This is a genomic window from Vibrio sp. 10N.239.312.C11, from assembly GCF_041466065.1.
Lineage (GTDB): Bacteria > Pseudomonadota > Gammaproteobacteria > Enterobacterales > Vibrionaceae > Vibrio > Vibrio tasmaniensis_A.
This window is the reverse complement of record NZ_JBFSRZ010000016.1, coordinates 1-56,673: the sequence shown is the minus strand read 5'-3', so window position 1 is coordinate 56,673 and position 56,673 is coordinate 1. Positions and strand designations below refer to the sequence as shown.

Annotated in this window: 60 protein-coding genes and 1 pseudogene (1 of these 61 only partly in view); 49 read left to right on the top strand and 12 right to left on the bottom strand. The window is 43.1% G+C overall.

Annotation, left to right across the window (positions count from 1 at the left end; genetic code table 11):
- From AB6D07_RS09490 to AB6D07_RS09450, 9 genes are all read left to right on the top strand, one after another.
- Positions 1-348, top strand: partial view of a PepSY-associated TM helix domain-containing protein gene (locus tag AB6D07_RS09490; RefSeq protein ID WP_017102107.1) — the 3' portion only. 282 nt of this gene lie to the left of the window's left edge; the window shows 348 of its 630 coding nt (coding positions 283-630); its start codon lies off the left edge, out of view; it ends in the stop codon at positions 346-348.
- Between the two features lie 71 nt (positions 349-419).
- Positions 420-938, top strand: coding sequence for a DUF2271 domain-containing protein (locus AB6D07_RS09485; protein WP_017097634.1), 519 nt, complete (start codon positions 420-422; stop codon positions 936-938).
- 85 nt (positions 939-1,023) lie between these two features.
- Positions 1,024-1,860, top strand: a complete 837-nt coding sequence (locus tag AB6D07_RS09480; RefSeq protein ID WP_017102108.1) for a DUF4198 domain-containing protein — start codon at positions 1,024-1,026, stop codon at positions 1,858-1,860.
- A 115-nt stretch (positions 1,861-1,975) separates the two neighbouring features.
- Entirely contained in the window at positions 1,976-2,311 is a 336-nt protein-coding gene (locus AB6D07_RS09475) for a hypothetical protein (protein ID WP_017102109.1), read from the top strand.
- Positions 2,308-2,904 carry a DUF6162 family protein gene (locus AB6D07_RS09470; RefSeq protein ID WP_017102110.1) on the top strand — a complete coding sequence of 199 codons (597 nt, stop codon included), beginning with the start codon at positions 2,308-2,310 and terminating at the stop codon, positions 2,902-2,904. Before AB6D07_RS09475 ends, AB6D07_RS09470 begins: the two co-directional genes overlap by 4 nt.
- Before the next feature lie 124 nt (positions 2,905-3,028).
- The gene (locus AB6D07_RS09465) at positions 3,029-3,964 is read left to right on the top strand and encodes a metal ABC transporter solute-binding protein, Zn/Mn family (RefSeq protein ID WP_029222760.1); all 936 of its coding nucleotides are present in this window, start codon (positions 3,029-3,031) and stop codon (positions 3,962-3,964) included.
- A complete protein-coding gene (locus tag AB6D07_RS09460) occupies positions 3,964-4,698 on the top strand; it encodes a metal ABC transporter ATP-binding protein (RefSeq protein ID WP_017097630.1) in 735 nt (244 codons plus the stop codon). The genes AB6D07_RS09465 and AB6D07_RS09460 overlap by 1 nt, the downstream gene beginning before the upstream one ends.
- Positions 4,698-5,573, top strand: coding sequence for a metal ABC transporter permease (locus tag AB6D07_RS09455; RefSeq protein WP_012600593.1), 876 nt, complete (start codon positions 4,698-4,700; stop codon positions 5,571-5,573). The genes AB6D07_RS09460 and AB6D07_RS09455 overlap by 1 nt, the downstream gene beginning before the upstream one ends.
- A 2-nt stretch (positions 5,574-5,575) precedes the next feature.
- Positions 5,576-6,499 carry an ABC transporter substrate-binding protein gene (locus tag AB6D07_RS09450; protein WP_009845394.1) on the top strand — a complete coding sequence of 308 codons (924 nt, stop codon included), beginning with the start codon at positions 5,576-5,578 and terminating at the stop codon, positions 6,497-6,499.
- Between the two features lie 126 nt (positions 6,500-6,625).
- On the opposite strand, the gene AB6D07_RS09445 is transcribed toward AB6D07_RS09450, so the two are convergent.
- Complete coding sequence (locus tag AB6D07_RS09445) at positions 6,626-6,835, bottom strand: DUF2986 domain-containing protein (RefSeq protein WP_017102111.1); 210 nt, start codon at positions 6,833-6,835, stop codon at positions 6,626-6,628.
- Between the two features lie 93 nt (positions 6,836-6,928).
- Here AB6D07_RS09445 and AB6D07_RS09440 point away from each other — a divergent pair, with 93 nt between their 5' ends.
- Positions 6,929-7,324, top strand: a complete 396-nt coding sequence (locus AB6D07_RS09440) for a nitrous oxide-stimulated promoter family protein (RefSeq protein ID WP_017101885.1) — start codon at positions 6,929-6,931, stop codon at positions 7,322-7,324.
- A gap of 120 nt (positions 7,325-7,444) precedes the next feature.
- On the opposite strand, the gene AB6D07_RS09435 is transcribed toward AB6D07_RS09440, so the two are convergent.
- Entirely contained in the window at positions 7,445-8,842 is a 1,398-nt protein-coding gene (locus tag AB6D07_RS09435; protein ID WP_017102112.1) for an MATE family efflux transporter, read from the bottom strand.
- 50 nt (positions 8,843-8,892) lie between these two features.
- Here AB6D07_RS09435 and AB6D07_RS09430 point away from each other — a divergent pair, with 50 nt between their 5' ends.
- From AB6D07_RS09430 to AB6D07_RS09420, 3 genes are all read left to right on the top strand, one after another.
- A complete protein-coding gene (locus AB6D07_RS09430; protein WP_017102113.1) occupies positions 8,893-9,786 on the top strand; it encodes a helix-turn-helix domain-containing protein in 894 nt (297 codons plus the stop codon).
- A 321-nt stretch (positions 9,787-10,107) separates the two neighbouring features.
- Positions 10,108-10,281 (top strand): winged helix-turn-helix domain-containing protein, encoded by a 174-nt coding sequence (locus tag AB6D07_RS09425; protein WP_240798054.1) that lies wholly within the window; start codon positions 10,108-10,110, stop codon positions 10,279-10,281.
- A 171-nt stretch (positions 10,282-10,452) separates the two neighbouring features.
- On the top strand, positions 10,453-10,788 hold the full coding sequence (locus AB6D07_RS09420; protein ID WP_012600601.1) for a winged helix-turn-helix domain-containing protein: 336 nt from the start codon (positions 10,453-10,455) through the stop codon (positions 10,786-10,788).
- A 153-nt stretch (positions 10,789-10,941) separates the two neighbouring features.
- Here the strand turns inward: AB6D07_RS09420 and AB6D07_RS09415 are convergent, their stop codons facing one another.
- The gene (locus tag AB6D07_RS09415) at positions 10,942-12,093 is read right to left on the bottom strand and encodes an MFS transporter (RefSeq protein ID WP_017102114.1); all 1,152 of its coding nucleotides are present in this window, start codon (positions 12,091-12,093) and stop codon (positions 10,942-10,944) included.
- On the opposite strand from AB6D07_RS09415, the gene AB6D07_RS09410 reads away from it, so the two are divergent.
- The 3 genes from AB6D07_RS09410 to AB6D07_RS09400 all read left to right on the top strand — a co-directional run bounded on the left by AB6D07_RS09410 (position 12,093) and on the right by AB6D07_RS09400 (position 14,192).
- Positions 12,093-12,287, top strand: a complete 195-nt coding sequence (locus tag AB6D07_RS09410; protein ID WP_017102115.1) for a hypothetical protein — start codon at positions 12,093-12,095, stop codon at positions 12,285-12,287. The two genes, AB6D07_RS09415 and AB6D07_RS09410, sit on opposite strands and share 1 nt — an antisense overlap.
- Positions 12,288-12,389: 102 nt before the next feature.
- Positions 12,390-12,512, top strand: a complete 123-nt coding sequence (locus AB6D07_RS09405; protein WP_261879051.1) for a hypothetical protein — start codon at positions 12,390-12,392, stop codon at positions 12,510-12,512.
- Positions 12,513-12,542: 30 nt separating this feature from the next.
- Positions 12,543-14,192, top strand: coding sequence for a GMC family oxidoreductase (locus AB6D07_RS09400; protein ID WP_372091810.1), 1,650 nt, complete (start codon positions 12,543-12,545; stop codon positions 14,190-14,192).
- Between the two features lie 145 nt (positions 14,193-14,337).
- Here the strand turns inward: AB6D07_RS09400 and trxC are convergent, their stop codons facing one another.
- Positions 14,338-14,772, bottom strand: coding sequence for a thioredoxin TrxC (trxC, locus tag AB6D07_RS09395; protein WP_017097619.1), 435 nt, complete (start codon positions 14,770-14,772; stop codon positions 14,338-14,340).
- Positions 14,773-14,894: 122 nt separating this feature from the next.
- Between trxC and AB6D07_RS09390 the strand changes: the two genes are divergently transcribed.
- The 5 genes from AB6D07_RS09390 to AB6D07_RS09370 all read left to right on the top strand — a co-directional run bounded on the left by AB6D07_RS09390 (position 14,895) and on the right by AB6D07_RS09370 (position 18,919).
- Entirely contained in the window at positions 14,895-15,992 is a 1,098-nt protein-coding gene (locus tag AB6D07_RS09390; RefSeq protein WP_017097618.1) for a ketoacyl-ACP synthase III, read from the top strand.
- Between the two features lie 22 nt (positions 15,993-16,014).
- On the top strand, positions 16,015-16,479 hold the full coding sequence (locus AB6D07_RS09385) for a GNAT family N-acetyltransferase (protein WP_029222761.1): 465 nt from the start codon (positions 16,015-16,017) through the stop codon (positions 16,477-16,479).
- Positions 16,480-16,578: 99 nt separating this feature from the next.
- On the top strand, positions 16,579-17,811 hold the full coding sequence (locus AB6D07_RS09380) for a glycosyltransferase (protein ID WP_372091811.1): 1,233 nt from the start codon (positions 16,579-16,581) through the stop codon (positions 17,809-17,811).
- A 200-nt stretch (positions 17,812-18,011) separates the two neighbouring features.
- Complete coding sequence (locus AB6D07_RS09375) at positions 18,012-18,488, top strand: YeeE/YedE family protein (protein WP_017101877.1); 477 nt, start codon at positions 18,012-18,014, stop codon at positions 18,486-18,488.
- Positions 18,488-18,919: a YeeE/YedE family protein gene (locus AB6D07_RS09370; RefSeq protein ID WP_017102118.1), complete on the top strand. Its 432-nt coding sequence runs from the start codon at positions 18,488-18,490 to the stop codon at positions 18,917-18,919. Before AB6D07_RS09375 ends, AB6D07_RS09370 begins: the two co-directional genes overlap by 1 nt.
- Before the next feature lie 157 nt (positions 18,920-19,076).
- On the opposite strand, the gene AB6D07_RS09365 is transcribed toward AB6D07_RS09370, so the two are convergent.
- Positions 19,077-19,955: an endonuclease/exonuclease/phosphatase family protein gene (locus tag AB6D07_RS09365; RefSeq protein ID WP_017102119.1), complete on the bottom strand. Its 879-nt coding sequence runs from the start codon at positions 19,953-19,955 to the stop codon at positions 19,077-19,079.
- A gap of 301 nt (positions 19,956-20,256) precedes the next feature.
- Between AB6D07_RS09365 and nrdD the strand changes: the two genes are divergently transcribed.
- Both nrdD and nrdG read left to right on the top strand, forming a co-directional pair.
- Positions 20,257-22,377 (top strand): anaerobic ribonucleoside-triphosphate reductase, encoded by a 2,121-nt coding sequence (nrdD, locus tag AB6D07_RS09360; protein ID WP_009845338.1) that lies wholly within the window; start codon positions 20,257-20,259, stop codon positions 22,375-22,377.
- A gap of 155 nt (positions 22,378-22,532) precedes the next feature.
- A complete protein-coding gene (nrdG, locus tag AB6D07_RS09355) occupies positions 22,533-23,003 on the top strand; it encodes an anaerobic ribonucleoside-triphosphate reductase-activating protein (protein ID WP_017102120.1) in 471 nt (156 codons plus the stop codon).
- A gap of 114 nt (positions 23,004-23,117) precedes the next feature.
- Here nrdG and AB6D07_RS09350 read toward each other — a convergent pair whose 3' ends face one another.
- Positions 23,118-24,545 carry an MATE family efflux transporter gene (locus AB6D07_RS09350; RefSeq protein ID WP_017102121.1) on the bottom strand — a complete coding sequence of 476 codons (1,428 nt, stop codon included), beginning with the start codon at positions 24,543-24,545 and terminating at the stop codon, positions 23,118-23,120.
- A gap of 90 nt (positions 24,546-24,635) precedes the next feature.
- Here AB6D07_RS09350 and AB6D07_RS09345 point away from each other — a divergent pair, with 90 nt between their 5' ends.
- The 4 genes from AB6D07_RS09345 (at position 24,636) to AB6D07_RS09330 (ending at position 29,508) form a co-directional block, all read left to right on the top strand.
- On the top strand, positions 24,636-25,475 hold the full coding sequence (locus AB6D07_RS09345; protein WP_017102122.1) for an AraC family transcriptional regulator: 840 nt from the start codon (positions 24,636-24,638) through the stop codon (positions 25,473-25,475).
- Between the two features lie 250 nt (positions 25,476-25,725).
- Entirely contained in the window at positions 25,726-26,910 is a 1,185-nt protein-coding gene (locus AB6D07_RS09340) for an amino acid aminotransferase (protein ID WP_029222762.1), read from the top strand.
- 11 nt (positions 26,911-26,921) lie between these two features.
- Complete coding sequence (locus tag AB6D07_RS09335; RefSeq protein ID WP_012600617.1) at positions 26,922-27,608, top strand: RimK/LysX family protein; 687 nt, start codon at positions 26,922-26,924, stop codon at positions 27,606-27,608.
- 292 nt (positions 27,609-27,900) lie between these two features.
- Entirely contained in the window at positions 27,901-29,508 is a 1,608-nt protein-coding gene (locus AB6D07_RS09330) for an ABC-F family ATPase (RefSeq protein ID WP_080518033.1), read from the top strand.
- Positions 29,509-29,748: 240 nt separating this feature from the next.
- Here AB6D07_RS09330 and AB6D07_RS09325 read toward each other — a convergent pair whose 3' ends face one another.
- The 3 genes from AB6D07_RS09325 to AB6D07_RS09315 all read right to left on the bottom strand — a co-directional run bounded on the left by AB6D07_RS09325 (position 29,749) and on the right by AB6D07_RS09315 (position 32,976).
- On the bottom strand, positions 29,749-31,635 hold the full coding sequence (locus AB6D07_RS09325) for a methyl-accepting chemotaxis protein (protein ID WP_017101870.1): 1,887 nt from the start codon (positions 31,633-31,635) through the stop codon (positions 29,749-29,751).
- Positions 31,636-31,925: 290 nt separating this feature from the next.
- Positions 31,926-32,450, bottom strand: coding sequence for a hypothetical protein (locus AB6D07_RS09320; RefSeq protein WP_009845348.1), 525 nt, complete (start codon positions 32,448-32,450; stop codon positions 31,926-31,928).
- A 112-nt stretch (positions 32,451-32,562) separates the two neighbouring features.
- Positions 32,563-32,976, bottom strand: coding sequence for a YgiW/YdeI family stress tolerance OB fold protein (locus AB6D07_RS09315; protein ID WP_012600619.1), 414 nt, complete (start codon positions 32,974-32,976; stop codon positions 32,563-32,565).
- Between the two features lie 262 nt (positions 32,977-33,238).
- Between AB6D07_RS09315 and AB6D07_RS09310 the strand changes: the two genes are divergently transcribed.
- From AB6D07_RS09310 to modC, 4 genes are read left to right on the top strand one after another with little or no spacing between them, the layout of a single operon-like run.
- Complete coding sequence (locus tag AB6D07_RS09310; protein WP_017102124.1) at positions 33,239-34,705, top strand: cobyric acid synthase; 1,467 nt, start codon at positions 33,239-33,241, stop codon at positions 34,703-34,705.
- A gap of 57 nt (positions 34,706-34,762) precedes the next feature.
- Positions 34,763-35,521: a molybdate ABC transporter substrate-binding protein gene (gene modA, locus AB6D07_RS09305; protein WP_017102125.1), complete on the top strand. Its 759-nt coding sequence runs from the start codon at positions 34,763-34,765 to the stop codon at positions 35,519-35,521.
- Positions 35,522-36,220, top strand: coding sequence for a molybdate ABC transporter permease subunit (modB, locus tag AB6D07_RS09300; RefSeq protein ID WP_017102126.1), 699 nt, complete (start codon positions 35,522-35,524; stop codon positions 36,218-36,220).
- A 5-nt stretch (positions 36,221-36,225) separates the two neighbouring features.
- The gene (modC, locus tag AB6D07_RS09295) at positions 36,226-37,332 is read left to right on the top strand and encodes a molybdenum ABC transporter ATP-binding protein ModC (protein WP_029222763.1); all 1,107 of its coding nucleotides are present in this window, start codon (positions 36,226-36,228) and stop codon (positions 37,330-37,332) included.
- Between the two features lie 447 nt (positions 37,333-37,779).
- Here modC and AB6D07_RS09290 read toward each other — a convergent pair whose 3' ends face one another.
- On the bottom strand, positions 37,780-38,217 hold the full coding sequence (locus AB6D07_RS09290) for a DUF3069 domain-containing protein (RefSeq protein WP_017098271.1): 438 nt from the start codon (positions 38,215-38,217) through the stop codon (positions 37,780-37,782).
- A gap of 152 nt (positions 38,218-38,369) precedes the next feature.
- Here AB6D07_RS09290 and AB6D07_RS09285 point away from each other — a divergent pair, with 152 nt between their 5' ends.
- Positions 38,370-39,320, top strand: coding sequence for a diguanylate cyclase (locus AB6D07_RS09285; protein ID WP_032499905.1), 951 nt, complete (start codon positions 38,370-38,372; stop codon positions 39,318-39,320).
- Between the two features lie 101 nt (positions 39,321-39,421).
- A complete protein-coding gene (locus AB6D07_RS09280; protein ID WP_372091819.1) occupies positions 39,422-40,408 on the top strand; it encodes a Solitary outer membrane autotransporter beta-barrel domain in 987 nt (328 codons plus the stop codon).
- Between the two features lie 79 nt (positions 40,409-40,487).
- Here the strand turns inward: AB6D07_RS09280 and AB6D07_RS09275 are convergent, their stop codons facing one another.
- Positions 40,488-41,729, bottom strand: coding sequence for a GGDEF domain-containing protein (locus AB6D07_RS09275; RefSeq protein WP_017101863.1), 1,242 nt, complete (start codon positions 41,727-41,729; stop codon positions 40,488-40,490).
- 392 nt (positions 41,730-42,121) lie between these two features.
- On the opposite strand from AB6D07_RS09275, the gene AB6D07_RS09270 reads away from it, so the two are divergent.
- The 9 genes from AB6D07_RS09270 to AB6D07_RS09230 all read left to right on the top strand — a co-directional run bounded on the left by AB6D07_RS09270 (position 42,122) and on the right by AB6D07_RS09230 (position 50,807).
- Positions 42,122-42,490 (top strand): late competence development ComFB family protein, encoded by a 369-nt coding sequence (locus tag AB6D07_RS09270; protein WP_009845358.1) that lies wholly within the window; start codon positions 42,122-42,124, stop codon positions 42,488-42,490.
- A gap of 38 nt (positions 42,491-42,528) precedes the next feature.
- Complete coding sequence (locus AB6D07_RS09265; RefSeq protein ID WP_012600627.1) at positions 42,529-42,810, top strand: HlyU family transcriptional regulator; 282 nt, start codon at positions 42,529-42,531, stop codon at positions 42,808-42,810.
- Between the two features lie 299 nt (positions 42,811-43,109).
- Positions 43,110-44,657: a Re/Si-specific NAD(P)(+) transhydrogenase subunit alpha gene (gene pntA, locus AB6D07_RS09260; RefSeq protein WP_017098274.1), complete on the top strand. Its 1,548-nt coding sequence runs from the start codon at positions 43,110-43,112 to the stop codon at positions 44,655-44,657.
- A gap of 10 nt (positions 44,658-44,667) precedes the next feature.
- Positions 44,668-46,065, top strand: coding sequence for a Re/Si-specific NAD(P)(+) transhydrogenase subunit beta (gene pntB, locus AB6D07_RS09255; RefSeq protein ID WP_009845361.1), 1,398 nt, complete (start codon positions 44,668-44,670; stop codon positions 46,063-46,065).
- 346 nt (positions 46,066-46,411) lie between these two features.
- The gene (gene vxrA / locus AB6D07_RS09250) at positions 46,412-47,884 is read left to right on the top strand and encodes a sensor histidine kinase VxrA (RefSeq protein ID WP_372091822.1); all 1,473 of its coding nucleotides are present in this window, start codon (positions 46,412-46,414) and stop codon (positions 47,882-47,884) included.
- Entirely contained in the window at positions 47,859-48,518 is a 660-nt protein-coding gene (gene vxrB / locus AB6D07_RS09245) for a response regulator transcription factor VxrB (protein WP_009845363.1), read from the top strand. Before vxrA ends, vxrB begins: the two co-directional genes overlap by 26 nt.
- Complete coding sequence (locus AB6D07_RS09240) at positions 48,518-49,396, top strand: DUF2861 family protein (protein ID WP_017098137.1); 879 nt, start codon at positions 48,518-48,520, stop codon at positions 49,394-49,396. Before vxrB ends, AB6D07_RS09240 begins: the two co-directional genes overlap by 1 nt.
- Positions 49,397-49,455: 59 nt before the next feature.
- On the top strand, positions 49,456-50,613 hold the full coding sequence (locus AB6D07_RS09235) for a conjugal transfer protein TraF (protein WP_017102128.1): 1,158 nt from the start codon (positions 49,456-49,458) through the stop codon (positions 50,611-50,613).
- A 41-nt stretch (positions 50,614-50,654) separates the two neighbouring features.
- Positions 50,655-50,807 carry a YoaH family protein gene (locus AB6D07_RS09230; RefSeq protein ID WP_004731009.1) on the top strand — a complete coding sequence of 51 codons (153 nt, stop codon included), beginning with the start codon at positions 50,655-50,657 and terminating at the stop codon, positions 50,805-50,807.
- Positions 50,808-51,571: 764 nt separating this feature from the next.
- On the opposite strand, the gene AB6D07_RS09225 is transcribed toward AB6D07_RS09230, so the two are convergent.
- On the bottom strand, positions 51,572-52,852 hold the full coding sequence (locus AB6D07_RS09225; protein WP_032499462.1) for a GGDEF domain-containing protein: 1,281 nt from the start codon (positions 52,850-52,852) through the stop codon (positions 51,572-51,574).
- Between the two features lie 501 nt (positions 52,853-53,353).
- Here AB6D07_RS09225 and AB6D07_RS09220 point away from each other — a divergent pair.
- From AB6D07_RS09220 to AB6D07_RS09190, 7 genes and pseudogenes are all read left to right on the top strand, one after another.
- Positions 53,354-53,548: pseudogene (locus tag AB6D07_RS09220) on the top strand (hypothetical protein).
- Positions 53,502-53,624 carry a hypothetical protein gene (locus AB6D07_RS09215; RefSeq protein WP_258186662.1) on the top strand — a complete coding sequence of 41 codons (123 nt, stop codon included), beginning with the start codon at positions 53,502-53,504 and terminating at the stop codon, positions 53,622-53,624. Before AB6D07_RS09220 ends, AB6D07_RS09215 begins: the two are co-directional and overlap by 47 nt.
- Before the next feature lie 323 nt (positions 53,625-53,947).
- A complete protein-coding gene (locus AB6D07_RS09210; protein ID WP_017101858.1) occupies positions 53,948-54,184 on the top strand; it encodes a hypothetical protein in 237 nt (78 codons plus the stop codon).
- A 184-nt stretch (positions 54,185-54,368) separates the two neighbouring features.
- Positions 54,369-54,806, top strand: a complete 438-nt coding sequence (locus tag AB6D07_RS09205; RefSeq protein ID WP_017102129.1) for a hypothetical protein — start codon at positions 54,369-54,371, stop codon at positions 54,804-54,806.
- A gap of 174 nt (positions 54,807-54,980) precedes the next feature.
- Positions 54,981-55,283, top strand: a complete 303-nt coding sequence (locus AB6D07_RS09200) for a hypothetical protein (protein ID WP_017102032.1) — start codon at positions 54,981-54,983, stop codon at positions 55,281-55,283.
- The gene (locus AB6D07_RS09195; protein WP_241810802.1) at positions 55,273-55,800 is read left to right on the top strand and encodes a hypothetical protein; all 528 of its coding nucleotides are present in this window, start codon (positions 55,273-55,275) and stop codon (positions 55,798-55,800) included. The genes AB6D07_RS09200 and AB6D07_RS09195 overlap by 11 nt, the downstream gene beginning before the upstream one ends.
- A 38-nt stretch (positions 55,801-55,838) precedes the next feature.
- Positions 55,839-56,240 carry a hypothetical protein gene (locus tag AB6D07_RS09190; protein ID WP_017102030.1) on the top strand — a complete coding sequence of 134 codons (402 nt, stop codon included), beginning with the start codon at positions 55,839-55,841 and terminating at the stop codon, positions 56,238-56,240.
- Positions 56,241-56,673: the final 433 nt, after the last annotated feature.

Here is a 56,673-nt window from a genome sequence, read left to right as displayed (position 1 = left end):
ATCTACGCAGAGATTGAAGACGGTGAGTTACTCATCGGTGAAGTGTCTATGGACTTCAAAGGACCGGGCTACAACGCTTCTGTGTTTGTCGATGTGACTTCTGAAATGGTGGAAGTCGAAACAACGAATTATGGCGTTATCGCATTGTTGAATGACCTACACAAAGGCCGTAATAGCGGTGAAGTGTGGAAATGGTTTATCGATATCACTGCGCTACTGATGATCTTCTTTGTACTGACTGGCGTGTGCTTACTGTTACCTAAGAAAAAGACACTCAATACTTCCATCAAATGGACGGTGTTTGGGTCTGCAATCTCACTTGCTATCTATTTTGTTGCCGTGCCTTAACCCTCCATTAGGTTGATGAATCAGCTTGAAGAACGAACTAAAGGTTAAACGGATTTGAAAGGTTGTTAAACATGAAAAAAATGAATTGGAGCAAATCGCTCCTTGCTTTGTCTCTTTTACCAAGCTTAGGCATGGCTGAGGTGCTTCCTGACACAGCAAAGCTCGATGTGCATTTCGAGTTACCAAGAATTGAGGCTTCTCCATACAAGCGCCCTTACGTAGCGATATGGGTAGAGAACAGTGAAAGAAAGTCAGTGAAAACGATCGAGCTTTGGGTCGGCCAAGATGAATGGCTTAAAGATTTACGAAGTTGGTGGCGAAAAGTCGGACGTTACGACCGCGAACTCGTTGATGCCGTGACTTCCGCAACACGTCCTGTTGGTCAATATCGTTTTGCTTGGGATGGCAAAAATGATGCCGGTCAATCGTTAGAGCAAGGTGAATACACGGTTCATATTGAAGTTGTACGTGAACATGGTGGCCGAAACTATCTTCGCCAAAAAGTAGCACTCACTGACAAAAATGCTTCTTACCAATTAGAACCAACGGAAGAGACCGGTCAGATTACGCTCAACTATATCGTTAAGTAGTAGATAAAGAAGCGATAAATAATGGTAGCCATCGTAGACGCTCATTGAGTGACACGATTAAAAATTACAAATAATGGAATTGAACATGATGAAACAGACAAAAATAAAGGCGCTTGCTCTTGCAGGTGTAATGGCGTTCGGTCTAGCAGCAACGACGACAGCACAAGCTCACCCTCGTTGGGTTTTGCCTTCTCATTTCACCGTTTCTAAAGAAGGTGGTGACTGGTTAACATTTGATGTGACGGCATCCCACGGTACGTTTGTTTTTGATAAGCCAGCAGGAAGTGATAAAGCATTCGTTATCATGCCTGATGGCCGTAACGAGCGTCCTAACTTCGTTGTAAAAGGCAAGCGTCGCTCAATGTTTGATTTCTATTTTGAGGAAGAAGGTACACACAAAGTAGCAATCAACAACGAACCAACGTACTGGACACAGTACAAAGCGGGTCGTCGTGACACAGTAAAATGGATTAAAGCGACTAAAGCTGAGCGTGATGCCTTATTACCTGAAAAATCACGTGACGTGGTAACTCAAGTTGGTTTCACTCGCGCAGAAAGTTACATCACAGTAGGCAAGCCAACGGATTCAGTTTTCAAAATTGAAGGCAAGCTTCTTGAAATGAAGCCTGTTACACACCCTTCAGACATCGTTGAAGGCGAACCGGTGACATTCCAATTCTTCTACAACGGTGAAATCCAGAAAGACGTGAAAGCGGAAATTACTCGTGAAGGTACGCTTTACCGCAATCACCAAGAGCAGATTGATGTAGTGAGCGATGAAAACGGTGAAATCACGTTTACTCCAGACGTAGCGGGTCGTTACGTAATGAAAGCGAACTACAAAGGTGAGTTGGTTGACAACCCACTGGCAGACAAAGCAAGTACGAATGTGCACCTGACATTCGAAGCATTGCTTCAATAGTCGGTTTTATCGGGAGAAAGCTCCTGATTGTTAGATAAAAAAGACAAGGGCTCATTAGAGCCCTTTAACGGTCAGTATACCACTGAAAATTTGTAACGTGGCGAGGGTACGAACGATGAAAATAACAATAAGAGCAAACACCATAATTGCTCCGTGCTTAGCTCTGGGGCTTGGTTTAGCGGCATTACCTGCGCAAGCACACTTTCCATTGATGAGCTGTTGGTTTGAAGGCAAAACGGTTGCCTGTGAGGCAGGTTACTCTGATGGTAGTAAAGCGATAGATTACGCAGTCGCGATGTACGACTATGAAGACAACTTGATAGCGAAAGAGATGACGGATAAACGCTCTATTGTCGAATTTCCAAACCCAAATTCTGAGTTTTACCTCGTGTTTGATTCAGGTCACGAGTTTCCTGTTGAAGTCGACGTTGTAGAGATCAAAGAAAAATGATGATTCAAAGTGTACGCGCTGACACAGGCGGAAGAGAGGGCAAGTGGGTTGGCCTAATCATTATATTCATCCTTTGTTTTGCGACGGTTGCTATTCCGTTTAATCAAGCAGAATCTCATATCGAAGTGACCCTTGATCACCAAGTCTTAGTGACTGATGTTGAGCAAGAAAACTTGGCGATGCTGTCAGAACTCCGTTTGGCTCATGAAGAGATTCGAGATCTTCGCATGGACTTAGACGGCGAATGGCCAAGCGTTGTGTCGCTGAAAGACGAATGGGTCGCGCCTTTTGTTGAAGACCAGAGTTGGAAGCGCAAAGGTTCTCATACTTGGTTATTGGACGAGCGTGGTTATTACTTCTCTACGCCAAGTGAATACGCTACACCAAGCGAACAAGCTACGCCAAACACTCATGGCTTCGCGGACTCGTTTATTTTAAACGCGAACAGTGTTTCTCCGGAAATCTGGATTTTCTTTGGTGGTGTCGCAAGCCAACCTACTCAATTTGATGAAAACACATTGGAATCCGCAGGCTGGAAACTGGTGGTGAACGAGTCAGAAGTATCTGAACAACATGACGCTGCTTCTCATTAAGCAATGTTTCAAACTTTAGGTTCTCATCAGCAATATGTTCAAAAAGAAGATGTTCACAAAATCAAAAAGCTTACGGACTAATCAGCTCATTGACCATAAGTTCACAAATAATAAGAGATTTACTATGCGATTCATGACTCTATTGATGTCGTTAATGGCGGTGTTATCGACACCCAATGCATTGGCAAAAGAATACACAGTCGACAGCGATAAGTTGACGATAGGTATTACCCTACAGCCTTACTATAGCTACGTAAAAGCAGTGGTAGGTGACAAAGTGAACATCCTTCCTTTGGTTGATGCTGGCTTTAACCCGCATAACTACTTACCACAACCAAATGACTTGAAGCGATTGAGCCAGATGGATGCAATCGTGGTAAACGGTATTGGCCACGATGACTTCGCACTAAAAGTCATTTCAGCTGCGCAACGTGATGATTTAATGGTCATCGAAGCGAACAAAGAAGTACCTCTACTTCCTGCATTAGGCCAGTCTGTTGGCCAAGGCGCAGTGAACCCACATACGTTTGTTGGACTTTCTACAACAATCCAAAAGGTGTACACCATCGCGAGTGAAGTTTCTAAGCTCGACCCAGACAACGCGGCGTTTTATCGCAAGAACGCGCGTAAGTACGCCAAGCAATTTCGTTTTATGAAGCGTGATGCGATGTTGTCATTAGGTGAACTCGATACTTCAGGCATGAAAGTGGCGACCACGCACAATGCTTATGGGTACATTCTGCAAGAGTTTGGGGTGGATGTTGCGGCGGTGATTGAGCCGGCACACGGTGTTGAACCAAGTGCGAGCCAACTGCAAGATACGATCGAGAAAATCCGCGCATCAGGCATTGATGTTCTGTTCTACGAGCTAAACATGCCAAACCGCTTTGTTGACACGATTGAAGCAGAAACAGGCGTTCAGCTTTACCGTTTCTCTCACATGACGCACGGTGAGTATCAAGACGATAAGGTAGAAGTTGAGATGAAGAAGAACTTAGAAACGTTAATCGAAGCCATGAAATTTGCTGCGGCTAACCAGGCTAAAAGTGGGAAGGCGTAATGCAAGGTCCATCGATTTCAATCAACCAACTCGGTCTGCAATACGACAACAACGTGATTCTTGATGATATCACGCTAGATCTTAAAGCGGGTGAGTGCCATGTGATCATGGGGCCAAACGGCGGTGGCAAAACCTCTTTGCTACGTTCAGTTCTTGGTTTGACGCCTTTCTCTGGTCAAATCAACATTCATTGGCCAGAAAAGCCAAGCATTGGTTACGTTCCTCAGAAAGCGACCTTCGAATCGAGTTTACCTCTGACGGTAATGGACTTTGTACTACTCAACCAAACTCGAATTCCGCTATTTTGGCGTCGTAAGTCTAAGCAATTGGATCTTGCATTAGCGCAACTCGACCGTGTGGGTATGGCGACTCGTAGCGACCGCCGTATGGGGCAGCTATCGGGTGGTGAGCAGCAACGCGTGTTGTTTGCACAAGCATTACTGGATAACCCAAGTTTATTGGTGTTGGACGAACCCACTACCGGCATGGATGAACAAGGCGTTCGTTATTTAGAATCGCTAGTTCGTGAATGCGTTGATGAAGGCCGTACGATTCTTGCCGTTCACCATGATGTAACCGCAGTGCGTCGCCTTGAAGCGAATGTACATGTTGTGAATCGATTCTTGGTGGATAGTGGTCCACATGAACAAGTACTACACCCTACTAAAATCGAGAGTCTGTTTCAGCACTATAGCAGTGGATCTGCCATCCCCAAATCGAAGGAGGTTGCGTAATGGAGTGGTTACGACAACTTGCCATTAGTGGCGTTGAAGCGGGTTGGTTATCAGACAGCTTTATGTATGCGTTTATGGTGAATGCACTGGTTGCCGCATTGTTACTTGGCCCGTTATTAGGTGGCCTTGGTACTTTGGTGATTGCTAAACGCTTGGCATTCTTCTCTGAAGCGGTAGGTCACGCAGCATTAACCGGTATTGCCATTGGTGTTTTGCTTGGTGAGCCACCAGAAAACCCAATTATTGGCTTGTTTAGCTTCTGTATGATCTTCGCTTTGCTTCTTCACTTTGTAAGAAACAGAACCAATGTGCCATACGATACCTTAGTCGGTGTTTTTCTAGCGCTAGCATTGGCAGTAGGTGCGGCATTGCTGATGTACGTGGCGCGTAAGATCAATATCCACATGCTTGAGAACGTGTTATTTGGCTCGATTCTCACGGTAACAGACCAAGATTTAGCAATTCTCGCAGGCAGCTGCGCGCTCATCATTTTGCTCTTGATACCGACGTTCAACCGTATTCTTCTCACTTGTATTAGCCCGGATATTGCCAAGGTGCGCGGCTATAACACCAGCTTCTATGACTACCTGTTTGTGATGATGATTACTTTGGTGACGATTGCTGCGGTGAAGATCGTGGGTGCTGTTTTGGTTGGTGCGTTATTATTGATTCCGGGTGCTACGGCGCGATTGTTGACTAAACGCATGGGGAGCTTTGTTTTGCTTTCTGCGTTGCTGGCAACCATTGCATGTTTAGTCGGAACGGTATTACCGATGGAACTTAAACTGCCTGTGCCGTCAGGCGCTTCAATAATCATCGTTTCTGCAACGTTTTTCCTAGCGGCAACGCTATACCGAATTATAAGAAAGGCATAACCATGACTCCTTTGATGAATCGTATTTCAAGCTCAGTAAAAACAGCGGCTCAAGTGGGTGTACTTGGTAGTGTGTTAATGGCTGGATCTGTGGTGTCACTGAACGCTAATGCAGAAGATATCTTAACGAGCACACCTGTGACTTATGCATTGGCAACAGAGCTAACCAAAGGCACTGACATTACCACTGAATACCTACCACCAAAACGTTACGGCATTGATCGCTTACCTAACTGGTTTGGCACTAAGGGTGAAAGCAAGGTGCTTAAGTCAGGAGAGAAGGCGACCGTTGCATTAACACTGTCATCTATTTGGCAAGCGGATCCTACATTTGTATACGCAAGGCAGGGTAACATCCGTTTGGTAGAGGTGGATGCGGCTCAAGCGATTACTCCACGAGCACAAGGTGTCGCTGCGTTGACGTTATCGAGTGGTGATGTGTCTAAGTATGCTTGGTTAAATCCAACCAATCTAACGCGAATGGCCGCTATCGTGGCTGACGACTTTAAGTTATTGTGGCCAGCGCAAGCAGAGACGATTGATCGTAATTTGCAGCGTGTGATGCTTGATGTTCGTGAACTGATTAACAAGCAACAAGCGGTATTATTGGATAACGATGTAGATTCAGTATTGTTGCTTTCAGAAAGCTTGGAAGATTTTGCTTCTGGCAGCCAACTGTTTGTTGAAGAACGTATGTTCAAAGCTGAACTGGAATGGACAGAGCAAGATAAAGCGAAGCTCAAAGCGATGTTTTCAGAAGACGATGCGCTATGGTTAGTGACAGCGAAAAAGCCGACGACTTTGATTAAGTCATTGGTGCCTAATGAGCGAATTCTTGTTGTTGACTCGGTAGACCGCTGGGGAAGAGCAGGGATTAATGCAAAAGCGCCGTTCGCACGCTGGGAAGTTAAACCATTTAAAGGTTAATTGAATCGCTAAGTCGCTAGGTTAATACGGTAGGATCAAAAAAGCAGCCTAAATAGAGGCTGCTTTTTTTGTTCTTGTTCGTTGCCTCTGGTCAGAGTGCCTGGCAAGAACACTGCGAGTTTAAACTTACTCTGCAGCTTTTTTTTCTTTAGTTTCGATACCAGCTTCTACAGATCCTTCTGCTTGTTCTAGAGCGGCTTTCGCTTGCTCTTCAGCTTCCATTTTTGCGCGATCAGCTTTAGAAATATAGCGAGGCTTGTTGCTACCATGCAGTTTAGAATTCGCCTGTTTCTGTCTTTTCTTTAGAATTTGATTGATTTTTTTCTTACGGTTCATTGCTGCATAGCCTTGTATTTAGTTTATGCGGTGGAGGATAATCATTTTAGATCTAGAACTCAACCTGTACGGTCTCTCATTAGGTAATTAATCATGTTCCAACATAACAACATTCTACAAGGCGAGCTCGCAACGGAGTACAAAACCGTTATTGCGATGGTGCACATCTACTGCAAAGATCACCATGGTGCGGTTCGTCAGAATAACCTGTTATGTGAAGAGTGTGAGCAACTGTTGCGTTATGCAGAGACTCGGCTCGATAGGTGCCCTTATGGCGAAGCAAAGCCGACCTGTAACAAGTGTCCGATTCATTGTTATAAGCCTGATCCTAAAGAGCAGATGCGTTTAGTGATGCGCTATGCAGGGCCAAGAATGCTACTTAAGCATCCGATTTTAGCAATACGACATTTGATTCATGAGAAACGTAAAGTGCCAGAGAAGCCACTGCCGAATGTGTCTAATCGCCATATCCGAATGAACAAGAAGTAACTGGTGCTTTAAATTGGTCGCAGAAGAAACGAAAAAGGTCTGATTGCTCAGACCTTTTGTGTTTCTGCTAACTGCATTATCAGAAGGCAGTCTTGTAGAAAGAATACTTTATGTATAAAGCTACACCGCTTGAGGCTCTTCGTAGGTAACCGTCAGGTTATTGATCCAGCGTCGGCTCAAATAACGGTGCGAGCATATTGCCAGTTTCACCACTTCTTCAACCAACATCAGGCCATAGATGTATTTGAAATCCCATCCAGCGACAAACGCGCCGTAAACACACACTGGAATGCCCACCATCCACATCGCGATGAAATCCATTCGCAAGCAAAAAGCGTTATCACCACCAGCACGAATAATACCGTTAATGATCACCATGTTGAGCATACGAATCACCACTGCAAAACACATGATCATCATTGCTGGCGAAGCAAGCGGGTACAATGCATCTGTAGAAAGGTTTAACCATGATAGTACATGCTCTTTACCCATAAACAGTAGCAAGCCAACGACAGCGCCAAAGCCAACGACGGCTTTAATGAATGTTAGACCCATGCTCATAGCATCATCAAATTCATCACGGCCCAGCGAATGGCCAAGCAATACTGAACACGCTACGGAGATACCAAAGAAGATCGAGTAACACAGCGATTCGAACGGCGCGAGCATCGAGAACACCGCAAGTTCAGTCGTGCCCATGTGACCAAAGATCATTTGATATGCCATTGTGCCCATTGCCCACAACACGGCATTCATCGTTAGCGGCAACGCAATACGACGGTAAGAAAGCCACAGTGATGGACGGTGTGGTGAGCTTGGGGTGGTTAGCAGCCAGTGTTTACGAACACGCATGTAGCTATACATTAAGCCCACTTGAATCAATCGCGCTAAGGTTGTCGCCAATGCAGCACCCGCAACGCCCATTGCTGGAATGCCGAAAGCCCCTTTAATTAGAACGAAGTTAAGCGCAATGTTGAGCGCAATAGTAATACCACCTAACAATAGTGGGGTTACGGTGTCACCTGATGAGCGCATACTTGCTTCTACCACTACAACAATGTGAGTTAGAAGTAGAACAGGGAACCCATACCATAGGTATGTCGCTCCGAGCTCAATCACGATTTGATCGCTAGTTTGCAACATCATTAAAAACTGAGAACCAAGAGTGATGATTGCTGTAACAGGCAGCAGAACTTTTAAACCAAACACCATCGCGATGGATGATACTGTTCGTGCGCTTTTTCGGTCATTCTTTCCCCAGTATTGAGCGACTAATGTACCGTTTGCTGAGGCCAACCCTGCCATAATCATAATCGCAACGAAGTGCCATTTTGATGCAATTCCCACAGCAGCTGCTGCTTCCATACCAAAATCACTGACCATCAAGACGTCAGCAAGGGCAAGAATAGCAACCAGCGCACTTTGCAAAGCTACAGGTAAACCAAGTTTAACGATACGAGGTAATATGCTCTCTGGCTTGTTATTCATAGATGAGTTAGGGTTGATGTTAGTTGTCATAAGCTCTCCGATTTATGGCAGAACTATAGTGATTTGAGCGAAGTAACAACATGTTTAAAAAACAACAAAACCTGTGCGAATCCGTCATTGATGCCATGGAGCCTAAATCAACGTGGCAAGATGATGTTTTTCTCGCGGAACATTGCAAAGAACGTTTTTTGACCGTTGAAGATATCCCAGAGATGAAAAGCTTTGGTGTCTATATGGGCGGTATGGCAAAACTATACGATGGTTATTGGGTTGAGCGAGAATCCGTTAATGTTCATACGTTGATTTTCACTATGGAAGGTGGCGGCATTCTAACAACCACGAGATCAGTACAAGCGATTACACCGTATACGCTGGTGGTTCTTCCTGCCGGAACCCCATTTCGTTTTGAACTCGACCCGCAATATAACTATTGGAAAATGGCGTGGATGTTGACCCCCGATACTAAGCAGTGGCAGCACATAGCAAGTTTAGGTCAGGGGATTGTGCCTTTTGGAGAGTGTGAGCAGATCTGGTCATTAATGAACTTGGTTTACTTTGAGATAGGGGGCCGAGCCAGTTACCGTAAGTTACTCTTGAGTGAAATAGTCCGAACGTTGACGGGGTTTGAACCCAAATCAACAAGCACCACCGCTCGTGTTCAAGCGCTCTATAATGAGATTGAAAGTAGTCTGCATCAACCATGGACAGTAGCTGGTATGGCTCAAAGGGTGTTTATCAGCGAAGAGCAGCTTAATCGAGTTACCAAAACGCTCTTCGACCTATCCCCACGCAGCAAGTTGATTCAACTAAGAATGGATAAAGCGACCAGCTTGTTAAAATACCAAGATTGGTCGGTATCGATGATTGCCAACCGTTTGGGTTACAAAGATCCTTATAACTTCTCACATCGCTTTAAAAAGCATTTTGGTTTATCTCCAAGCCAATACCGTAAAAGCCATCGACTTCCCGGGTAGTGCTGGTTTTCCACTAAAAATTCGTTTCTTAGAATAATTCCACAAGATCAATTTTGCAGTAAATGTACGGTATTAAGTGATCTATCAATTTAGTATTTTTGTACCATTCGATAATATTGGAAATATCTTAAAAGACGACTGCTTATGAAGCGTGAGGAATCCATACCAAAAATAGCGAATCACGTAGACGATTTTAAACTTCCGTCTAAGTGGGTTCTAAATAAAAAAGAGTTTCAATCTGATACGAGGATCGTCAGAAAGCAGGAATGTGGCTCGATAATAGGGACGCTTTCAGAGCCTCATCGTAAGGTTCTTTTTTACTTGTATCAAAATAAAGGACATGTGATCAGTAAGCGAGTTTTGAAGCGTGTAGGTTGGGCGGGTAAAGCCGTGACATCAGCTTCAGTATTGGTTGCTATCTACGAGATAAGAAGGATCTTAGACTGTCGTTGTATAAAAACGGTTTCCAACGAAGGTTATGTACTGGAGGATTAATTACCCTTTATTGATATCCTGTTCATATATTAATAATAAAAATTTAATCTCTTTACCGTATACGCTGCTTTCATTATCTTCGATTTTAAACGTCCACTTATAAGCGACGTTATACAAAAATGACGGAATTTAACTTTGTTGCTGGCTATATCGTAAGGGAATTGTATAAAAATGGACGCCTATCCTGTAATAGATACTCACCACTCTGAACACAACGTAATACTTGAACTCAACGGAAAAATAGTTGAACTCGACACCAAACTCATACGCAATGTTGAAAACGGTTATGTTCTGGCTACCATGCCTTTAGCGTATCGTAAGATCATTCTGTTTATGAATCAAAACCGAGGGAAATTGTTCAGTGTCGGGCAATTGAAGAAGATTGGCTGGGAGAATGGGTCAGTCACTAACTCGTCAGTGATTGTTGCGATATCTGAGATCAGATCACTATTCGGGGATGGCCTAATCATTACCATTACTGGTGAAGGCTACATATTTCAGCCTTAACCTGAAGAACACCTCTATTTCTAGTATTGATGCTTTTTGTCGACTTTTGCTCAGAAGTCATCAAACAAAAAGAGCTCTTCGTTAGACGGAAAGTCATAACTAAGAGCTCTAGAGGCAACTATCCTACCTGAGGAGGATAGTTGCCATTCGAACTTACTCGCCTGCAATCTGTAGAGGAGAGCGTTTTAAGCTAGCAATCAACATGTAGATCGTTGTAGCGAGTAGAGACGCGAACAGGTAAGTGAATAATCCCGCTTGTGAATCCATAAAGCTATCTGCAACCAATGGGCCAGCGACAGAACCGATGCTGTAACACAACAACATAACCTGAGTTACTGACACTAGATAGCTCGGGTCTAAGTTACGACAACCCAAGTTAATCGCGATTGGGTAAAGTGCAAAAGTCGCCATACCTAACACAAACAAGCTCATACCAAGAACATAAAAATCATGGTTAATCGTTAGTACACCAATGCTTGCAACCCCTAGTAAGCAGAACAGCGCCATCAATAACACTTGTCCTATGTGATGAGATAACCATGTCACCATTGGTTGAACGGCCATACCACCCATAATCACTAACGCCATCAAACCACCAATATCTTGGTGTGCGATGTTGCGTTGAGCAAGCTCAACAGGCATCAGCCCGTAAATAGATCCAAGTGTTAATCCAGATACAATACAGCCAATCAAAGCGCTGTGGCTCAGTTTGCTGATTTGCTTTAATGATAAAGACTGCGCATCGTGAATTTGTGGTGCTGTCGCTTGTCCGTACATCAACACAATGATTGCACCAAACAACAAGGTGAACATTGCAATGAAAGGTACGCCACCTGTAATACCAAGGTAACCGATGCCGAGTTGGCCAACGGCAGAGCCGCCGTATAGCGAACACATGTAAACGCCTAAGCGTTTCGCGCGCTGAGATTCGTCACCGCTCATTAACCAAGACTCTACAATCACAAAGATACCTGCAACCGCTACACCAGCGACAAAGCGGGCTAATAACCATACAGCTTGATGTGGGATGAGTGGTAATACGAGGATCGTTGCGATAAAAATAGCCAGAGCGATAACAAACGCATCTCTGTGACCAACACGTGCAATCGCACGTTCAATCAATAACGTACCGGTTAAAAGTCCTGCATAGAATGCACTCGCCAACCAACTCGATAGATTTTTGTCTAAGCCATACTCAGACAACATTAATGGTAATGAACTCATTAAATAGCCTGAAGCGATCGCGTAAAAAGACAATGCAATAACCGGAACAGTTATGCGAGTTGTTGGTTGGATGTTGTCCAATGCAGGAGCCTCTAAATAGTGAAAGAAACGATGAATTTTCCGCGACTATGGGGGAGAAACTGAATTGGGTAAAACGAATAAAAATAGTCGTTAAGATAAAAGAAATTTATCGAGATCTTGAGCTAAAATACCATAGCGGAATTTACGATTTGGCGAGATTTTATGTGGTCAAAAAGCCATTAGGATTATGTTAATTATGGTTTTGTAAGCGATACAATCATCCGCGTAGGTCATCCGTGATGGTTGTTGATCATCACGATAATTCAAGCGAAGAAAGTTAAGCTCATTGGTGCTTCATGAACATACGTAACGTCGTAGAGCAGGCCAGAGAGGAATGGTGTTGTGTTCAACTTGATGATTACAAATACCTGCGTAAAATGTTCATTCGTATGGTGTTATCAATCACGGCAATAGCGTAAACGAGAGTTACACCCAATGGAGATAGGCAAATGGATAGTTATGATTTTATTGTTGTTGGCGGGGGCTCGGCAGGATGTGTAATGGCTGCAAGGCTGTCTGAAGATCCCAATGTCACGGTTTGCCTATTGGAAGCAGGTGGTAAAGACACAAGCCCATTAATCCATACACCCGTAGGTATAGCCGCGATGATGCCAACTAAGCTAAACAACTGGGCCTTTGAGACCGTTGAACAGCCGGGTTTGAATGGTCGTAAAGGTTATCAACCAAGAGGTAAGACACTTGGTGGGTCTAGCTCTATCAATGCCATGATGTACGCACGTGGACACCGTTCCGACTACGATACATGGGAAAGCTTGGGTAATGCAGGTTGGAACTATGATTCGTGTTTGCCTTACTTTAAGAAAGCGGAAAATAACGAAGTTCACCAAGATGAGTTTCACGGCCAAGGTGGTCCTCTGAACGTGGCTAACCTTCGATCGCCAAGTCCGATGTTGGAACGTTACTTAACGGCGTGTGAGTCGATAGGGGTTCCCCGTAATGAAGACATCAACGGTGCTGCTCAGTTTGGGGCGATGCCGACGCAGGTAACCCAGTTGAATGGCGAACGGTGCAGTGCTGCCAAGGCTTACTTAACGCCAAACCTTTCGAGACCAAATCTTACGGTCGTGACCAAAGCAACCACACATAAAGTTTTGTTCGAAGGTAAGAAAGCGGTCGGAGTCGAATATGGCTTTAACGGACAGCGTTATCAGATCCAATGTAACAAAGAGGTGATTCTATCTGCTGGTGCATTTGGTTCTCCCCAGTTGTTATTACTGTCTGGTGTCGGTGCTAAAGACGATTTGGAGGCGCATGACATCGAGCAGGTTCATGAGTTGCCTGGAGTGGGCAAGAACCTCCAAGACCATATCGACTTGGTGCATTCGTACAAGTGCAGTGAAAAGCGTGAAACTTTTGGTATCTCGCTACAAATGGCCTCTGAAATGACCAAAGCTCTGCCGCTATGGCACAAAGAACGCCGTGGCAAGATGAGCAGTAATTTTGCAGAGGGGATAGGTTTTCTTTGTTCCGAAGATCATATCGCGGTGCCGGATTTAGAGTTTGTATTTGTGGTCGCTGTTGTCGATGACCATGCAAGAAAAATCCATACCAGTCATGGTTTTACGTCTCATGTCACCTTGTTGCGTCCGAAAAGCAACGGCAGCGTAACGCTCAATAGTAATGATCCTTATGATCCGCCTAAGATCGAACCTGCGTTTTTCAGTCATCCTGAAGATATGGAGATAATGATTAAGGGCTGGAAGAAGCAGTATCAAATGTTAGAGAGTTCGGCGTTTGACGACATCCGTGGTAATGCTTTCTACCCAGTAGACGCCAGTGATGACGAGGCTATCGAGCAAGATATTCGCAACCGTGCAGACACTCAGTATCACCCAGTCGGGACCTGTAAAATGGGCCCTAACAGTGATTCATTAGCCGTGGTAGATAACAATCTGAAAGTCTATGGGTTGAATAACTTAAGAGTTATTGATGCTTCTGTGATGCCGACATTGATTGGGGCAAACACAAACGCGCCAACCATTATGATTGCCGAAAAAGTCGCAGATCAAATCAAAAAGGAATACAGACTAGGTAAGCAAGAGTCTAGTATTCGAGCGAAAGGCGAAGCTGTGGTTTAATTCAAGAAGTTAAGTGATAACCATAAATAAAACAGTAGGTTAGATAGTCTTTGTTTGATAAGACTCTCTAACCTATTTTTGTGTGCTTACTTAGAATAAAGCAAAAGTTAATTCAATCGCTTAAACGATAGCTTAAATAATAGTGTTACTTGGTTAGAGCTTGATTAAGCCATTGATCAAATTGACCTTTTGGTAATGCACCGTTAATCGTATCGACACGTTTACCATCTTTAAACACCATCACGGTTGGAATGCTTCTGATTTGGTACATCGCGGCAAGCTGTTGCTGAGCTTCAGTATCAATCTTAACGAATCGAATATCTCCTGAACGCTCTTTAGCAACGTCACTGAACACTGGCGCAAAGCCAACACATGGGTTGCACCATGTTGCCCAGAAATCGACAACCACTGGCTGTGAACTATTCAAAATAGATTGGAAATTAAGTGACGTTCCCTCGATAGGAGCGCCATCGAGCAATGCTGTTTTGCATTTACCGCAGGTTGGGCTTTCTGAAATTCTTTCTGAAGGAACTCGGTTTACGCCATTACAAGAAGGGCAACGTGTGTTGAATGTAGACATAACTTTCTCTTTTTATTGTAACTCCGTGTCTAACGCGATTTACGAATCACGCACGGAGCGCTTATACTGTTTAAAACTAGAATACGATACTTAAATAAAAACAAACAATAAATAGGTAAATGATGACAAAATTTTACGCCGAAATTACTGGCTGGGGAAAGTGTCTACCACCAGCCGTGCTGTCCAATGATGATCTAAGCACTTTCATTGATACGTCTGACGAGTGGATTCGAACTCGAACTGGTATCGAAAACCGTCGTATCAGTCATGTAAATACCTCTGAGTTAGCGACTGTTGCTGCTCAACACGCAATGGCGTGTGCTGGTCTTACTGCCGAAGATATCGACCTCGTGATCATCGCGACGTGCAGCCCAGATTCCCTTATTCCAAATACTGCGTCTAAAGTTCAACAGAACCTAGGCATCAAGAGCGCAGCGGCTTTCGACCTTAACGCAGCGTGTACTGGCTTCATCTATGGCGTTGAAACCGCAACTCGACTGATTCAAGCGGGCAACTACCGCAATGCCATTGTTGTGGGTGCAGAACGTCTTTCATTCTTCATCGACTGGACCAAGCGTGATACTGCGGTTCTATTTGGCGACGGCGCAGGTGCTGTGGTTCTATCTCGCACTGAAGAGCAGGTTGGCTTACAAGAAGCGCAAATCGGTTGTGACGCCGAAGGCCGTGACATTTTAGCGGTACCAAAATTCGGTACTTCTATGGATCGCTTTGCTGCAGATAATGGCTACTGGGACTTTGATTTCGTAGGTAAAGAAATCTTCAAGCGTGCAGTGAAAGGCATGGGCGCTGCGGCACACACAGTATTAAGCCGTACTGGCATCTCAACCGACAATATCGATGTTGTGATTCCGCACCAAGCCAACATCCGAATCATCCAGACCTTGTGTGATATGGCGGGTATTGAGCGCGAGAAAGCGTTTGTTAACATCCAAAACTACGGCAACACATCCGCAGCGACTGTGCCAATCGCACTGTGTGAATCGTTAGAGCAAGGTTTTGTTAAACCTAACTCAAACATCCTTGTGGCGGCATTCGGAGCCGGTTTAACTTGGGGCGCTGGTCATATTAAATGGGGTAGCCGAGTTGAACCGTTAGGCCAATCGGACGCTAAGCTGCCAGAAGCGGATAAATCTGCTTTAGAGCTTTTAGAAAGAGCCATTTTACACTGTAAAACGCGGCCTAATTCTGAAAACGAGTAGCAGCATTGTGCAAGTTCGTTTAATGACAGAAGCCGACCTCGATGGGGCGGCTTTAGTTCACCAAGCTACTTTTGTTCGACAGCAAAACTCAAAAATTTGGTTACAATGTAACTTAAATGCAGCACCACGCTTTCTTAACTTCGTTGCAGAGAACGAAGGTGAGATCGTGGGTTACATCATCTGGGTTCAGAAAAGCGGGTTTAGACCTGAAGCTGTTTTAGAACTAGAGCAACTTGCCGTGTTACCAAGCGCGCAGGGGCAAGGATTGGGTAAAACGCTGATTCTAGATTCCCTGCCGCAGGTAAAACAGCATCTGGCGGATCAAGGCTCGATGCTCAAACACGTGCTAGTGACCACCAGAGCAGACAATTTTGCACAAAAGCTTTATCAATCGACTTTGGGTGCAGAAGTCGAAACCACGATTTCAAACCTGTACTCTGCGGATGAAGTGCTTATGATAGCTCGCAATGTGGGTGAACGAATCTGATCGCTGAGTTCTTAGAACCAATTATAATCAGCGGTATAAATCGATTTACGTTTAATTAGGGACTTCTACAGTCCCTTTTGTTATTTCTTAGGAAGTGTTTTGAAGAAAGTTTTAGCAATTGGCTACGTTTGGCCAGAACCGAATTCATCGGCGGCTGGCAGCCATATGATGTCTCTTTTACGCCTGTTCAAGAGACAAGGTTGGTCCGTTGAATTTGCAACGCCAGCTCAAGAAACCGAGCACATGATCGATCTCTCTGAAGAGGGCATCACGAGCCAATCTATACAGTTAAATTGCGATAGCTTTGACCAGTACATTGAAGAGCTGCAACCCGATGTCGTGATGTTTGACCGTTTCATGATGGAAGAGCAGTTTGGTTGGCGCGTGGAAAAAGTATGTCCGAATGCCTTTAAGTTACTGGATACGGAAGACTTACAGTTCCTACGTAACGCGCGCCATGAAGCAGTTAAGAAAGAGACTGAACTGACCAAAGCGCATTTGTACAGTGACTTGGCTAAACGTGAAATTGCCGCAATCTTACGCTGTGATCTTTCGTTGATCATTTCAAGTTACGAGATGGATCTGCTTAAATCTGAGTTCAATATCGATCCAAAACTGCTTCATCACTTGCCGTTCATGGTTGATCTTAATACACTTCCTGAAACCACGAAAAGCTTTGAAGAACGTAAGCATTTCATGACGATAGGTAACTTTAGACACGCACCGAACTGGGATGCTGTGCTTCAGTTACAGAAGATTTGGCCGAAAATTCGTAAACAGTTACCTGAAACTGAACTTCATATTTACGGATCTTACCCGCCGCCGAAAGCAACGGCTTTGCACAACCCTAAAACCGGTTTCCATATCAAAGGTTGGGCGAAAGACGCTCAAGAAGTGATGGAGCAAGCTCGTGTGTGTGTTGCACCACTCCGATTTGGCGCGGGCATTAAAGGCAAGTTGCTTGATGCGATGAAGTTACAAACTCCGAACGTGACGAGTGAAATCGGCAGCGAAGGCATGTTACCACAAGGAGAATTGCAATGGCCGGGCGCAGTGGCTGGTGACATCGACGAGTTTGTTGAACAAGCTGTCGGTTTATACAAAGATGAAGAGAAGTGGCTTAAAGCACAAAGCCAATGTCATTCAATCCTTGAAGCGCACTACGAGCAGAATCAACTCGGCGACACATTGATTGAGCGATTAACGGCGTTAGAGTCCGATCTTGAATCTCATCGACTGGATAACTTCTTTGGTTCGATGCTTAAGCACCACAGCATGGCGAGCACCAAGTATATGTCGCAGTGGATAGCTGAAAAGAACAAGACTAAGTAACTGACACAATAAACCGAATCAAATAATAAGCCCTTAGGTTAACGCCTAGGGGCTTTTTTCATGCAGGACGCTTATTAATTCCAGACTTACAAACCGAAACATTCTAGCAATACATTAGCATTGACTAATTTATATTTATTAGTAAACTCTAATTTAAATTGAGGATGATGAGTTAATCGACGTTATGAGAGAGGTCAGTGATGAGTTTAATACCTTGGGATGCATTGTTCGGTGGCATGTTGTTAGGCGCGTCGGCAATTATTCTTATGTTAGGAATAGGGCGAGTAGCAGGAATTAGCGGTATTGTTGGCCGCTTGTTACCGTCGAGAAAGAACAAAAGATTAGAATCAGGATCCGAATCGAACTCGGACTCCAGCATTGAGAAAACCGAAAAACATTGGCGACTTGCTTTTGTTGTCGGAATGGTCGTGAGCGGCTGGTTATTGATTCCAACAGGCTACCAACTTCCGCAATTAGAAGAGATCAACTTCGCAGTGGTTATCATAGCCGGATTATTGGTGGGCTTTGGTACCAAGATGGCGAATGGCTGTACTAGCGGCCATGGCATTGTGGGGATGGCTCGTTTGTCCAAGCGCTCAATCATCGCTACTTGTGTATTCATGGGTGTGGCAATCGTAACTGTGTTTGCTAAGAACTTGATCGGTTTGGGGGCGTAATGAAAAACTCTTCACTTACTATCGTTATCGGTTTGGTCGCAGGTATTCTTTTTGGCTCAGGTATGATCATTTCAGGCATGGTTGACCCGAACAAAGTACTTGGGTTTTTAGAGATTGCTGGCGACTGGGACATTAGCTTGGCATTCGTCATGGGTGGCGCGTTATTGGTCTTCGCTCCGTTTTATCACTTGGTCATTAAAAAGCGCGCTCAAGCCGTCAATGGCGAACCTTTAGATAGCAGTAATAATCCACTAATAGATAGAAAGTTGATCTTAGGTTCAACTGCTTTTGGTTTAGGCTGGGGGATTGCAGGCTTTTGCCCGGGCCCTGCAGTAACCAGCCTTAGTGGGGGTAACCCAACGGTATGGCTGTTCGTCTTAAGCATGCTGGTGGGAATGTGGCTGGCGGGTCGAACCAATAAAAGCTGCTAGCAGTGCGCCTACCATTTCTTGCATGGCTGATAGGATTCGCTCTTATCTGACCAAATAGAGAGGCTGACCCGCTTTAAGTAAAAAGCCAGTCAGCCTCGTTCTATATCTACTGTTTTCTATTATTTGCACTTATCTACAATCTGCAGTTATCTATAACTTACTGTTTGATCGTTGTTGAAACTGGGCAGTGATCACTGAGTTTGTAGTCCTGAACATCTTGCGTTTCAAATACCTTTTGTTTCGCAGGAGAGGCATCCAAGGACTTGCTCACCACAATATGGTCAATCACCGAACGAAATTGATGCGTGCGATGGTTATTGCGGTTTGAGCGCACCTTACAATCTGCTCGAGTTTTTCTTGTTGCCAACTGAGCATCGGTATTTTGCGCCATATCTTTCCACATCCAATCTCGTGAGTAGGAGAGGTTATGGTTAAAGTCGCCCAGAATCGCGTAGTCTTCGCCTTTACGTTCTCTTTGCTGTATCCACTTATTCAGTTGTTGAGCTTGGTCTTTGAGCCTTGAACAGTCACGGTTCGACTTGTAAGCGCCGCTGCATCCGGCCTTTAAGTGCACTGACAACATGTGAATTGGATTTGAATCCGTTTCCACAACCATATAACTGGCAAATCTGAGCTTGCTGTTAGCACTCGTTTCCAGAGGAAAGTCAGCGTAGTCAGTGAGAGCGATTCCTTTACGAACCGCGAAGCCCGTATATTGGTTCACTTCTTTGAATTGTCGGTTACTGTTTTTGGGCAATGCGCGGTCAGACATCAAGATTTTGTATTGATCGCCAGCGATGCGCTGAATGGCATTGACGTCGTCGACTTCCTGAAAAGCGACCACATCCGCATTTAAGGATTGGAAATACTGTTCGAGCTTATCGAAATCCGCTTGATCACGTTGGTCAGAAAACTTATTCACAGCCTCATTGGTTGATAACCATTCGATATTCCAACTGGATATGGTTAAAGGTTCGCCAAATGCTTGGCTACTGAGTAAGCAGCCTAACATTATCCAGTTTTGAAGTCGTTTCATCCCAAATATCCCTAATTTTGGTGTGCAATATAGTTGAGCCGTTATCCTACAACACTTACCGAAAATTCAACTCTTTTTAGCAGTTTTTTTATTGTTACATTGTTTCTTTTCGACTTGAGATCTCACGTAATAATATTGGATTTATCTTGTTCGGCGTGCCTATTTTATTGATCCAAATCAATACTCAATGTTGGTGGTTCTCGTTAAATACGCCACAATATCTAGTGTTAGTTAAACGATAAATCGCTCTATAGTGTGTTTGTGGATAAGTCTGTGAATACCTCAAGAGTAAGGAGAAGTGGTGAAATCAATCGTAATCAAGCGTGATGGCTCAAGAGCTCCATTCAGTAGAGATCGCATCCAAGCTGCAGTGGAAGCAGCATCAGACAAAACCGATAAGGAAATTGCTATTTATGCTCTGAATGTGGCATTAGCAGTTGAGTTGAAGCTCGAAGACTACGATGAAGTTCATATCTCTGAAATTCAAACCATGGTCGAGAACGAGCTAATGCAGGGACCATACAAGTCTCTTGCTCGTGCCTACATTGAATATCGTCATGACCGTGACATCGCACGTGAAAAGCAAAGCGCTTTAACTCGCGAGATCGAAGGTCTGATCGAAGAAAGCAATGTTGATCTGATCAATGAGAATGCCAACAAAGATGGCAAAGTTATCCCAACTCAGCGTGATTTGCTGGCGGGTATCGTGGCTAAGCATTATGCAAAAACTCACATTTTGCCGCGTGATATCGTACAAGCTCACGAGTGTGGTGACATTCACTATCACGATTTAGACTACGCACCGTTCTTCCCAATGTTTAACTGTATGCTTATCGATCTTAAAGGCATGTTAACGCATGGCTTCAAGATGGGTAACGCGGAAATCGACACACCTAAATCGATCTCTACGGCGACAGCGGTAACTGCACAGATCATCGCGCAAGTGGCAAGCCACATATACGGCGGTACAACGATTAACCGTATCGACGAGGTTCTAGAACCTTACGTAATGGCGAGTTACGAGAAACACCTATCACTAGCGAAAGAATGGGACATTCACAGCCCAGAAGCTTTTGCTATATCTCGTACAGAGAAAGAGTGTTACGACGCATTCCAGTCTTTGGAATACGAAGTAAACACGCTACACACGGCTAACGGACAAACACCATTCGTTACGTTTGGTTTTGGTCTAGGCGAAAGCTGGGGTTCAAAACTTATCCAGCAATCTATCTTGAAGAACCGCATTGCAGGTTTGGGTAAGAACCGCAAAACAGCGGTATTCCCTAAACTGGTATTTGCAATCAAAGATGGCTTGAACCACCAGAAGCAAGATCCAAACTACGACATCAAGCAATTAGCGCTTGAGTGTGCATCTAAGCGTATGTACCCAGACATTCTTAACTACGACAAAGTGGTAGAAGTGACAGGGTCATTTAAAACGCCTATGGGCTGCCGTAGCTTCTTGAATACTTACGAAGAAAACGGTGAGTTGATTCATGAAGGCCGTAACAACTTAGGCGTTGTTAGCTTGAACTTGCCACGTATTGCTATTAACGCAAAACAAGATATGGCTAAGTTCTACGAACTGCTTGATGAAAAATTGAAGCTAGCTCGTCGCGCTCTAGAAACTCGTATTTCGCGTCTAGAAAACGTGAAAGCGCGTGTTGCTCCAATCCTATACATGGAAGGTGCCTGTGGCGTTCGCTTGAAAGCAGACGATTCTATTGCCGATATCTTCAAGAATGGCCGTGCGTCTGTTTCTCTCGGTTACATTGGCATCCATGAAGCGATGACAGCACTTTACGGCACAGACGTTCACCTGTATGACGATGGCGAAATGCGTGCTAAAGCGCTTGAGCTGGTGGAGTACATGAAGCGTGAAGTGGAATCTTGGACAAAAGAGACAGGTTACGCGTTCAGCTTATACGGCACACCAAGTGAAAACCTATGCAGCCGTTTCTGCAGCATAGATACCAAAGAGTTTGGTGTAATTGATGGTGTAACAGACCGTGGTTACTACACCAACAGCTTCCACTTAGACGTACAGAAGAAAGTGAACCCATACGACAAGATCGATTTCGAGATGCCTTATCCAGAAATCTCTAGCGGTGGTTTCATCTGTTACGGCGAATTCCCGAACATGCAGAAGAACATCGAAGCGCTAGAAAACGTATGGGATTACAGCTACACACGTGTTCCTTACTACGGCACCAACACGCCTATTGATGAGTGTTACGAATGTGGCTACAACGGAGAGTTTGATTGTACAAGTAAGGGCTTTACGTGTCCTAAGTGTGGCAACCATGACTCAACAAAAGTATCGGTAACACGCCGTGTTTGTGGTTACCTTGGTAGCCCAGATGCACGACCATTTAACTTCGGTAAGCAAGAAGAAGTTAAACGTCGCGTGAAGCACCTTTAGTAAGCTCTAAAATCATTAGCTAGCTTACTAAGAAGAGCTACGTTTAAAGAAACAAGATTGGTATCGGCGCTATGTCGATACCAATTCTTTTATTTCAGCTCTTACAGCATTTCGCTTCAAACTATTAAGCAATAACGAGTTTTCAAAACTGCCTTATGAACTACCATCAATATCACCCAATCGACGTTGTAAACGGCCCGGGAACACGCTGCACTTTGTTTGTGTCGGGTTGTGTGCACCAGTGTCGCGGGTGTTACAACCAATCGACGCAAAGTTTGGACTCAGGGCACTTGTTCACTCGAGAACTGCAAGACCACATTATCGCTGATCTGAACGATCCGCGAATCAAGCGTCGTGGCTTGTCGCTTTCTGGTGGTGATCCTCTGCATCCTGCAAACGTATCTGAAGTGCTTCAGCTTGTTCAGCGTGTAAAAGCAGAGTGCGAAGGTAAAGACATTTGGATGTGGACGGGTTACGAGCTCGACGAACTCGATGAAAAGCAGAAGCAAGTGCTTGAATACGTGGATACTTTGATTGATGGTCGTTTCGAGCAAGACAAAGTGGATCCGATGTTGGATTGGCGTGGTAGCTCAAACCAAATCATTCATCGATTTACTGACATATAACAGTTGTCGTGGCTTAGCACACTCGTAAAACGAAAAAGGGCGTCATGGTTAGCGCAATGCAACCAATCGGCCCTTGGGTGTGAGTTCTTTTCGTTTATTCGCTTAAACTACCATTCAAGCAACGACCTGATCTGGCTCTTCTATTAAGTTGTTGATCCATTTCTTAGAGTGAATCCGCTGGCTAGTTAAAGCTATTTTCGCTAACTCTTCCAGCAGCACAATCATCAAAACCCATTCTAGCGGCCAACCCAGTACCAAAGCGGTGAAATAGGCGAGGGGAATACCGATTGCCCATTGGCCAAACAGGTCGATGAAGATGCTGTAGTTGATGTCTCCACCACTTTTCAGCACTCCGCCTATACCAACCATATTGAAGACTCTTAGTACCATACCGAGTGTCATTACTAAGGTAACGTTAACGGCCGTATCTTTGAGCGCTAAGTGAGTAAGACCGATCATGTATACGATCGCGGGTTTGGCGATAAAGCACATTAACGCCAGTAAAGCAGCAAGCCCACAACTCACTAACACATAACCCCAAGCTGTATTCTCGACACGTTGATAGTTCTTCGCACCGATCTCGTTACCTAGAATGATGGAAGCCGCAACCGCAAAACCCAAAAAAGCAGAGATCAAAATGCTTTCGACAGGCGATAGCAAGGAAATGATCGCAAGTTCTCCAACCCCCATTTGGCCAACAATAACGTTGTAAATAAGAATCCCGCCCGCCCACGCAGTGTCGTGAACCAACATAGGTATAGCCACCGTAAAGTACTTCTTTCTATGCTTCGGTAATAACGCATCTCGCCAATTGCTTAACGTCGGGAATAGGTGCGGGTAATGTTTTCTTGCCATAACAAGCAATGCAATGGTTTGAAAGAATCGAGATACTGTGGTGCCAATAGCCGCACCAACCACACCCAGTTCTGGAAACCCAAACAAGCCGAAGATCAATAGGGCATTGAGAATTGCATTGACGATGATTGCCCAGATACTGATTTTGGTGGGGAGCTTGGCTTCGCCCACAGAGCGAAGTGCACTCTCTAGCGGCACAACTACAGCGGTACCAATAAGGCTGGCTCCTGTTATCCAAAGGTAATCCGTTGCCAAGCGGACGTAATCAGGGTCTGAGGCCACCACAGACACGACTGATTCAGGAGCCAATGTATAGATGAACACAAAGGGAATGATGGCAAAGATCGAAAGTGCCCATGATTGCGCTAGTGTACGTCGAATTCCGTTGAAATCACCGGCACCAAAATATTGCGAAGCTAGCACGCTCACAGCTCCACTAATCCCCGATACCATGATCAAGTTGAAGAAGAAGATACGGTTGCCAACACCAACAGCGGCGGTTGCAGAATCACCAAGCTGATTGACCATAAAAATATCGACCACGCCAAGCAGTGAAAACAACATGGTTTGCAACGAGACTGGTAAACCGATGTGTAATAGTTTTTGCCAAAATTCTTTGTCTAAATGACGATATGTCGAGAGCATCGCATTTCCCCGGTAGTGATTATGCGAGAAGTTTATCGGCATTTGTTTTCGCTGTATTCTTCCTGTTCATCACAAACTTTTGCCAAACTATCCACTTTGATAAGTTGGCCAATTGAATGAGTTAGCAGTGATATGAGTGATAAACAAGAAAGGTATGAGATCTCTGAAAAGACGCATCAAGAGTTTGTCGATCAAAGCCACGTATTGGCATTTGAAGAGCTCGGTATCGTTCAGTGTGGTACGGCGTCGTGCCGCGATTTTTTTTCGGTGTACCGGAAAAACCAACAAAAACACATGTTGCTGTATACCGTGAGAGGTAAGGGATGGCTCGAAAGCGAAGGGTGTCGCTACATTCTAGAACCAGGCTCTTGCATTACTGTTCCTGCAGGCGTTGAGAACGGTTTTGGTATTGAAGAAGAAACATGGCAGATCGCATGGATCTTTCTCTCGCCTAATAAACAATGGGAAAATGTCGTCAGTGATGAAGTGAGTTATACGCTGTCTCCGGCGGCAGAAGTCGTCTCGTCGTGCATTCATACTCTGTTGAGAAGTATTGCCTTACCCATAGATTTAGGTGGAGCGATTGCCACTCACTGCGTTGCCCAAATAGAGTTCATGATTAATGCGCCGGTTCCGCAGCAGCAATCACGAAATTTGATTCGCTTAAGGCGCGTATTCGACAACGTACAAAAACAGTTGCACAAAGAGTGGAATGTTCATGAACTCGCGAGCTTATTCCCGTGCTCAGAGCCACACTTCCATCGTTTGTGTCAGCGCTATTACTCACACAGCCCAATGACTCATATTATGCGTATGAGAATGGAATACGCTGCGCGGCTACTTAGATCGAGTGATTGGTCGATTCAACACATTGGTGAGATAGTAGGATATCCAAATGCCGCTAACTTTAGCACTCGGTTTAAAGCGTGGTCAGAAATGACACCAAGACAATTCAAACAAAGTGCACAATAGCGATCTTAATAGGGAGCATAGAAACATAACACATAGAAGCATGAGATACCTGGACATACAGCGCTTTGAATTGTGCAATAGGTTATTAGGTGTTTGAAATTTGCACTGTTTATCCGTTTGAAATGACCAATCTCTGATTACTTCTGATTACTTATGGTAACTAAGCGCTTCTATTAAAAAATGTTTCTGATTTGTCTACGATAATGTTAACGTGAAACTCATACTTGAATTTCAAAGGGTTGTGACTTTCATGTTTTCACATCTACCAAAACCAACTTTAGATCCAATTCTATCTCTGTCTGTCGCTTACCGCGGCGATACTCGTACTGATAAAGTCGACTTAGGCATTGGCGTTTACAAAAACGACCAAGGTGAAACACCGATCATGAAAGCCGTCTCTAAGGCTCAAGATATCGTTGTTGAAACACAGAAAACCAAAGCTTATGTTGGCCTAGCAGGCTGTGAAGAGTTTAACCAAAGCATGGTTGATTTGTTGCTTAAAGGGACTGCTGCAATAGGTCGCGTTGCTGCGATTCAAACACCAGGTGCAAGTGGTGCACTTCGCATGTTGGGTGACTTGATGAAAGTCTCTCAACCAGACACAACGGTTTGGATTTCAAACCCAAGCTACGTTAACCACAAACCGGTGATGGAAGCGGCAGGCTTAAAAGTTCGATACTACAATTACTTCAGTCCTGAAACGAAGCAAGTTGATACTGCAAGAATGTTGGATGACCTTTCAAAAGCAGGTCCATCAGACGTGGTACTTCTTCACGGTTGCTGTCATAACCCAACGGGTGCTGACATTGATTTTGAAGCGTGGCAGGAAATTACTAAGTTATCGCAAAAGAATGGTTTCTTACCGTTTGTTGATATTGCCTACCAAGGGTTTGGTGATGGCCTAGAAGAAGACGCCAAAGGTCTTCAACATATGGCGAACAACGTAGAAGAGATGTTGATTACGACGTCATGTTCGAAAAACTTCGGTTTGTACCGTGAAAGAACGGGGGCAGCGATTGTTATCGGTAAGAACAGCGAACACGTAAGCAATGCTAAAGGTAAGCTACTGACGCTGGCTCGTTCAACTTACACAATGCCGCCAGACCATGGTGCCGCGTTGGTTAAAACAATTCTTCAGAATCAAGAACTAACGGCGATTTGGAAACAAGAGTTGAGTGAAATGCAGCAACGTTTGTTAAATCTGCGCCAAAGTTTATGTGATGAATTGCGAAATACTTACAACACGTCACAATTTGACTTCATCGAAAGCCATAAAGGCATGTTTAGTGTACTAGGCTTTAAAGAAACTCAAATGAATCAACTACGTGAAGAATATGGAGTCTATGGTGTTGGTGATGGACGCATCAATATCGCAGGCCTTTCTGAATCCCATATTCCTTATGTGGCTAAAGCGATAGCCAACGTTTCAAAATAGAAGGTGACTGAATGTATAATTGGAAAGCGATTGTAGTTTTAATGCTAAGTGGTGGCCTGTTTGCTTGTTCGACGACGACTCAAGTTCCTGTCGAGCCAGAGCAAAAGCCTCAAGTAGAACAACCTGTTGTGGATGACTCTTCTAAGACTGACACAACGGAAGGTGAGAAAGTAACGGAACCTACAGAGAAGCCTGAAGAAGTAAAACCAACGGAACCAGAAGCGAAACCAAAGCCTGAACAAAAACCGACTGCAAAACCAACCAAGACAAGTGACGGCAAACTGATTCTTGGCGAAGAGGAGTGGGTGTTTGTTCCTGGTCTTAAAGAAGCGTTTAAAGCACGAGTTGATACAGGTGCAACAACATCATCAATCAGTGCCGTTGATATTGTTGATTTCGAACGTGACGGTAAAGATTGGGTTAAGTTCAAAATTGAACATGATGGCATCACAACTGAAGAGATCAGCTTGCCGGTAGAGCGTTGGGTTAAGATCAAGCAGTCGAGCGCGGAAGGTACACAACGACGTGCTGTTGTTGTCGCTTCAATTCAAATCGGCGATCTAAAAGATAAGACTGAGTTTACGCTAGCAGATCGAACGCATCTTTCTTTCCCAATTCTGTTGGGGAGAAGCTTCTTTAGAGATGTTGCAGTTGTCGATGTTGGTCAAAAATACGTTCAGAAAAAAGTAACTAAATAGCGTCAATCAGTATTCATTCGAATTAGAGTATGATGCTTTTATTGATGAGAAATGGAATCCCTACTAATGGAATTAGTGGGGATTTTTTCTTTTTATGATGTAATAAACGACGAAATACACTTTATTGTGCGTTGTTCTTCATTCGTTCACTGTTTAACCTCGACAATGTGATCCTGATCTCTATATAATCCGCGCTTCGTTTTATGTTTAATCCATACTTTCGTACTTCTTATTTTGGCTAATTGAAATAGCCAAATAATTATCTGTCAGTACACGCTTAGGAATTAGTTCTTTGATATCTACCGCGAACATCACAATGCAATTTGGCGCAGAGCCGCTGTTTGAAAACATCTCTGCTAAATTTGGTAACGGAAACCGTTATGGTTTGATCGGCGCCAATGGTTGCGGAAAATCAACGTTCATGAAAATCCTAAGTGGCGCATTGACGCCAAGCTCGGGCAACGTTTCGATCACTCCTGGAGAAAAACTGGGTGTGCTAAGCCAAGATCAGTTCGCTTTTGAACAGTACAGCGTTATCGATGTAGTGATCATGGGTGACAAAAAATTGTGGGAAGTAAAACAAGAACGTGACCGTATTTACTCTTTGCCAGAAATGAGCGAAGACGATGGTATGAAAGTCGCTGAGCTTGAAAGTGAATTCGCGGAAATGGATGGCTACACAGCAGAAAGCCGTGCAGGTGATATCCTAATTCAAGCGGGTATTGAAGAAGAATTTCACTTCGGCCTGATGCAACAAGTTGCTCCGGGTTGGAAACTGCGTGTGCTATTGGCACAGGCACTGTTTGCAAACCCAGATATCCTGCTTCTTGATGAACCAACCAACAACTTGGACATTCACACGATTAACTGGCTTGCTGAAGAGCTAAACCAGCGTAAATGTACAATGATCATCATTTCGCACGATAGACACTTCCTTAACTCTGTATGTACACATATGGCAGATATCGACTACGGCGAGCTACGTGTTTACCCGGGTAACTACGAGTACTTCTTAGAAGCGTCGGGTTTGATTCGAGATCAACTTCTAGCGAGCAATGCTAAGAAAGCGGCTGAGATCAGCGAGCTTCAAGATTTCGTAAACCGTTTTGGTGCTAACGCATCTAAAGCAAAGCAAGCAAGTTCACGTGCTAAGAAAATGGACAAAATCACGCTTGATGAAGTGAAATCATCGAGCCGTATGAGCCCATCTATTGACTTTGGTGAAGGTAAGAAACTGCACCGTCAAGCACTTGAACTTAAAGAGCTTGGTCACGGCTTCGATGGCGAAACACTGTTTGCTGGTGGTAACTTGCTACTTGAAGCGGGTACTCGTCTTGCCGTTATCGGTGAGAACGGTGTGGGTAAAACAACACTATTGAAATGCCTAGTTCAAGAGCTAGAACAAAACGAAGGTATCGTTAAATGGTCTGAAAACGCATCAGTAGGCTACTGCCCACAAGATAGCACGTCTGACTTTGATAACGACCTGAGTATCTTCGATTGGATCTCACAATGGCGTACAGTGAAGCACGATGACCTTATGGTACGTGGTATTCTAGGTCGTCTATTGTTTACTGCTGATGATGCGAACAAGAAAGCGCGTAACTGTTCTGGTGGAGAGAAAAACCGTCTGTTATTCGGCAAGCTAATGATGCAAGACATCAACGTGCTTGTGATGGACGAACCAACGAACCACATGGACATGGAAGCAATCCAAGCCCTGAACGACGCATTGAAGGTTTACACGGGGACGCTTATCTTTGTAAGCCATGACCGTGAGTTCGTTTCTTCGCTAGCAACACACATCATTGATGTAAAAGACCAACAATTAGTGAGCTTCCAAGGTACTTATGAAGAGTACTTGGATCATCAGAAAAAGATGCTGATGGTTAGCTTATAACAGTCTTAGTCGGTCTATAACCGTATTTGTTGACCTATAGTTGCATTAGTAATTAGGTAAACGGCTAGCAGCTAACTGTTTATTTGCTAACTATAATAAGAAAGTAATGAGAATAAGAAAGCCCCCGAACACAATAGTGGTCGGGGGCTTTTTGTCGTTCTGATGTTGGTTCTAATTTTAAACGCGGTTAAACAACATTGTTTAACCGCGCTCAAGAGCTAGAACGAATTATCCGTACGTCTAGTATTTAAACAATTGAACTTGAGTATTCAACTGTTGAGCAATACCGCGCAACTCTTCAGACAAGTGACGAGAGTTATCAGCCTCAGTAGACATGTTTTCTGATACATCATTAACCAACTGAATATTCTTACTGACTTCACCGGTAACCGATCTTTGCTCAGAAGCAGCATTCGAGATATGTGAAGCCATCTCCGAGATCTGTTGAATCGATGTCGCGATCTCTTCCAGTGCAATAGTCGCATTGTTTGCATCATCGACACTTGATTGCGCCAAGTCTTGGCTACGTTGCATTGATTCAACCGCACTGACGCTGTTTTTCTGAAGAGTCTCGATCATTTCGCGAATCTCGTCTGTAGAACTGTGAGTTCGTTGAGAAAGAACACGAACTTCATCTGCCACAACCGCAAAGCCGCGACCTTGTTCACCCGCACGTGCTGCTTCAATCGCTGCGTTTAAGGCCAATAGGTTAGTTTGTTCTGCAATATCAGAAATGGTTGATAGAATAGTGTTGATGTCTAACGCATTCTTCTCAACTTCTTGAATGATTCCTGAAGCGTTCTCAACTTGTTGAGCAAGACTAGTGATGGAATCTTGGTTACGAATGATGACTTGCTTACCTTGTTCACAATTCTCTGTTGAACTGATCGCTGAATCAGCCGTCATTTGCGCGTTGTTTGCTACTTCTTCTGCTGTTGCCGACATTTCATGTACGGCTGTAGCAATCTGAGAAATTTCGTGAAGTTGGACTGATAGACCTTCACTTGTTTGACGAGCGACATTGGTACTAATTTCAGATTGCTGATTAAGCTGGTTCGAAGAGCCCGCAATATCACGCACTATCTCTTGAAGTTTTGCTATGAACGCGTTGACGTGATGCGCTAGGGTGCCAATCTCGTCTTTACTATGAACAGTCATACGCTGTGTTAAGTCGCCGTCACCTTTGGACAATGCTTCCATTGCCGAGCTTAGTGTCGTTAATGGCGACAGTGCTTTCTTGATGATAAACATCGCAACAAATGCGATTACAGCAAGTTGTATTAGACCAAATATTACCGACTGACGAACTAATGAATAGTAAGAAGCAAAAGAGTGATCTTTATCTATAACAACAGTGAAGTACCAGTCTGTATGAGGAACTTTCTGAGCAGAAAGAAGGGAGTCGGTACCTTTAATGGTTAACTCTTCAAATTCTGGATTTTGCGCAAGTGATTTGATTTTCTGAGCAGAAAGGTTGTTTGAAATATTAGAAACAGGCTTTAGCGTTAGGCCACGGTCTCTATGGGCAACAATATTACCTTTACCATCGACAAGAAAAGCGTAAACACCAGGTTGCTCAATACTTACAATATCATTGATGAGGGTGTTTAAGTTCAGGTCTGCACCAATAACGCCAGAGAACCCGTTGGTATTGAATGGGCTTGCAATTGTTACCACTAGGTCATTCGTAGCCACATCAACATAGGGTTCAGTGACGACTGTTTGACCTGCCGCCATAGGCGCTTTGTACCAATCTCGAGTACGTGGGTCGTAATCTTGCGGTACTGGCAAATCACCACCTAGAAGAAAGCGACCGTCAGAAAGCCCTGCGTAGGCAATTTGGAACTTACCAGCACTCGTACTTTGAGTTAAATAGCTGGTTGGGTCATCGGTAAAAGTAAATGAATTTTTCGCTGCATTTACAACGTTAATTCGGCCTTCAATCCATTTTTCTATACCCGATACCGTTGTATCAGTTAGTGTATTTGAATATTGCTGAATGGAACGATAGGTTTCGTTAAGAAGTTGCTTACCTGTTACATAAGTCTGAATCATAGTCATTGCGAAAATAATGACAACAAACATCAATGTTAATTTGTTCTTGATTGAAATATTGCTAACACCCATTTACGGTACTTCACTCTATTAGAAATTTGGAAGAGAGTAGCAGTACGCCGTATTACCGTAAAGATATTTTATTACTGATTTTTATCAATAAATGAATAGTATAAAAATGAGTTATAAACGGAAGTGACGAGAAAGGGTGATTTTCGAGGATTTTAAACTAAATGTTTAGTTTTTAGTTGCAAAATCAGACATTAAGGCCAATAGGTCACGAGACTATTAGCCTTTAAGTTACCGTTTAAACAATCGAATTTAACATTTGCTCACTGATGGATCATAAGTGTTGAATAGACTTAAAAGCCAAATCGAGCTGACATTAAGAATTGGTGGCCGTAAGTACCGTTATTTCGAAGGTCAATACCTACTGAAAGCTGTTCTGTTGAGTGGAAGCGAGCCCCTACACCGACAATTGAACTCGTGTCGTCGCTGTCGACGAGTTGACCAAGGCGGGCGTTAACTTCTATGTTTGCCAGCAACCAAGCTCTTAAACCAATATTGATTTCAGTTTTAATGTGGTTACCATCATTACGTTCGATGTTGTGCAGTAACATCTGTCCAGTAATATCAGCCAACTGATTAATTGGGCCGTTGAACCCCATACCTACAGCCGCATCCCAATCCCCTTCAAATTCAGAATCGATTCGAGCAACAAAGTGTGAGTTTTGAGTGAACATTGTTGTGACTTCGCCACCAAATGTACTAGGGCTAATACCTGTGCGTAGCTCAAATGTATTGTAGTTAAAGTTGTTTGCATACGCAGAGAATGAACACAGTGTAACCAACCCCAAAAGGACCGTCTTGTTTGCGCTACCTAGCATGGTGACTCCATATTAATTATATTTTTCGGCATTATAATGCAAAAAAGCCTGCAATATGCAGGCCATTTGTTATAAATCATGTCTTTGAAGTCGACGGTACGGAGTTTGTATCTTACAAAACTTGAATATGATCTACTTCGATCTCTGGCGTTTTACCACCTTCGTATTCGCCAAATATACGAACTTTTGTATCTGCGGTGAGCGGTTGCGCTAGAAGGATATCGTCATCCAGTTCGATTTGAATTTCACTCTGACCATCAGAGAATACGAACGTATCGTTCTTTAGTTGACGAACAATCTTGCCATCTACGATTGCTTCTTGCTCTGCGAACATGCTGGTGTCTGCTAGTAGAGTCGCAACTGAAACGGTTTCAATCGGTCCCGTGTACGCAATAGCGCTCTGATGCTTGTGGTTACTGTCGCTATTGTTGTGATTACTGTTACTGTCGCTGTGATGGTCACTAGCCATTGCGAAAGTAGGAGCGAGGATAATAGTAGATGCGATAGCTAATACAGTTTTTTTCATGGTGAATCCCTTAATGTTGTTTTTATTAGAAACGTTTTTCTTAATTTGAAACGTTTCTTTTCGTGAGTGCGCTTATTTTGTTTGTAAGCTTCGTTTCGATGGAGCTATTAAACAACACTGGGGTTGAATCCAGAGTGAGTAACACATTCATTTTCCATTCATTTTATTGAGCATCTACACGACAATGACGTTAAGATGGAGGCAGAGAAATATTGCCCACAGCTATAAATTGAAAATTAAGAAATAAAGGATTTAAGTACAGATGCGATCACCGTTAAACGCCCTTATGGTTCAAGGGACAACGTCAGATGCCGGAAAAAGTGTTTTGGTGGCAGGTTTATGCCGTGTTTTGGCAAGGAAAGGCATCAAAGTGGCACCTTTTAAGCCTCAAAATATGGCGCTAAATAGCGCAGTGACAAAAGATGGTGGCGAAATTGGTCGTGCTCAAGCGGTTCAGGCACAAGCTTGTAATATTGAGCCTACCGTCCATATGAATCCTGTATTGCTAAAACCCAATTCAGATACGGGTGCGCAAGTGATTCTACAAGGAAGAGCACTGACGAATATGGAAGCGACCGGATATCACGACTACAAGAAAGTTGCGATGAATTCGGTTGTCGATTCGTTTGATCGACTTTCTGAAGAATACCAAAGCGTGATGATTGAAGGTGCGGGCAGTCCCGCAGAGATCAATCTTCGAGAAAACGATATCGCGAACATGGGCTTTGCTGAAAAGGCAGACATCCCAGTGATCATCGTTGCTGATATTGATCGTGGCGGCGTTTTTGCACACCTCTACGGCACATTAGCTCTATTATCTGAATCTGAACAAGCGCGCGTAAAAGGCTTTGTGATAAACCGTTTTAGAGGCGATATTGCGTTACTTCAATCTGGTTTAGATTGGCTAGAAGAGAAAACAGGTAAGCCTGTGATAGGGGTTTTGCCTTATCTGCATGGTTTTAACTTAGAGGCGGAGGATGCGATAACCTCAGCCCAAGAGTCTGATGGAGAAGCTAAACTTAAGGTTGTAGTGCCAGTACTAACTCGAATCAGTAACCATACAGACTTTGACGCTCTGCGACTTAACCCGTCGATTGATTTACGTTACGTAGGCAAAGGCGAGCGCCTGAACAACGCTGATTTGATTGTATTGCCGGGAACAAAATCGGTAAGAGCCGATTTGGAATACCTAAAACAGCAAGGTTGGGATAAAGATATTCAGCGTCATCTTCGCTTGGGCGGGAAAGTGATGGGTATTTGTGGCGGTTATCAGATGCTAGGGAATATCATCCACGACCCAGATGGCGTTGAAGGGAAATCTGGAAGCAGTGAAGGGTTGGGGTATCTTGATACTGAAACGACACTAACACAGCAGAAAACTTTAACCAATGTGTGTGGAACCATGACACTTGATGGCAAAACTGCACAAGTAAAAGGGTATGAAATCCACGTAGGTAGGACTGATGTCAATGAAACGGTATTACCGGTTCAGTTAGAATCTGGCAGTGTTGATGGTGCTGTGAATCAAGATAACTCAATTTTTGGTACTTACCTGCATGGCGTATTCGATAACAGTGATGCATTGTCGCTTATTTGCGAATGGGCAGGTGCTAATGATGTGACAGCGATTGACCATGAACAGCTTAAAGAGTTGGGTATCAATCGAATCGCTGATGCCATCGAAGATCACTTGAACCTTGACCTGCTTTGGCCTGAATTAACAGCTTAGGCCGCAACTTAGAAGTTAGCTCAAGAATTTAAACGAACAATAGATTAAATGAGAATAATGAAAAAACGAGTCATCCTTTTAACTATCGTCTTAGTTTCAGCACTGAGTTCTACTCATCTTTTGGCTGCTGAAAAACTACGAGTTTATGCTGCATCGTCGATGACGAACGCGGTTAACTTGTTGGTTGAAGAGTTTGAGAAAGATCATTCTGTCGATGTTATTCCAGTGTATGCGAGCACGTCGTCTTTGGTGCGCCAAATTGAACGAGGTGCGCCAGCAGACATTTTTATCTCGGCAAACGAAAAATGGATGACGCATTTAGTCGATCGCCAATTGGTTGCTAGTGACAATGTCACAAACTTGTGCGAAAACGAACTCGTGTTAATTTCCCCGAAAGAGACGCCAATATCTTTGGACCTCTCAAGCGGTGACCAATGGGCTAAACTTCTAATGAATGAAAGACTTGCAGTTGGCAACACCATGTCGGTTCCTGCGGGTATCTATGCGAAAGAAGCGCTAGAAACGTTAGGTGTATGGGACGATGTGAAGACTCGATTGGCACCAAGTAACAATGTACGTATGGCATTGGCTTTGGTAGAGCGTAGTGAAGCTAAGCTTGGCATTGTTTACAAAACAGATGCATTGCTATCTAAAGAAGTGAACCTAGTGTCGACGTTCCCATCAGATTTACATACGTCAATACGTTACCCTGTAGCTAAATTGAGCGATAAAGTCGTCGCAGAACAGTTCTATACTTTCCTAAAGAGCGAAAAAGCGAAGGACACCTTGAACAGTTTTGGATTTGAAGTGCGTTAAATGATGTATCTATCGGAATACGAATACCAAGCCTTAATGCTGAGCTTGAAAGTCGCTGGTTTTGCCATCTTGTGGCTTATTCCAATCGGCATCGGCTTGGCATGGCTGCTTGCTAAGAAACAATTTGTGGGCAAAAGCATTGTAGAAAGTATTGTCCATTTGCCTTTGGTGCTTCCACCTGTGGTCATCGGTTATTTGCTGCTAGTGATGATGGGTAGACAAGGCGTTATTGGCTCTTGGCTTAATGACGTGTTTGGTATTGTATTCAGCTTTAGTTGGAAGGGCGCTGCTCTAGCGTGTGTGGTCGTAGCGTTGCCTCTGATGGTACGTTCTATACGACTGAGCTTAGAAACCGTAGACAGTAAACTTGAAGAGGCCGCAGCTACATTGGGCGCTTCACCGCTTCGTGTGTTCTTCACTATTACATTACCGCTGATGATCCCAGGGATCATTACTGGCACCATGCTTTCATTCGCAAGAAGTCTGGGTGAATTTGGTGCGACCATCAGCTTCGTTTCAAATATTCCCGGTGAAACTCAAACTATTCCTTTAGCCATGTATACCTTTATTGAAACCCCTGGAGCAGAAATGGAAGCGGCTCGTTTGTGTGTCATTTCTATTGTGATCGCACTGAGTTCACTGATGCTTTCTGAATGGCTCAACAAAAAGTCAGCAAAACGTTTGGGGGGTAACGCATGAGTCGCATGAGCACTTTGGTCCTCCAATATCAGCAACAGCTTGGTGAAACGTTTTTTGATATTGATTTAGAATTGCCAAGTACTGGTATTACGGCAATTTTCGGTCGTTCTGGTGCAGGTAAAACTTCACTTATCAATGCCATTAGTGGTCTCAAACAACCAGATAGTGGCTTGATCAGCGTATCTGGAACCATTCTGTTTGATAGTGAAAATGGCATCAACTTACCAACGCACAAACGCAACGTCGGCTATGTATTCCAAGAATCACGATTGTTCCCACACATGAAGGTAGCTGCGAATTTAAAGTACGGCATGAAATGCGTCGATAACGCGCACTTTGAACAAATAGTCTCGCTGCTATCGTTGGACTCGCTGCTTGATCGCTATCCAGCCCGTCTGTCTGGCGGTGAGAAGCAACGTGTTGCGATTGGCCGCGCACTGTTGTCTAAGCCCAGCATTCTATTGATGGATGAGCCATTGGCGTCTCTGGACTTACCTCGTAAGCGTGAAGTAATGCCGTTTCTGGAAAACTTATCTGAAACCGTTCAAATACCGATTATCTATGTCACTCATAGCCTCAATGAAATATTACGCTTGGCAAATCACCTTGTGATCATTGAGCAAGGCACAGTTATTTCATCGGGGATGACGGAAGAGGTATGGGCATCGAGAGCCATGCAACCGTGGCAATCTTTTTCAGAGCAAAGTTCGTTGTTTGAAGCGACATTAGCGGAACATAATGATGATTATGCGTTGTCACGTCTAACGTTAGGTAAATCAACGTCACTTTGGGTTCAAAAGGTGTCGAGCGAGCTTGGCACTACGGTAAGGCTGCAAGTGAGGGCAAATGATGTCTCTATCACGCTACAGCAGCCGCAAGGCACTTCGATACGTAATATCCTTCCTGTCACTATTAAAAGGGTAGAGACGCACCAGCAAGGCTCGAATAAGCAGAGTGTCGCTGTCGAGTTAGAACTTGAGGCCGGATGCTACCTATGGGCAACCATTACATTGTGGGCGCTGGATGAGCTGAATTTAGAAATTGGGCAACGTGTCTACGCACAAATTAAAGGCGTGAGTGTCGCGCAAAGAGATATTGCGATAACGCACTAAACTTATGCACTAAGTTCATGCAGCAAGCTCATGCGATAAGATATTCAGATCTAGCGGTAATACATTAAGGCCCCACGACGTACTTGGTTTCTGGTTTCATTTTAGAACGGGTAAAACTCGAACTTGATTCTGTGACTCGATCTTGATTCCATAAATGACTACATGCGTCATTTTTATACGGTATAACTGCCAGTTCTGCGTCATACTATATGAGTGTGTATGTATATTTTCGTGCGATGAGAAAAGTTAGAATTCTAAGAGCCACAATGAGAATCCCTGCACTAACAAGAACCCAGACGTTACATTCGAATAATAGAAGAAGCGAGCAGAAAAAGAACGTATAGAAAAAGCTGCTGGTACAAAAAAGCCGCATGTTTTAAATAACATACGGCTTAATCATTAAGTTTTCCTTAAGCATTCAACCTAAATTTAGGTGCTCTGAATAGCTTAGCGGATGAAAACTTCTTTGAAATCACGCTTCAAGATAGCATCACGGCGCGCTTTCTTGATTTGCTTAGCCATGTCTTTTACACAGTTATGTAAAATTTGGTCAAGCAGTTGAGCTCGGTACTCTTCTTTTTCTTCATCAGTCATGCCTTCTGGAAGTTTAAGAGTAGGGAACTCCTCCATCATGTTTACACCAGCGAAAGCTTGGCTAACAGAGATTAGAGCGTGGAATTGCTCAAAGTTGTCCAAAACATTTTGTGCGCTTGCTGGAAGGCTGCTCCAAGTTTCACGCACTGCTTCTTCAGACACCTCATGAATAGAAGTAACCATGTTGTGCATCTCTTTAGGCACTTCATCAAATTCGATAACTTGGCGAAGCTCTGGTGAGATAGTGGTTAAATCGATTTCTTGTACTTCGTTGTTTGTAGCGTCTGACATAGTATTTCTCTTTAAAAAGAAACAATGCTAAAAAGATCTGTAAAAAAGTCAATATAATATAGAGATTAGGGCATGATTTAAGCCCAAATTTGAGCTACTTTGAATATTCAACACTAGATAAAGGTGATGTGATGATAGAAAAGGGATCTTCGATGCGCATATTGCTGGTTGATGACGTTCAACTGGATAGGATGCAACTCGCTATTCGACTCAAGCAACTGGGTCACGTTGTAGAAGCTGTTGGTAGCGGAAAAGAAGCCCTGAATGTTTATTCTGATTTTGATCCTGAACTCGTGTTACTGGATATCAGCATGCCAGACATGGATGGTTTTGAGGTCGCTAACGAAGTTCGTCGGCAATTCCCAGAATGGGTTCCGATCATCTTTTTGAGCGGTCATGAAGAGCCTGAAATGATCGCAAAAGCGATTGATGCCGGCGGCGATGACTATTTGATCAAACCAGTAAACAAAGTTGTTTTGAACTCTAAGTTGATTGCGATGCAACGTATTGCGCACATGAGACGAGAGTTAAAACAGAGTACCGCCAAACTCGAAGAACTGAATATTTTACTGCAACAACAAGCCAACGAAGACGGCCTAACCAAATTGTACAACCGACGATATATGGATACTAAGCTTGAAGAGAGCATTGCGTGGCACGGACGACGTAATATATCCATGACCGTCATACTACTCGATGTTGACTTCTTTAAGCCTTACAACGATAACTATGGCCATATTCAAGGGGATAAGTGCCTGCAAGGGCTTGCCAATACTTTGAAAGAGCTCTTTGTTCGAGCTGGAGAGTTTGTTGGACGTTACGGCGGTGAAGAGTTCGTCATCATTCTGAGTGATACCGATAGCTTAGGGGCTAATTTACAGGCCAATCGTGTAAAAGAAGCACTGCATCAAATGAACTACGTCCACGACTACTCAGCAGTGTCTGACAGAGTGACAGCGTCACAAGGCGTATTGTCATTCGTGCCTGAAGGTGGTGAGGCTATCGCTTCTATTTACGAAAAGGTTGACCAAGCACTGTATCAGGCCAAGCAAAGCGGAAGAAATACCTACATACAACGCGATATTATGGAGCTTGAGCAATAGTTGACGAGCTTCGGTAGTAACCTGAATTATACTTCTAGTAGCTTATAAGCCAGGAAGTGACTTAAGTGATAAAAGAAATGCAGCATTCCAAGTCATTCGTCATGACTAACTCAAACAAAGGTCTTGTATTAACTCTGTTTGTTTCCGTGTGTCCAACAGCTGTTAACGCAGCTTCGCTCTCTGAATTGGTCAGAAAAGACATTGAACAAACCTTCGCAACGAGTGTTTTGCTCAATGATACGGATGTGTTTACCTTTGGCATAAATAATTTTGATCCCAACAAAGTCTTTAGTTTGGACAATGAAGATATTGGCTCTAATGACTCAGTAAGTCGCCGACAAAATATCGCTTCCCTCAGCCTTCCTTATACCTTTGAAGTGCCAAGTTATGTTGAAGACAACCATCAAGAAGTAACACTTCGTTTATCTGCGTTGCGGATAGAGAAGGATGTTCAATATGCCAGTTCAACGATAAGCGACTTTCAAAAAGAGTCTGTTGTTTCTGGTTACGTTGAGTATGCAAACGTATCCCAGTTGAACGAATACTGGAGTTTTAGTTCTGCAATTGGTAACCATATTTCCTATTATCGAAACGATTTTGAATATCGTTCTTCGTTGCTTGCACCAATTCAAGGTCAGCTGGATGGTCTTTATCTGAACACGGATGCTTGGGCATACATAATAGAGCCTAAGATAAAGTTGATGTTTGAAGATAAGAATGACTGGGGTAAATATAAACTCAGTACCAGTTGGCATTACTTTAATGGTATAGGTTGGGGAGAAGCCAATAACGGTAATATTGGTCACCCAGAAGGTTGGTACATAGCAAATGAAGCTAAGATCTTCTATGACTTAGTTCGTTGGGACAAAAACATCACATCCATGTATTCGAGTATAAGAAGAATAGATATTGGTGGTGATACTGTCGCGTCTATGGGCACTACAGCTTACTACGAAGGTAGTGTAGGTTGGTTGCTTAACCCAAATCTGTTTAATGACTGGGTCGACAATGTAGGAATAGGGTTTACTATCAATTACGGAAGTAGTTTGAAAGGAGGGAGCTTAGTCATCTTCTTTAACCAAGACTAGTCTAAGCACCAACGCTTTCGATGTTCACACCGTTAAATTACGATGTTCAGAGCTTTACATTCCAAGACTTTCAACGTCTTTAACTATCGACACACAGCTTGTTTCGGCCAGTTTCTTTTGCTTTGTACAGTGCGTTATCGGCAAGTTTCAAGACTTCTACGGGTTGTTTAGTGGTTCTACTATCAGACAGCCCAATGCTCACCGTTACGTTTACGACTTCAGTTGATTTGTTGCTCTGACCACGCTTTTTAATGCCGACTTCATGGTCGTCAGGGCGATCGTTGCTATTTCGAATCGTCATATCGTAGTTTTGTACTTCGGAAATGAGTACTTGAAGGTGCTCTTTAACCTGTTCCGAGTATTTGCCTTTAAAAATAATCGTAAACTCTTCACCACCATAGCGATAAGCTTTTGCACCACCGGTTGTTTCACTCAATATACGTGCCACCAACTTCAACACATCGTCGCCAATGTCATGCCCGTAGGTATCGTTAAATTTCTTGAAGTGGTCGATATCAACCATCGCCATTGAGTATTTTCGCCCTAAGTGCTTCATATCCACTTCTAGTGCGTGTCTACCTGGGATGTTAGTTAAACGGTCATTAAAGGCCATGTCATGGCTAGCAGAGACGACATAGACAATGAATAGCGTACCAGACAACGAGAACATCGTACTAGAGATGTATTGCACATCAAAAAATATGAATGTACTAGTAGAAAGTAAAATTGCGCTGTATACGACAACATCAATCGCGCGGTTGTATACCAGAACTAAAATCGAAGTGAGGCCAAGTAAACAAAGGCTATACAGCACTAAAACGAAAGGCAGCCTCGAGAATCCGTTAACGATAAACAGGATACCTTCGCTCCATGACTCAAATCCGCCTGACTGGAAGTGAGAAACAATTAATTGTGCCCATACCGTAAACAGAACGAGAACCAAAGCATATAGGAACATGGATTTCGAGTTAACGCCGTTATCTGGGAAGGCATACACCAGTAAGCATGTTACAGGAACTAAAGCGGTTAACAGAGACAGTTCTAATAGAGTGGTGCCTGTGTTGAGTGGCGTTTGTAAACGAACTTGAATGATGAGGTATGCGACGAGCATGGTTAAGGACACCATGGCCATACGACCTTGCTTAAATGTGTGGCACAGCAAAACCGCAACGCTCAATAGAATGTATGGGAGGTTGCTAGCAAACCCTAAGTTTGAATCCGTCACTAGGATGACGTTGTTCATACCTGCAAGTAATATTGCTAATAGAAGTAAGGGAAAGCAAAATCGAAATATGCTCGACGTGACGAAAGAAGATGTCATTTATGTGGTGAGCCTAACTATAATGATGATCTTATATTTTAATTTTATACGTAGGATACGGGTAAACAAGCAATTGCCAAGCTTTTTCATTAAATTATAGCAAAAACATGATCATAGCTCGCTAATTGTACAATTAAATTTATATGTGTTTCAGTTGCTATTAACCTAAGAACGAGCTAAACAGTATATATGATAAATGAAACAGCCGTTATTGATACTTAACTAAATTAAGATGGTTTGTGCTTAAGAGTTAGGTGGTTACCTAAGTAGCAATGAACAGATGTTATACGACTAGCTGCAGAAGCGGTTAGCAACAACGGCTATTAGTCACAACAATGATTAGCTGCAACAACGATTAAACTAGAAATAACCGCTCAACATGGAGGTGTATTATGCAAATCAGTGTCGATGTCCATAATTATATGGAAACTTTGGTGGGAAATGTATTAGCTACAGAAGAGTATGTTTCTGGCTATACCAACGAGCAGTTAGCCGATCTTGCGTGTTTGGCTTTAGGTCAGCTTAAACCCATCTATATTCGCTTCGATGTCGATTTTCTATCTGCATTGCCAGAGGATAAATTGGTGCTGTATAAACGAAATAGTGAGATCGCGGTCAAAAATGCAGAAAGTATGATCATTGACGACAGAAGACGAGAGCGTGACGACAATGTACCCGTAATCTTTAGTCAACATAATTTTGATGATGACGTTGAATTACAATGGTATGAAAAGCCATTGTTGAGCGGTAAACAGTCATGATAGTTTACGGTTAATGCGGTCATTTAAGGAGTAAAAACGTGGGATTCTTTTCTAGATTATTTAGTGGCAAAGAAAAAACCGAACAAAAAGTAGAAATTGAGCCAGTCGAATACAAAGGCTTCAATATCTATCAAGATGCCATTGCTGAATCTGGTCAATACCGTGTAGCTGGGCGAATCGAGAAAGAATTTGATGGTGAAATCAAAACCCATCGTTTTATTCGTTCAGATGTTGTTTCAAACAAACAAGATGCCGATGAACTGATGCTTAAAAAATCGCAGATGTTCATCGACCAAATGGGCGATAGCATTTTTAGCTAACCAAATAGGGTTAGAATTGATGTTGGTCATAATTTAGAGAGCTTTCAGTGTATATGCTGAAAGCTCTTTTTAGTTTTAGGAACAAAGAACAGCTAGTAGGTTGTTATTTAAAGGAATATTTGCAAGTGGTTTGACCTCTTGGCTCAAAAGAGGCGTCATTTCTTCAAATGAAGTGCTCCAATTCCATCCAAATCGTTATAAGTAATAACTTTTCCTGTTCTTTGAATAAAACGCTTGAAGTATTAGTTGTCGTTAGATACAAACGAATAAGTCATTGTGCCAATAGTCAAGGAATAGCTATGCAAATTGGTGTACCAAGAGAAACACTCGCAGGTGAAACGCGAGTCGCTGCTTCGCCGAAATCGGTAGAACAGCTTCTAAAATTAGGATTTGAAGTTTGTGTTGAATCACAAGCAGGTGCGTTAGCAAGTTTTGAAGATGCAGTTTATGAACAAGCTGGAGCAAAAATTGTCACCGCAGATGAAGCTTGGAAATCCGATATTATTTTTAAAGTTAACGCTCCGATCGTTGACGAAACTAAAAATGAAATTGATCTTCTTAAAGATGGCGCAACATTGGTCAGCTTTATTTGGCCAGCTCAGAACCCAGAATTAATGGAACAATTGTCCACTCGTAATATCAACGTGATGGCGATGGATTCTGTACCTCGTATTTCAAGAGCTCAAGCGTTAGATGCATTGAGTTCGATGGCTAACATCGCGGGTTACCGTGCTGTTGTTGAGGCGGCGCATGAGTTTGGTCGATTCTTCACAGGTCAAATTACGGCGGCAGGCAAAGTTCCACCCGCGAAGGTACTGGTTGCTGGTGCGGGTGTTGCTGGCCTAGCAGCAATTGGCGCTGCGGGTAGTTTGGGTGCGATCGTTCGTTCGTTCGATGTTCGTCCTGAAGTAAAAGAGCAAGTTGAGTCTATGGGCGCTGAATTCTTGGAAGTGGATTTCAAGGAAGATACCAGCGCGGGCGACGGCTACGCAAAAGAGATGTCTGAAGCATTCAATAAGAAAGCTGAAGAACTGTATGCAGCTCAAGCTAAAGATGTCGATATCATCATTACAACGGCACTGATCCCAGGTCGTCCGGCACCTAAGCTGATTACCAAAGAGATGGTAGACAGCATGAGTGCTGGTAGTGTGATTGTTGACCTTGCGGCAGCCAATGGCGGCAACTGTGAATATACCGTTGCGGATCAAGTCATTACAACGGCTAACGGCGTGAAAGTGGTAGGTTACACAGATATGGTTGGTCGACTACCGACTCAATCATCTCAACTGTATGCAACGAACCTAGTTAACTTGCTGAAACTGCTTTGCAAAGAGAAAGATGGCAACATCAATATTGACTTTGAAGATGTCGTGCTACGCGGTGTTACCGTGGTTAAAGAGGGTGAAGTCACTTGGCCTGCACCACCAATTCAAGTTTCAGCTCAACCACAACAAGCTAAGGCCAAAGCGGTTAAACCGGAGCCTAAAGTTGAAGAGCCGGTTTCTCCAATTAAGAAAGTGGCAGGCATGGCGGTTGCTGTAGGTGCATTTGCTTGGGTAGCTTCAGTTGCTCCTGCTGCGTTCTTATCTCACTTTACCGTTTTTGTACTCGCTTGTGTGGTGGGTTATTACGTCGTTTGGAATGTAAGCCATTCTCTGCATACGCCTTTGATGTCCGTAACTAACGCGATTTCAGGAATCATTGTAGTCGGTGCACTGTTACAGATAGGACAAGGAAGTGGCGTTGTCACGTTCTTATCATTTATTGCCGTATTAATTGCAAGTATCAATATCTTTGGTGGCTTTACCGTAACCAAACGTATGCTTGAAATGTTCCGTAAAGACTAAGGAGTGACAGATGTCTGAAGGATTAGTACAAGCAGCTTATATTGTGGCTGCTGTATTCTTTATTATGAGCTTGGCTGGGTTGTCGAAACAGGAATCTGCGCGCGCAGGTAACTATTACGGTATCACGGGTATGGCAATCGCGTTGATCGCGACGATCTTTGGCCCACATTCTGCAGGTATTGTATGGATCATCATTGCTATGGTGATCGGTGGTGGTATTGGTATCCACTACGCAAGAAAAGTAGAAATGACTGAAATGCCTGAGCTGGTGGCAATTCTGCACAGCTTCGTAGGTATGGCAGCAGTACTTGTAGGTTACAACAGTTACATTGATCCACCTGCTACTGTTTCTATCAACCCTGCTGATATTCATGCAGAGCACGTGATCCACCTAGTGGAAGTGTTCCTTGGCGTGTTTATAGGTGCGGTGACGTTCACGGGTTCTATTGTTGCGTTTGGTAAGCTTCGTGGCGTTATCTCTTCGTCTGCATTGAACATTCCTCATAAGCATAAGTGGAACCTTGCGGCGATCGTAGTTTCTACACTACTGATGATCATGTTCGTTAAAGCGGACGGCAGTATGTTCGCGCTAATGGTTATGACTCTTATCGCATTCGCATTCGGTTACCACCTAGTGGCATCGATTGGTGGCGCAGATATGCCAGTGGTTGTCTCTATGCTGAACTCGTATTCTGGTTGGGCAGCAGCAGCGGCAGGTTTCATGCTTGCGAACGATCTGCTTATCGTAACCGGTGCATTGGTTGGTTCGTCAGGTGCAATTCTTTCTTACATCATGTGTAAGGCGATGAATCGCTCTTTCATCAGCGTTATTGCTGGTGGATTCGGCCAAGACGTGGTTGTGTCTGATGGTGATGAAGAGCAAGGTGAACACCGCGAAACATCAGCTGAAGACGTGGCTGACATGCTTAAAAACTCAAAGTCAGTCATCATCACTCCTGGATATGGCATGGCAGTAGCTCAAGCTCAATACCCAGTGCATGAAATCACTGAGAAGCTGCGAGCGCAGGGCATCAATGTTCGATTTGGTATCCACCCAGTTGCTGGTCGGTTACCGGGTCACATGAATGTGTTACTTGCTGAAGCAAAAGTACCTTACGATATCGTTCTTGAAATGGACGAACTCAACGATGACTTCAATGAGACCGATACTGTTTTGGTTATCGGTGCAAACGACACAGTGAACCCTGCAGCACTTGAAGATCCAAATAGTCCAATCGCTGGCATGCCAGTACTTGAAGTTTGGAATGCTCAGAACGTTATCGTATTCAAACGTTCGATGAACACAGGTTATGCAGGTGTGCAAAACCCGCTGTTCTTCAAAGAGAATACGCAGATGTTGTTTGGTGATGCGAAACAGAGCTGTCTCGGTATTCTAGAGCATCTATAGGAAACACTTTTTAAGTATTTTCTAAGCAAAAGCATTAAGTCGTAACTAAATAAGGAGCTCATTAGAGCTCCTTTTTTTTGTTCATCTGAAAGTCGCTGTATCCTAAAGCAACAATCTATGACCCATAAGCAGCAATCTATGGCCCATAAGCAATAAGCACAGTCCGATAGACGGCCGTAAAACTCATTTGAATGAAGTTATAACGACTCAAACGATTAGCGAGTACAGCTGTGCAACATAGCCCTAATATGATCGAATTTGTCGCTATAACTCGTCATTAGCACGGTTTTTCATGCGGTTATAAATTTATCTTTGATAACGAATGGTATATATTTGATTGATCTATATGAATTTGCGTTGGTTTGTGATCATCAAAAGAACATTTACTCTGCTTATCGCTGCATTATCAGTTTCAGTGAACGCGTTTGCTGACTCTTTACCTGAGCGTATCGATAACTTCACTAAACTTTTTGATCATGAAATGGCAATTGAATCTTATGATATTCGACTGCTTCAGGCTGATTACCCGACTCGCTTGATCATGCCGTCTTCTATGCTGCCGCAAACTGCTGAATACCCACTAAAAGACATCCAACGCTTATACCGGTTATCAAAAACATGCAGCGGAAAGTTGCCTTTAAGCCCTCTAATCACAGAGCCTTTGGTCTTTACTCGTGCAATGTGTAAAGGAACTAAACTTTCTGATCGTTGGTTTACTCGAAGTGGTTTGATTCATCCCGGTGGCGGTTCATATGCCGCACGCTACGTTGAGTTATACCCAGAGAAATTTGACTCGTTGAAGCGCTACATGCACATTCAAGAGCGACCGAACACCGAACACGATGAACTACTGTCTCGTCTACAGAAGATGGACAATGAAGCCATAACAGCTTTGCTAGCGGGTGCGAGTATGTTTGTTGAGCTTGATGAAATGTGGGTCAAGCGCGGTGATAGATATTACCTGTATAAAGAATCAGTTTGGAACGAAAACGCTACGCTCGCGGGCTTATCCTTTAGTTTGTCCTCAGAAGGCAACAGCTGTTTCGTCCAACGCGGCAATGTATGTTGGGAAATAGAAGATCATTCAGAGCTTCTGCAGATCGCCATGTTTATTTTGGTGATTGCCAATATCCTACTCGTGTTGGGGTGGGCGGTTTACCGTTGGAACAGTAAAAAACAAGAGATGAAGAGCCGCATGCTGGTTCTTCAAATTCTAACGCATGAATTAAGAACACCGATTGCGAGTTTGTCATTGACGGTTGAAGGGTTTAGGCGAGAGTTCGAACACTTGCCAGAATCGGTATATGATGAATTTCGTAGGTTGTGTGAAGATACACGCCGTTTAAGGCAGTTGGCAGAAGCAAGTAAAGACTATTTGCAATCAGACAACCAACCGCTTGCAACAGAGTGGGTGCCAAGTGTTGAAGAGTGGCTTCAATACAAAGTTGAAGAAGACTTTGCTCCGGGCATTGAACTCCGCGTAAACAAAGATATTGCTGCAAAAGTAAACGTATATTGGTTAGGAACGTGTATCGATAACCTGATCAGAAATGCAGTGAAATACGGCGTTGCCCCGGTGATACTAGAACTGAACACTTCTGACAAGAAGCTGACATTCAAAGTTATAGATAATGGAGACTTGTCTCGCAAAGATTGGGGGCAACTAAGAAAGCCATTCGTAAGTAAGAGTGGACTCGGTTTAGGTCTGACGATAGTAGAATCTATGGTCGGAAAAATGGGCGGTCACATGACGCTTATCGGCCCCCCAACAACATTTATTTTGGAGATACCTTGTGAAACAGACATTGCTTCTCGTTGAAGACGATAAAAATTTAGCTGACGGTTTATTAGTTAGCCTTGAGCAAGCTGGATATGAATGTTTACATGCCGAGCTGATCTCTGAAGTTGAAGGCTATTGGGAACAAGCGGATCTTGTGATCCTAGACCGTCAACTTCCTGATGGTGACTCAGTAGATTCACTTCCAGGTTGGAAGAAAAAGAAAGACATCCCAGTTATTTTGCTAACGGCTCTCGTAACAGTAAAAGACAAAGTAGCCGGCCTAGACTCAGGTGCGAATGATTACCTAACGAAACCATTTGCAGAAGCTGAACTGTTTGCTCGAATCCGTGCACAACTACGCCTACCTGATGCTGAAGATCAAGATGCATCAAAAGTAATGGCTCAAAACCTTGTAATTGACAAAGCAACACGTGAAGTGTTTTTTAACGAACTGGAAGTCACGTTAACGCGTACGGAATTTGATCTATTATTATTCTTGGCAAGTAATCTTGGTCGAGTGTTTACTCGTGATGAGCTACTAGACCACGTTTGGGGTTACAACCACTTCCCAACAACTCGTACTGTAGACACGCACGTTCTGCAACTAAGACAGAAGTTGCCAGGTTTAGAAATTGAAACCTTACGTGGCGTTGGCTACAAGATGAAAGCGTAATGAAAAAAGCCTTACTTCCACTACTCATTTTATCAAGCGTCATCAATACTGCACACGCAGCCGATTGGTTTAAGGACAGTGATGCGCTGACACAAGTGCACAAGCACCTGCTAGATAATGATTTAGCATTGATGTTTGATTCACTAGTGGAAGTTTGGCAAATCAACGCTTCGCAATCTCGCGAAGATCATCTCAATCAGCTGTTCGAGCAAGCATTGAACAAAGATTGTGGGAAAACGCTCACCAAAAACACTTTACCGGACTGGATAAGCTCGGTCGTCGTGAAAAGACACATTATCCAAAGCCCAGGCAGGGAAACATTCCGTGTGGCGATTGACGTTGAATCGGAAAGCAACATCCAAGACATCACCTTTGAGAAGTGGGTCGACAAGGTCGTTTCGTCTGATAGTGAGTTCACCAAAGGTAACCCTGTAATCAATAACACTTCAGTGAGTGTATACAGCAAACGTTATAGCTTAGCGTCTCAACTTGATTCCGGACTTTATCGCCTGACTGTAAAAGGAAATAGCGGTAACTCCTGGAGCACTTGGGTCATTCTTGGTGAAGTGGTTATGCGTCAACAAGTTCGTTGGGCATCTAAAGACTCTTGGTTGATCGATAAAAAAGCACTGCTGAACCCATACTGCCCATTACCAAAGCTAGACGTAGGTTTGTACGATTATGTCGATGAACGATATAAGCAGGTGTGGGGTAAAAGTTATGAATCCGATTATCCGACCAATTTAACGGGTGAAGAACTGCCCAATGATCGTTATGTTTTAGCTGTATCAATGGTACATTCGCGCTGGCAAGGTGACATAGCGATAGAGCAAGCACAAACTATCAGTAAAACTTATGATATTTCTAGCGAAGAGTAGCTAAAGTAATTTAGAATTGAGCCGTTAATAATGTAAGGGATCTAACAAAGATAAACGGCATGAAAAATACAACTAAACTACTCGCAGCATCAATTGCATTCGCCAGTCTTCCTCTTTCAGCAGCAAACTACGCCATTGAAGCGCGTGGTGATGCGATGGGTGGTGTTGGTGTTGTTTCAGCAAACTTCCTAACAGCTCCATTCTATAACCCAGCACTTGTTGCTATTTATCGTCGTAACGATGATATGGGTATGATCACGCCAAGTTTTGGTGGTAGTTATAATGACCCCCAAGACATGAAATCAAATATTGATTCCGCTCTGGCTGCGACAAACACTGCAGATTTAGATGCAGCTCTTAAAAAACTCGATGGTAACCAAGCTAATGTTGAACTTGGTGGTGTTGTCGCATTCGCTATCCCAAATCAATTTATAGCGGCTAACCTATTCGGCAAAGCCTATACAGAATCGTTTGCTACACCAAATGTTTACAATGAAGCGTCAGCGACAGATGCCGATAAACTTGAGTTGTCGACGGTAGAAGCCGTTGCTATTGGTGTTACCGAAGTTGGATTAACTCTCGCTAAATATCAAACCTTTATGGGGCAGCATATTTCATTTGGTATCACGCCTAAACTTCAACGTATTTACACATACAACTACGTTGCTTCTGTTAAGAGCTACGATTTGTCTGATGTAAGAGACAATGGTGAAGGTGAAACTTCTTTTAATATGGATGCTGGCGCGCTTTGGTTCACAGGTCCATTTCGAGTTGGCTTTTCGGCTACCAACTTAATATCTAGAGATATCAATACCAAAGATACATCTCAAACTTTAACGAGTACGACGACCCGCGATGTGACACACAAAGTCGGTGGCCAATACGCATACAAACTAGAGCCAGTATATACCGTAGGTGCTGGTATCGTAGCGGACTACTTCACGCTTAGTGTCGACTATGACTTAAATGAAACCGAAAAGTTTACTTCGTTCAAAGATAATGAACAGATGATTCGCGTTGGTACAGAAGTTGATGTTTTACGTCAGCTTCAGCTAAGGGCAGGGTACTACAAGAATTTGGCATACTCTGGTTCAGAAGGTACAGTCACTGCAGGTATTGGTTTGTCGCCACTCAATTTGTTCCAGTTAGATTTAAGTGCTAACTACACAAATGAAAATGCAATGGGTGCATCAATCAATTTCCTTGCTAGTTACTAACAGTCCTTATATAGTTCTGCTCCTAAATAAAGGAGCAGACTATGCTAAACGACTTACCAACCCTTTCTCACGAAGAACAACAGAAAGCTGTTGAACGAATTCAAGAAATGATGACCCAGGGCATCAGCACAGCACAAGCTATCAAAATCGTTGCTGAGCAAATTCGTGAAGAAATGAGTAATAAAGAAGAGTAGGGCATTAGCCCTTCTTTTTTAACACCTTAGCGCACTATAACTAAATATATTACCCTCTAGTATATTATCTCGTACATACCAACTCTTTAGTTACCCTAAACCCCGAACTATTCAAAACCATTAAATGCCGTTTATTCAGTAAGTTACGTTGGAGTAATCCACTTATCAGGCTTTTCTTGGCTCCTATTTGTAATTAAATTACAGCAAGCTCTGAAAACAATACAACTATCATTTTGGGTGTCAGCATTTATGTCACCATGTCTAAGTAGTTAAATCTATGGCGTTTTTTAAGGATAGTGACGTTGTGACTTCCATTTTTAGTGGGTCAGAGTGCGTGATTAGAAGCGTGACGGGAGCAGAATAATAAGGATTTCCTCGAAGAGCAGCGCGAGATAAGTAACGACGGTAATGTTCAAAACCGATACCGCGAGTGACTTACGACTGCTTAGAGAAAGCTTTTACTAGCCAGATATGTGCGGTTTAGAACAAGTAGTTAGGAAGCTTAGAAACGATACATCTCAACCTGAGAATGCGATTAATGGCGTTACTACAGAATGTGTTATTACCGATGGTGAGAGCGCGCTTAGAGGCGTACATATCGATTAGAACCCTAATGAGACAGTAAAGCTTTTGGCTTCTTTAGTCTGCGTTGAAAATCTAACGGCGGCTTAAATGGACAGTAGATATCGACAGGGTATTAATGGCGTCTTGATTGGGTATTGGCAGAGAGTTGAATGTGTAACTGCAGTCTAGTCAAGCGAGCTTTAGTACAACTTTGCGACTTGGTTTCGTCCGTTGTCTTTCGCTTGGTAGAGTGCCTTGTCTGCACGTTTAATTGCAGAACGTATCGATTCATGTTGCTTAAGCTGTGTTACTCCAGTCGAAGTCGTTACTTTAAGCGCTTTAGGCCAAACGCTTTGGTCGATTGCTAGGTATAGATTATTGATAGATTCGTTACACTGTAGCGCAGTTTGCTCCAGGCAAACTAAAAGGAACTCCTCACCACCCCAGCGATAAAGTAAATATTGCTCACCAAGACTCTCGTTCGCCGTTGCGACAAACTGAATAAGTACTTTGTCACCCACTTCATGGCCATGTTGATCATTGATTTGCTTAAAATGGTCTAAATCAAACAAAGCGATGTGAATTGTTTTTCCTTGCTGGGCTAACCATTCAAAATCATAGAAAGCATCTAAAGCTTCAGTTCTGTTCCTACAGCCGGTTAACGGATCGGTTGTAGCCTTTATCTTTAGCTCTTCAATTTCTTGAGTCAACAAACGTTGTTGCTGTGCGGCATCTGTTCTTGTTCTTCTGGCTAGATATAACGCACAAGATATATAGTAAATCGCATACAGCACCCATAAACTAATTAAGAGTTTTCCTAGTACAAACTTGTCGATCGTCTTGCCGTGAAAAACGATGCTTTGTACTGTCAGTTTATGGTGCCCATCAAGTGTGCTAGCACCAAGCCCTAACTCAACCGACACTGCGTTGGTAACGTCTACGGCGCTATTAGTAATAGGGTGGTTGTAATAGTCGATCCACCATAAAGGGACATTGAAATAATCTAAGTCGATGTGTTTTCTATCGGGTAACGAGAAATCTAAACGATTGAACTTATTAGACATAGCGTCACCTTGAACGCTGTAATTCTCGTCGTAATTTCGAATGTAAAAGCGAAACCTTGGCTGTTCTTGGCCTTCGTAATCCATATTGATGGTCACTGAGTCATACACTGAGAGATCCAGACCTTTACCTTCCGTAGAGATAACGAACTCAATCTCACAGAATGGCGAGCTATAGGTACGCTTAAAGTCACACTGTAACTCAATGGTGTCTTCTGACTTATACAGCACCCCTTTGGTGCCACCATTATGTTCTTGGTCAGTGTTAACGAGTGTAGGGAATCTATCTGGAGTGATAACGTAGTTTTGATCCATGATCATATGGTAAGAGATAAACGACAGTAGAGTGGCAGCGAGGCAAAAAACCGAAAGGAATATATTGATTTGCCTGAATACGTTGTCGCTCAAAATGTTAATCATCCATACATGTAACTTTGTGGTTATGCGTGATGTCACCGCAAACAGAGATTCTATCGAGTATTCACATTCGAACCCAATAGTTAAAATTGAATTGAAGATTATACAGAAAAGTTAATGATTAAACTGATTTTTAGAACAAATTCTGTACGCATGGCGTTGGTTTTGAATGCTATTCACTCGATAAGTGTGGTTTTTGCGGGGGTATCAATTTAACTGCATATTTATACAGTTAAATTTACTGTGGTTCGGTTTGTCGTAATCAGAGTTATGTGTGCGAGTTTTATGGCTTGCTGTGACAACGAGTCACGAGGCCACTGTTACTGTTCGTCAATTAAAGTGGAGGGTAGTTATGTTGCAGTGTCACTTTTTAAGCTCAATTTTATCAAAACACTTTGTTGTTTATTAGAGCGTTCGTTTCATTCATTTTGTCTTTTATTCCCAATTACGCGCCATGGTGCGATACCTACTTGAATATTACGGATCTCGATGGAAAACGAAGTGATGGCGTTTCTTGATGCGTTGGTCATTGCATTTATTACAGGTTGAGTCTCAAGCCTCGGCACGATTGCGGCTTTGAAAACAGACATCAACTGGATAAAGCGAGTGCAACAAGACCAAGAGCAACGGATACGAAAACTGGAGAACCCCAATGAAAGGACACAAGTGCAAAGGTCGTCGACCAAACGGCCAACTTAAGAAAGGTTACACGCTCAAGAACGGGCGTGTGGTAAGGGCGAACACCACACGAAAACGCTACAAGAAACGCCGATGATTCACAGCAATCGAAAGGGCTATTTTTTTAGGAAAGTAGCCCTTTCTGCATTTCTACGACGAGAATCCACACTTTAAGCATCCAGTTTTACAGCTAATGATTTAAATCACTGTTATAAATAGGGTTAATGAGTATAATCCTTTCCCATAAATCAGACTAGACAGAAAAACTCTGTATTTAAATGCAGAATTTTCTATCTAATAAGCGTTAGTTCTACTTATTAAATGTGCGTACTGGTTCATATGTGTGATTCACTTCTCATTCATATGCGCAGCTACTCCGATATCATTCTCAGGATTTATAAAACAACAATTGAGGTTAAAATGAGTGCTAGGTATTGCGACAAATGTGGTCAAAAAACAGAACATAAAGAATTGATTAAGCAAAAACCGTCCAAATATGGCAATAGTAAGAAAGAAAAGTTTAAGGAATTTCTTGCGGGTTTTTTGGGTGGGATGGCTAGTCCAGCAGGAGCGTCACTAGATTTAATCGATCGCTATGTAGTTTGTTTAGAGTGTGGTATTAAAACATTAGAAAATCATGGCGATGAATTTCAATAAATTGTGTCTTGTCCAGTCTAAGTCGTAGAGCTAACAACAAGCAATTAAAGCAGACTGTCAACGCTTGGGATTTTCAACTCAGTTCAGTTTAAGTGATTTTGGTGGTAATTTTGAACGTATTAGTAGCGTTGTCAGCTACTTAATTGGGTGTTATGCGTCACTCCAACTAGAGAAGGTAACACAAGTGGAAAGTGGAGTTAAAAAATCAGTTCGGTATCTTGCCTTGGGTATTCTTATATATCCGTTTCTTTACATGCTACTCAACTTTATTATCTCTATTCTAATGGCAACTTTGGGCGAAGGTAGTAGCTCGTTGATTGAAATTTTTGAGTATCTCATCTGGTTTATAATGCCTTTTTTTTCGGTGTTTTATCTGTTAGCTTTCCATCACTTTTCGCGAGTGTTAGGTAAATGGCATCAACGAGTTGGGTATACTTTGGTTTTAGCCGCTGTGCTAATTGAAATAGCGATGCCTTGGATGGATTCAGGTCTGGTGTTTAAGACAGCATCTTTTCTATGTCAGCTTTTCGAGATAGGTATTTTAGTTAGTTGTCTGTTCGTTTTTAGCAGTAAGTTGGGGCCAAACTCTGAGCCTGGCACAACCGTATATCGAACTGTTTAGGATTAATTCGTAACACGTGACATTTTTACTATACGTTGCGTTCTGTGTTTAAGGTGGTTTGCAGAAACATCGGTCTTACGCTACTCACCACTTAAGCGGGCGTTAGCTTTCTGAAGGTGTAAGCCTAAAACTATGCTGTTATAATCGAAACGTATTTGTATTTTGAGAAATGAGATGATGAAGTTTACGTTAGAAGGTAATGACTGTATGCCACCCATTTCCGGTGGCTATCTACTTATTTATCGCGGTACTGAAGAGGTTACGGTTGTTAGCGTACCGTCTCCTAACTTTGTGGCAGAGCGTTATAGGGATAGTGTTAGCGAAAACTATGATTCGTTTGAAGACGAGGAAGGTAATGAGTTTAACATTAATGTTTGGTCTTCCAATGTTGGTGTTGATTGGACGCTAGACGTTGAGACAAAGGATGGAGCGTTAAAAGAGCAAATTAGAGTGGAGTACCATGCTAATGAGTTCTGATACGGAATTTGATGTATATCTCAATACTTTCACTGAAGGACTTACGCAAATAAGAGCCCAAAGTAGAGATAGTTTTCACAACCAATTGTATTTTTCGAACGTGATAAGCTTAATGGAACAGTATCTTTCAAACTTGTTCATTTTTGAACTTACTAATTCTCCAGAATCACTCCGAAAACTAGCAAGCCATGACAAGTTTCGTTCTGCTACCGTGACGGTTCCTTTTGCTTTAAACAACCCTATTGATGAGTATTTGATACATTCAATGAAAGCATTGGTATGGCATCGGCTTAATGATGTTGAAATGTATTATAAAAAAGTTCTTGGCATTCGTTTTAATATCAGCAGAGAGCTATTAAAACAACTTGAGTTACGCCATGACCTTGTGCATCGAAATGGTCATACCTTAGATGGTGAGAAAGTAGATATAACGGATGACGATCTAGACCGATGTATAGCTTTAGTGGAGCCATTTGTTCTCGATATTCACGCAAAGTATGTAACCCAAAAAAGCTAATAAAGCATTTAAGAGTGTTGATAAAAATGGAGGCAATAATGTACAAGGAAACAGATTTTCAACTGAGCCAAGAAGAGTTTAGCTTTAAAAAAGATTCGTATCCTTTATCAAAAATTAATAATGTGAGAGTTAAGAAACTTGGCTTACTCGACAATCTAGGTCAAATAATATTTTGGTTATTTGTTTTCTCCGGAGCAGTTTGGTTAGCAATCCCAACTCTTGAGAGTACACCTTTTTGGTTGAAAGCTTTAGTTGTTACTTTAACGATTGTAGGTTTTATATTTGGTTTTCTTCGTTGTTCAAAATATGCGTTACAAATTGAATTTCGTCATATTGATGAAACCGGAGTTCAATGGGTAAATATAGCTAAATCTTACTCCAAATTTGATAGTGGGTTGTTTGAGCAACAAGTCGCGTTGCTGAAGGCAACATTCGTCTAACAAATTAATCAACACAATTTATTACATTCGGCATTGTAGGTTTGTCTTTAGTTTCGATGTTTAAGGCGTTATATTTTTCAAGTACGTCACGGGCAATAGGAAGAGTTAGTGTATTTTATAATTAATGATATTGAGTGGTGGAAAATTTCACTTAATAGTTTCATGAATGGATGGCTCCCTGGTATTCTGGCATTCTTTTTAGGTCTTGGGCTCGAGAAAATCACAAGTCGCAGAAAGCTAAAGCAAGAGTTAAAAAACAACCTACTTGAAATTTTCATACCTATATTTAATTCGGGAGAGGTCACAACACTCAGTTCAGCTGAAGATTGCCACCGTAACTTAAAGGCAACGTTCAATGCGTATACGCGGATCTATCCGAGGCTTTGTTGCGTAATTCAATGGAACTAAATCAAGAACCTACGATCTGATCAGC

Excerpts from the sequence above, each read along its gene's own strand:
- AB6D07_RS09485 (WP_017097634.1), top strand. The coding sequence starts at position 420 with ATGAAAAAAATGAATTGGAGCAAATCGCTCCTTGCTTTGTCTCTTTTA.
- AB6D07_RS09480 (WP_017102108.1), top strand. The coding sequence starts at position 1,024 with ATGATGAAACAGACAAAAATAAAGGCGCTTGCTCTTGCAGGTGTAATG.
- AB6D07_RS09475 (WP_017102109.1), top strand. The coding sequence starts at position 1,976 with ATGAAAATAACAATAAGAGCAAACACCATAATTGCTCCGTGCTTAGCT.
- AB6D07_RS09470 (WP_017102110.1), top strand. The coding sequence starts at position 2,308 with ATGATGATTCAAAGTGTACGCGCTGACACAGGCGGAAGAGAGGGCAAG.
- AB6D07_RS09465 (WP_029222760.1), top strand. The coding sequence starts at position 3,029 with ATGCGATTCATGACTCTATTGATGTCGTTAATGGCGGTGTTATCGACA.
- AB6D07_RS09460 (WP_017097630.1), top strand. The coding sequence starts at position 3,964 with ATGCAAGGTCCATCGATTTCAATCAACCAACTCGGTCTGCAATACGAC.
- AB6D07_RS09455 (WP_012600593.1), top strand. The coding sequence starts at position 4,698 with ATGGAGTGGTTACGACAACTTGCCATTAGTGGCGTTGAAGCGGGTTGG.
- AB6D07_RS09450 (WP_009845394.1), top strand. The coding sequence starts at position 5,576 with ATGACTCCTTTGATGAATCGTATTTCAAGCTCAGTAAAAACAGCGGCT.
- AB6D07_RS09445 (WP_017102111.1), bottom strand. The coding sequence starts at position 6,835 with ATGAACCGTAAGAAAAAAATCAATCAAATTCTAAAGAAAAGACAGAAA.
- AB6D07_RS09440 (WP_017101885.1), top strand. The coding sequence starts at position 6,929 with ATGTTCCAACATAACAACATTCTACAAGGCGAGCTCGCAACGGAGTAC.
- AB6D07_RS09435 (WP_017102112.1), bottom strand. The coding sequence starts at position 8,842 with ATGACAACTAACATCAACCCTAACTCATCTATGAATAACAAGCCAGAG.
- AB6D07_RS09430 (WP_017102113.1), top strand. The coding sequence starts at position 8,893 with ATGTTTAAAAAACAACAAAACCTGTGCGAATCCGTCATTGATGCCATG.
- AB6D07_RS09420 (WP_012600601.1), top strand. The coding sequence starts at position 10,453 with ATGGACGCCTATCCTGTAATAGATACTCACCACTCTGAACACAACGTA.
- AB6D07_RS09410 (WP_017102115.1), top strand. The coding sequence starts at position 12,093 with ATGCAGGAGCCTCTAAATAGTGAAAGAAACGATGAATTTTCCGCGACT.
- AB6D07_RS09405 (WP_261879051.1), top strand. The coding sequence starts at position 12,390 with ATGAACATACGTAACGTCGTAGAGCAGGCCAGAGAGGAATGGTGTTGT.
- AB6D07_RS09400 (WP_372091810.1), top strand. The coding sequence starts at position 12,543 with ATGGATAGTTATGATTTTATTGTTGTTGGCGGGGGCTCGGCAGGATGT.
- trxC (WP_017097619.1), bottom strand. The coding sequence starts at position 14,772 with ATGTCTACATTCAACACACGTTGCCCTTCTTGTAATGGCGTAAACCGA.
- AB6D07_RS09390 (WP_017097618.1), top strand. The coding sequence starts at position 14,895 with ATGACAAAATTTTACGCCGAAATTACTGGCTGGGGAAAGTGTCTACCA.
- AB6D07_RS09385 (WP_029222761.1), top strand. The coding sequence starts at position 16,015 with ATGACAGAAGCCGACCTCGATGGGGCGGCTTTAGTTCACCAAGCTACT.
- AB6D07_RS09375 (WP_017101877.1), top strand. The coding sequence starts at position 18,012 with ATGAGTTTAATACCTTGGGATGCATTGTTCGGTGGCATGTTGTTAGGC.
- AB6D07_RS09370 (WP_017102118.1), top strand. The coding sequence starts at position 18,488 with ATGAAAAACTCTTCACTTACTATCGTTATCGGTTTGGTCGCAGGTATT.
- AB6D07_RS09365 (WP_017102119.1), bottom strand. The coding sequence starts at position 19,955 with ATGAAACGACTTCAAAACTGGATAATGTTAGGCTGCTTACTCAGTAGC.
- nrdG (WP_017102120.1), top strand. The coding sequence starts at position 22,533 with ATGAACTACCATCAATATCACCCAATCGACGTTGTAAACGGCCCGGGA.
- AB6D07_RS09350 (WP_017102121.1), bottom strand. The coding sequence starts at position 24,545 with ATGCCGATAAACTTCTCGCATAATCACTACCGGGGAAATGCGATGCTC.
- AB6D07_RS09345 (WP_017102122.1), top strand. The coding sequence starts at position 24,636 with ATGAGTGATAAACAAGAAAGGTATGAGATCTCTGAAAAGACGCATCAA.
- AB6D07_RS09340 (WP_029222762.1), top strand. The coding sequence starts at position 25,726 with ATGTTTTCACATCTACCAAAACCAACTTTAGATCCAATTCTATCTCTG.
- AB6D07_RS09335 (WP_012600617.1), top strand. The coding sequence starts at position 26,922 with ATGTATAATTGGAAAGCGATTGTAGTTTTAATGCTAAGTGGTGGCCTG.
- AB6D07_RS09325 (WP_017101870.1), bottom strand. The coding sequence starts at position 31,635 with ATGGGTGTTAGCAATATTTCAATCAAGAACAAATTAACATTGATGTTT.
- AB6D07_RS09320 (WP_009845348.1), bottom strand. The coding sequence starts at position 32,450 with ATGCTAGGTAGCGCAAACAAGACGGTCCTTTTGGGGTTGGTTACACTG.
- AB6D07_RS09315 (WP_012600619.1), bottom strand. The coding sequence starts at position 32,976 with ATGAAAAAAACTGTATTAGCTATCGCATCTACTATTATCCTCGCTCCT.
- AB6D07_RS09310 (WP_017102124.1), top strand. The coding sequence starts at position 33,239 with ATGCGATCACCGTTAAACGCCCTTATGGTTCAAGGGACAACGTCAGAT.
- modA (WP_017102125.1), top strand. The coding sequence starts at position 34,763 with ATGAAAAAACGAGTCATCCTTTTAACTATCGTCTTAGTTTCAGCACTG.
- modB (WP_017102126.1), top strand. The coding sequence starts at position 35,522 with ATGATGTATCTATCGGAATACGAATACCAAGCCTTAATGCTGAGCTTG.
- modC (WP_029222763.1), top strand. The coding sequence starts at position 36,226 with ATGAGCACTTTGGTCCTCCAATATCAGCAACAGCTTGGTGAAACGTTT.
- AB6D07_RS09290 (WP_017098271.1), bottom strand. The coding sequence starts at position 38,217 with ATGTCAGACGCTACAAACAACGAAGTACAAGAAATCGATTTAACCACT.
- AB6D07_RS09285 (WP_032499905.1), top strand. The coding sequence starts at position 38,370 with ATGCGCATATTGCTGGTTGATGACGTTCAACTGGATAGGATGCAACTC.
- AB6D07_RS09280 (WP_372091819.1), top strand. The coding sequence starts at position 39,422 with ATGACTAACTCAAACAAAGGTCTTGTATTAACTCTGTTTGTTTCCGTG.
- AB6D07_RS09275 (WP_017101863.1), bottom strand. The coding sequence starts at position 41,729 with ATGACATCTTCTTTCGTCACGTCGAGCATATTTCGATTTTGCTTTCCC.
- AB6D07_RS09270 (WP_009845358.1), top strand. The coding sequence starts at position 42,122 with ATGCAAATCAGTGTCGATGTCCATAATTATATGGAAACTTTGGTGGGA.
- pntA (WP_017098274.1), top strand. The coding sequence starts at position 43,110 with ATGCAAATTGGTGTACCAAGAGAAACACTCGCAGGTGAAACGCGAGTC.
- pntB (WP_009845361.1), top strand. The coding sequence starts at position 44,668 with ATGTCTGAAGGATTAGTACAAGCAGCTTATATTGTGGCTGCTGTATTC.
- vxrA (WP_372091822.1), top strand. The coding sequence starts at position 46,412 with ATGAATTTGCGTTGGTTTGTGATCATCAAAAGAACATTTACTCTGCTT.
- AB6D07_RS09240 (WP_017098137.1), top strand. The coding sequence starts at position 48,518 with ATGAAAAAAGCCTTACTTCCACTACTCATTTTATCAAGCGTCATCAAT.
- AB6D07_RS09235 (WP_017102128.1), top strand. The coding sequence starts at position 49,456 with ATGAAAAATACAACTAAACTACTCGCAGCATCAATTGCATTCGCCAGT.
- AB6D07_RS09230 (WP_004731009.1), top strand. The coding sequence starts at position 50,655 with ATGCTAAACGACTTACCAACCCTTTCTCACGAAGAACAACAGAAAGCT.
- AB6D07_RS09225 (WP_032499462.1), bottom strand. The coding sequence starts at position 52,852 with ATGATTAACATTTTGAGCGACAACGTATTCAGGCAAATCAATATATTC.
- AB6D07_RS09215 (WP_258186662.1), top strand. The coding sequence starts at position 53,502 with ATGAAAGGACACAAGTGCAAAGGTCGTCGACCAAACGGCCAACTTAAG.
- AB6D07_RS09210 (WP_017101858.1), top strand. The coding sequence starts at position 53,948 with ATGAGTGCTAGGTATTGCGACAAATGTGGTCAAAAAACAGAACATAAA.
- AB6D07_RS09200 (WP_017102032.1), top strand. The coding sequence starts at position 54,981 with ATGATGAAGTTTACGTTAGAAGGTAATGACTGTATGCCACCCATTTCC.
- AB6D07_RS09195 (WP_241810802.1), top strand. The coding sequence starts at position 55,273 with ATGAGTTCTGATACGGAATTTGATGTATATCTCAATACTTTCACTGAA.
- AB6D07_RS09190 (WP_017102030.1), top strand. The coding sequence starts at position 55,839 with ATGTACAAGGAAACAGATTTTCAACTGAGCCAAGAAGAGTTTAGCTTT.